This is a genomic window from Chryseobacterium sp. UF-81 (assembly GCF_058245105.1).
On the sequence record NZ_JBSIBX010000006.1, the window covers coordinates 1 to 57,671 of the forward strand.

The 57,671-nt window shown below is 37.7% G+C and carries 52 protein-coding genes and 1 tRNA gene (1 of these 53 running past the window's edge); 34 read left to right on the forward strand and 19 right to left on the reverse strand.

Annotated features, from left to right (window positions below; genetic code table 11):
* Positions 1–74: transfer RNA gene (locus tag AC4IFE_RS09940), tRNA-Asp, on the forward strand.
* Between the two features lie 118 nt (positions 75–192).
* On the opposite strand, the gene AC4IFE_RS09945 is transcribed toward AC4IFE_RS09940, so the two are convergent.
* Entirely contained in the window at positions 193–873 is a 681-nt protein-coding gene (locus AC4IFE_RS09945; protein ID WP_490756734.1) for an aspartate/glutamate racemase family protein, read from the reverse strand.
* A gap of 296 nt (positions 874–1,169) precedes the next feature.
* Here AC4IFE_RS09945 and AC4IFE_RS09950 point away from each other — a divergent pair, with 296 nt between their 5' ends.
* Both AC4IFE_RS09950 and AC4IFE_RS09955 read left to right on the forward strand, forming a co-directional pair.
* Entirely contained in the window at positions 1,170–3,590 is a 2,421-nt protein-coding gene (locus tag AC4IFE_RS09950) for a TonB-dependent receptor plug domain-containing protein (protein WP_490756736.1), read from the forward strand.
* 388 nt (positions 3,591–3,978) lie between these two features.
* Positions 3,979–5,013, forward strand: a complete 1,035-nt coding sequence (locus AC4IFE_RS09955) for a L,D-transpeptidase (protein ID WP_490756737.1) — start codon at positions 3,979–3,981, stop codon at positions 5,011–5,013.
* On the opposite strand, the gene AC4IFE_RS09960 is transcribed toward AC4IFE_RS09955, so the two are convergent.
* The 3 genes from AC4IFE_RS09960 to AC4IFE_RS09970 form a co-directional block, all read right to left on the reverse strand.
* Positions 5,006–5,533 (reverse strand): hypothetical protein, encoded by a 528-nt coding sequence (locus AC4IFE_RS09960; RefSeq protein ID WP_490756739.1) that lies wholly within the window; start codon positions 5,531–5,533, stop codon positions 5,006–5,008. The genes AC4IFE_RS09955 and AC4IFE_RS09960 overlap by 8 nt on opposite strands.
* Positions 5,534–5,536: 3 nt before the next feature.
* Complete coding sequence (locus AC4IFE_RS09965; protein ID WP_490756741.1) at positions 5,537–6,859, reverse strand: PDZ domain-containing protein; 1,323 nt, start codon at positions 6,857–6,859, stop codon at positions 5,537–5,539.
* A gap of 120 nt (positions 6,860–6,979) precedes the next feature.
* A complete protein-coding gene (locus AC4IFE_RS09970) occupies positions 6,980–7,618 on the reverse strand; it encodes an alpha/beta hydrolase (RefSeq protein WP_490756743.1) in 639 nt (212 codons plus the stop codon).
* A 303-nt stretch (positions 7,619–7,921) separates the two neighbouring features.
* Between AC4IFE_RS09970 and AC4IFE_RS09975 the strand changes: the two genes are divergently transcribed.
* Positions 7,922–8,266, forward strand: a complete 345-nt coding sequence (locus tag AC4IFE_RS09975; RefSeq protein ID WP_490756744.1) for a hypothetical protein — start codon at positions 7,922–7,924, stop codon at positions 8,264–8,266.
* A 44-nt stretch (positions 8,267–8,310) separates the two neighbouring features.
* Here AC4IFE_RS09975 and AC4IFE_RS09980 read toward each other — a convergent pair whose 3' ends face one another.
* Together AC4IFE_RS09980 and AC4IFE_RS09985 are read right to left on the reverse strand one after the other, a co-directional pair.
* A complete protein-coding gene (locus AC4IFE_RS09980) occupies positions 8,311–8,955 on the reverse strand; it encodes a response regulator transcription factor (protein ID WP_490756746.1) in 645 nt (214 codons plus the stop codon).
* Entirely contained in the window at positions 8,945–10,915 is a 1,971-nt protein-coding gene (locus AC4IFE_RS09985) for a sensor histidine kinase (protein WP_490756748.1), read from the reverse strand. The genes AC4IFE_RS09980 and AC4IFE_RS09985 overlap by 11 nt, the downstream gene beginning before the upstream one ends.
* A 199-nt stretch (positions 10,916–11,114) precedes the next feature.
* Here AC4IFE_RS09985 and AC4IFE_RS09990 point away from each other — a divergent pair, with 199 nt between their 5' ends.
* Positions 11,115–11,531: a hypothetical protein gene (locus AC4IFE_RS09990; protein WP_490756749.1), complete on the forward strand. Its 417-nt coding sequence runs from the start codon at positions 11,115–11,117 to the stop codon at positions 11,529–11,531.
* Positions 11,532–11,608: 77 nt separating this feature from the next.
* Here the strand turns inward: AC4IFE_RS09990 and tyrS are convergent, their stop codons facing one another.
* Positions 11,609–12,904 carry a tyrosine--tRNA ligase gene (gene tyrS / locus AC4IFE_RS09995; protein ID WP_490756750.1) on the reverse strand — a complete coding sequence of 432 codons (1,296 nt, stop codon included), beginning with the start codon at positions 12,902–12,904 and terminating at the stop codon, positions 11,609–11,611.
* Between the two features lie 145 nt (positions 12,905–13,049).
* Between tyrS and AC4IFE_RS10000 the strand changes: the two genes are divergently transcribed.
* Positions 13,050–13,610, forward strand: a complete 561-nt coding sequence (locus AC4IFE_RS10000) for an RNA polymerase sigma factor (RefSeq protein ID WP_490756752.1) — start codon at positions 13,050–13,052, stop codon at positions 13,608–13,610.
* A gap of 87 nt (positions 13,611–13,697) precedes the next feature.
* On the opposite strand, the gene AC4IFE_RS10005 is transcribed toward AC4IFE_RS10000, so the two are convergent.
* Complete coding sequence (locus AC4IFE_RS10005) at positions 13,698–14,330, reverse strand: hypothetical protein (protein ID WP_490756753.1); 633 nt, start codon at positions 14,328–14,330, stop codon at positions 13,698–13,700.
* A 109-nt stretch (positions 14,331–14,439) separates the two neighbouring features.
* On the opposite strand from AC4IFE_RS10005, the gene lipA reads away from it, so the two are divergent.
* Positions 14,440–15,306 carry a lipoyl synthase gene (gene lipA / locus AC4IFE_RS10010; protein ID WP_490756754.1) on the forward strand — a complete coding sequence of 289 codons (867 nt, stop codon included), beginning with the start codon at positions 14,440–14,442 and terminating at the stop codon, positions 15,304–15,306.
* 206 nt (positions 15,307–15,512) lie between these two features.
* Here lipA and AC4IFE_RS10015 read toward each other — a convergent pair whose 3' ends face one another.
* Positions 15,513–16,373: an AraC family transcriptional regulator gene (locus tag AC4IFE_RS10015; RefSeq protein ID WP_490756755.1), complete on the reverse strand. Its 861-nt coding sequence runs from the start codon at positions 16,371–16,373 to the stop codon at positions 15,513–15,515.
* A gap of 194 nt (positions 16,374–16,567) precedes the next feature.
* Here AC4IFE_RS10015 and AC4IFE_RS10020 point away from each other — a divergent pair, with 194 nt between their 5' ends.
* Positions 16,568–17,767, forward strand: a complete 1,200-nt coding sequence (locus tag AC4IFE_RS10020; RefSeq protein WP_490756757.1) for an MFS transporter — start codon at positions 16,568–16,570, stop codon at positions 17,765–17,767.
* A gap of 130 nt (positions 17,768–17,897) precedes the next feature.
* Here AC4IFE_RS10020 and AC4IFE_RS10025 read toward each other — a convergent pair whose 3' ends face one another.
* Positions 17,898–18,278 carry a SpoIIAA family protein gene (locus tag AC4IFE_RS10025; RefSeq protein WP_116012446.1) on the reverse strand — a complete coding sequence of 127 codons (381 nt, stop codon included), beginning with the start codon at positions 18,276–18,278 and terminating at the stop codon, positions 17,898–17,900.
* A gap of 114 nt (positions 18,279–18,392) precedes the next feature.
* Here AC4IFE_RS10025 and AC4IFE_RS10030 point away from each other — a divergent pair, with 114 nt between their 5' ends.
* Positions 18,393–19,598 (forward strand): NAD(P)/FAD-dependent oxidoreductase, encoded by a 1,206-nt coding sequence (locus AC4IFE_RS10030; protein WP_490756758.1) that lies wholly within the window; start codon positions 18,393–18,395, stop codon positions 19,596–19,598.
* A 22-nt stretch (positions 19,599–19,620) separates the two neighbouring features.
* Here the strand turns inward: AC4IFE_RS10030 and AC4IFE_RS10035 are convergent, their stop codons facing one another.
* Entirely contained in the window at positions 19,621–20,115 is a 495-nt protein-coding gene (locus AC4IFE_RS10035) for a Crp/Fnr family transcriptional regulator (protein WP_490756759.1), read from the reverse strand.
* Between the two features lie 302 nt (positions 20,116–20,417).
* Here AC4IFE_RS10035 and AC4IFE_RS10040 point away from each other — a divergent pair, with 302 nt between their 5' ends.
* Positions 20,418–21,107: a C1q-like domain-containing protein gene (locus AC4IFE_RS10040; RefSeq protein ID WP_490756760.1), complete on the forward strand. Its 690-nt coding sequence runs from the start codon at positions 20,418–20,420 to the stop codon at positions 21,105–21,107.
* A gap of 68 nt (positions 21,108–21,175) precedes the next feature.
* Here the strand turns inward: AC4IFE_RS10040 and AC4IFE_RS10045 are convergent, their stop codons facing one another.
* The 3 genes from AC4IFE_RS10045 to AC4IFE_RS10055 form a co-directional block, all read right to left on the reverse strand.
* The gene (locus AC4IFE_RS10045; protein WP_490756762.1) at positions 21,176–22,369 is read right to left on the reverse strand and encodes a VWA domain-containing protein; all 1,194 of its coding nucleotides are present in this window, start codon (positions 22,367–22,369) and stop codon (positions 21,176–21,178) included.
* A gap of 232 nt (positions 22,370–22,601) precedes the next feature.
* Positions 22,602–23,276 carry an SIMPL domain-containing protein gene (locus AC4IFE_RS10050; protein WP_490756763.1) on the reverse strand — a complete coding sequence of 225 codons (675 nt, stop codon included), beginning with the start codon at positions 23,274–23,276 and terminating at the stop codon, positions 22,602–22,604.
* 286 nt (positions 23,277–23,562) lie between these two features.
* Positions 23,563–25,317: an amidohydrolase family protein gene (locus AC4IFE_RS10055; protein WP_490756765.1), complete on the reverse strand. Its 1,755-nt coding sequence runs from the start codon at positions 25,315–25,317 to the stop codon at positions 23,563–23,565.
* A 195-nt stretch (positions 25,318–25,512) separates the two neighbouring features.
* On the opposite strand from AC4IFE_RS10055, the gene AC4IFE_RS10060 reads away from it, so the two are divergent.
* The 7 genes from AC4IFE_RS10060 to AC4IFE_RS10090 all read left to right on the forward strand — a co-directional run bounded on the left by AC4IFE_RS10060 (position 25,513) and on the right by AC4IFE_RS10090 (position 38,372).
* Positions 25,513–27,294, forward strand: a complete 1,782-nt coding sequence (locus AC4IFE_RS10060) for a tetratricopeptide repeat-containing sensor histidine kinase (RefSeq protein ID WP_490756767.1) — start codon at positions 25,513–25,515, stop codon at positions 27,292–27,294.
* A gap of 100 nt (positions 27,295–27,394) precedes the next feature.
* Entirely contained in the window at positions 27,395–28,129 is a 735-nt protein-coding gene (locus AC4IFE_RS10065) for a LytR/AlgR family response regulator transcription factor (RefSeq protein ID WP_490756768.1), read from the forward strand.
* 72 nt (positions 28,130–28,201) lie between these two features.
* Positions 28,202–28,744, forward strand: a complete 543-nt coding sequence (locus tag AC4IFE_RS10070) for a lipocalin family protein (RefSeq protein WP_490756769.1) — start codon at positions 28,202–28,204, stop codon at positions 28,742–28,744.
* A 332-nt stretch (positions 28,745–29,076) separates the two neighbouring features.
* Positions 29,077–30,327: a CinA family nicotinamide mononucleotide deamidase-related protein gene (locus tag AC4IFE_RS10075; RefSeq protein ID WP_490756771.1), complete on the forward strand. Its 1,251-nt coding sequence runs from the start codon at positions 29,077–29,079 to the stop codon at positions 30,325–30,327.
* Positions 30,328–30,413: 86 nt separating this feature from the next.
* On the forward strand, positions 30,414–33,812 hold the full coding sequence (locus AC4IFE_RS10080; RefSeq protein WP_490756773.1) for a trifunctional glycoside hydrolase family 18/polysaccharide deacetylase/glycosyltransferase family 2 protein: 3,399 nt from the start codon (positions 30,414–30,416) through the stop codon (positions 33,810–33,812).
* 77 nt (positions 33,813–33,889) lie between these two features.
* Positions 33,890–35,947, forward strand: coding sequence for a M13 family metallopeptidase (locus tag AC4IFE_RS10085; protein WP_490756774.1), 2,058 nt, complete (start codon positions 33,890–33,892; stop codon positions 35,945–35,947).
* Between the two features lie 325 nt (positions 35,948–36,272).
* Positions 36,273–38,372, forward strand: a complete 2,100-nt coding sequence (locus AC4IFE_RS10090; RefSeq protein WP_490756775.1) for a M13 family metallopeptidase — start codon at positions 36,273–36,275, stop codon at positions 38,370–38,372.
* 64 nt (positions 38,373–38,436) lie between these two features.
* On the opposite strand, the gene AC4IFE_RS10095 is transcribed toward AC4IFE_RS10090, so the two are convergent.
* Positions 38,437–39,483: a hypothetical protein gene (locus tag AC4IFE_RS10095; protein WP_490756777.1), complete on the reverse strand. Its 1,047-nt coding sequence runs from the start codon at positions 39,481–39,483 to the stop codon at positions 38,437–38,439.
* A 351-nt stretch (positions 39,484–39,834) separates the two neighbouring features.
* On the opposite strand from AC4IFE_RS10095, the gene AC4IFE_RS10100 reads away from it, so the two are divergent.
* The 9 genes from AC4IFE_RS10100 (at position 39,835) to AC4IFE_RS10140 (ending at position 48,196) form a co-directional block, all read left to right on the forward strand.
* Positions 39,835–40,281 carry a type VI secretion system contractile sheath small subunit gene (locus tag AC4IFE_RS10100; RefSeq protein ID WP_223558606.1) on the forward strand — a complete coding sequence of 149 codons (447 nt, stop codon included), beginning with the start codon at positions 39,835–39,837 and terminating at the stop codon, positions 40,279–40,281.
* Between the two features lie 21 nt (positions 40,282–40,302).
* Complete coding sequence (locus AC4IFE_RS10105; protein WP_111956046.1) at positions 40,303–41,664, forward strand: DUF5458 family protein; 1,362 nt, start codon at positions 40,303–40,305, stop codon at positions 41,662–41,664.
* 28 nt (positions 41,665–41,692) lie between these two features.
* Positions 41,693–42,202, forward strand: a complete 510-nt coding sequence (locus AC4IFE_RS10110) for a hypothetical protein (protein ID WP_490756779.1) — start codon at positions 41,693–41,695, stop codon at positions 42,200–42,202.
* Between the two features lie 96 nt (positions 42,203–42,298).
* The gene (gene mutY, locus AC4IFE_RS10115; protein ID WP_490756780.1) at positions 42,299–43,333 is read left to right on the forward strand and encodes an A/G-specific adenine glycosylase; all 1,035 of its coding nucleotides are present in this window, start codon (positions 42,299–42,301) and stop codon (positions 43,331–43,333) included.
* Positions 43,334–43,377: 44 nt separating this feature from the next.
* Positions 43,378–43,935, forward strand: a complete 558-nt coding sequence (gene gldD / locus AC4IFE_RS10120) for a gliding motility lipoprotein GldD (RefSeq protein WP_490756782.1) — start codon at positions 43,378–43,380, stop codon at positions 43,933–43,935.
* Positions 43,936–43,962: 27 nt separating this feature from the next.
* On the forward strand, positions 43,963–44,886 hold the full coding sequence (locus AC4IFE_RS10125; protein ID WP_490756784.1) for a PfkB family carbohydrate kinase: 924 nt from the start codon (positions 43,963–43,965) through the stop codon (positions 44,884–44,886).
* Positions 44,887–44,973: 87 nt separating this feature from the next.
* Positions 44,974–46,338 (forward strand): peptidylprolyl isomerase, encoded by a 1,365-nt coding sequence (locus AC4IFE_RS10130; RefSeq protein ID WP_490756786.1) that lies wholly within the window; start codon positions 44,974–44,976, stop codon positions 46,336–46,338.
* An 89-nt stretch (positions 46,339–46,427) separates the two neighbouring features.
* Positions 46,428–47,417, forward strand: a complete 990-nt coding sequence (locus AC4IFE_RS10135) for an NAD(P)H-dependent flavin oxidoreductase (RefSeq protein WP_490756788.1) — start codon at positions 46,428–46,430, stop codon at positions 47,415–47,417.
* 11 nt (positions 47,418–47,428) lie between these two features.
* Positions 47,429–48,196: an alpha/beta fold hydrolase gene (locus AC4IFE_RS10140; RefSeq protein WP_490756789.1), complete on the forward strand. Its 768-nt coding sequence runs from the start codon at positions 47,429–47,431 to the stop codon at positions 48,194–48,196.
* 135 nt (positions 48,197–48,331) lie between these two features.
* Here AC4IFE_RS10140 and AC4IFE_RS10145 read toward each other — a convergent pair whose 3' ends face one another.
* Positions 48,332–48,955 carry an HD domain-containing protein gene (locus tag AC4IFE_RS10145; RefSeq protein ID WP_490756791.1) on the reverse strand — a complete coding sequence of 208 codons (624 nt, stop codon included), beginning with the start codon at positions 48,953–48,955 and terminating at the stop codon, positions 48,332–48,334.
* Between the two features lie 27 nt (positions 48,956–48,982).
* Entirely contained in the window at positions 48,983–49,282 is a 300-nt protein-coding gene (locus AC4IFE_RS10150) for a rhodanese-like domain-containing protein (protein WP_307263302.1), read from the reverse strand.
* 163 nt (positions 49,283–49,445) lie between these two features.
* Here AC4IFE_RS10150 and queG point away from each other — a divergent pair, with 163 nt between their 5' ends.
* The 4 genes from queG to AC4IFE_RS10170 all read left to right on the forward strand — a co-directional run bounded on the left by queG (position 49,446) and on the right by AC4IFE_RS10170 (position 52,576).
* On the forward strand, positions 49,446–50,399 hold the full coding sequence (queG, locus tag AC4IFE_RS10155; protein ID WP_490756793.1) for a tRNA epoxyqueuosine(34) reductase QueG: 954 nt from the start codon (positions 49,446–49,448) through the stop codon (positions 50,397–50,399).
* A gap of 353 nt (positions 50,400–50,752) precedes the next feature.
* Positions 50,753–51,436: a TIGR02117 family protein gene (locus AC4IFE_RS10160; RefSeq protein ID WP_490756794.1), complete on the forward strand. Its 684-nt coding sequence runs from the start codon at positions 50,753–50,755 to the stop codon at positions 51,434–51,436.
* Positions 51,437–51,442: 6 nt separating this feature from the next.
* On the forward strand, positions 51,443–52,090 hold the full coding sequence (locus tag AC4IFE_RS10165; protein ID WP_490756795.1) for a murein L,D-transpeptidase catalytic domain-containing protein: 648 nt from the start codon (positions 51,443–51,445) through the stop codon (positions 52,088–52,090).
* Positions 52,091–52,105: 15 nt separating this feature from the next.
* A complete protein-coding gene (locus AC4IFE_RS10170; RefSeq protein WP_490756797.1) occupies positions 52,106–52,576 on the forward strand; it encodes an SRPBCC family protein in 471 nt (156 codons plus the stop codon).
* Between the two features lie 75 nt (positions 52,577–52,651).
* Here the strand turns inward: AC4IFE_RS10170 and AC4IFE_RS10175 are convergent, their stop codons facing one another.
* Positions 52,652–53,080 (reverse strand): cold-shock protein, encoded by a 429-nt coding sequence (locus tag AC4IFE_RS10175; protein WP_111956070.1) that lies wholly within the window; start codon positions 53,078–53,080, stop codon positions 52,652–52,654.
* A gap of 686 nt (positions 53,081–53,766) precedes the next feature.
* On the opposite strand from AC4IFE_RS10175, the gene AC4IFE_RS10180 reads away from it, so the two are divergent.
* The 3 genes from AC4IFE_RS10180 to AC4IFE_RS10190 all read left to right on the forward strand — a co-directional run bounded on the left by AC4IFE_RS10180 (position 53,767) and on the right by AC4IFE_RS10190 (position 55,984).
* Entirely contained in the window at positions 53,767–54,150 is a 384-nt protein-coding gene (locus tag AC4IFE_RS10180; protein ID WP_490756798.1) for a DoxX family protein, read from the forward strand.
* An 81-nt stretch (positions 54,151–54,231) separates the two neighbouring features.
* Positions 54,232–55,302: a sensor histidine kinase gene (locus AC4IFE_RS10185; RefSeq protein ID WP_490756800.1), complete on the forward strand. Its 1,071-nt coding sequence runs from the start codon at positions 54,232–54,234 to the stop codon at positions 55,300–55,302.
* Positions 55,283–55,984, forward strand: coding sequence for a LytR/AlgR family response regulator transcription factor (locus AC4IFE_RS10190; protein ID WP_490756802.1), 702 nt, complete (start codon positions 55,283–55,285; stop codon positions 55,982–55,984). The genes AC4IFE_RS10185 and AC4IFE_RS10190 overlap by 20 nt, the downstream gene beginning before the upstream one ends.
* A 279-nt stretch (positions 55,985–56,263) precedes the next feature.
* On the opposite strand, the gene lgt is transcribed toward AC4IFE_RS10190, so the two are convergent.
* On the reverse strand, positions 56,264–57,100 hold the full coding sequence (lgt, locus tag AC4IFE_RS10195) for a prolipoprotein diacylglyceryl transferase (protein WP_490756804.1): 837 nt from the start codon (positions 57,098–57,100) through the stop codon (positions 56,264–56,266).
* A 253-nt stretch (positions 57,101–57,353) separates the two neighbouring features.
* Between lgt and AC4IFE_RS10200 the strand changes: the two genes are divergently transcribed.
* On the forward strand, positions 57,354–57,671 hold the 5' end (the start) of the coding sequence (locus AC4IFE_RS10200; RefSeq protein WP_490756806.1) for an NAD-dependent epimerase/dehydratase family protein. 612 nt of this gene lie beyond the right edge of the window; the window shows 318 of its 930 coding nt (coding positions 1–318); the start codon lies at positions 57,354–57,356; its stop codon lies beyond the right edge, outside the window.

Genomic DNA, 57,671 nt, shown 5'->3' on the forward strand with positions numbered 1-57,671 from the left:
GATCCGGTAGTTCAGCTGGTTAGAATGCCGCCCTGTCACGGCGGAGGTCGCGGGTTCGAGTCCCGTCCGGATCGCAAGATCTTTAACCCTTTCAATCATTTGAAAGGGTTTTTTTATGTGAATTTACATTAAAAAGGAATCGGACGCTCGGCTATTATTTACAGTGCATACTATCTTCCTGTCCTTAAAATCCTAAGAAACAATATACTCCACAATAGCTTCACAGTGTATTTTTGTCGTATCAAAAACAGGGATGGTAAAATCATCCTGACTGATCAGCAGAGGAATTTCCGTACACCCCAGGATAATACACTCTGCACCATGGCTGACAAGGTCTTCTACAATTGAAATATAGCTGGCTTTTGTTTCCGGATTAATGAATCCCACCCCCAGTTCATCTTTTACCGTCTGCTGGATATAATCTCTTGTTTCCTGCTTTTCAGGGATCAGTACTTCAAGTCCGTATTCTTCAAGTTTATTTTTATAAAAATCCATTTCCATCGTAAACTTTGTTCCGATTAAGCCAGCCCTTGTAAAACCGGCCTTCTGTATAGCCTTTGCGGTTTCCGTACCTATGTGGATAATGGGTAGTTTTATGATGTTCTGAAGCTCGTCTGCAAAGAGGTGAGCAGTATTGGCGCACAGGACAATGCTATCTGCACCACAGTTTTTAAGATTTGTACACGCATTTAGTAATAAATTAAAAGAATTGGCCCAGCTTTTGGCCTGAATGTCTCCAAAATTTAAAGAATAGATCATGCATTCGGCAGCGTTCAGTCCACCCAGTCTTGCATTCACCCCTTCATTGATGAATTTATAATAATCTAATGTGGAAACCCAGCTTACTCCACCTACCAATCCTATTTTTTTCATGAATTTAATGATTTACTCTTAAAGGCAAATCTAGATAAAAGTTTCCTATGTTTCCCTTGCATCTTGGAATATGGATCACTTTAATGATTGTATCAGCTGAAACTTTTAAGCCTTCCTTTATTTAGACTACTCCTAAAAGTGTTAACTTCTTGGGATTGCCTTTACTTTGTAATCAATGTCTTATATTTTTATAAGGTAGTATTATTAGCATAATTTTGGAAATTATTTTTATTCTATAGTGATTTTTTGTGTTTAATACTGATATTTTTGCTACATTTATTGAATAATTAACAATGATGAAAGATAAACTATTTAATAAAAAAGTCTGTGTATTAGTATTAAGCGGAATTGGTACTATGGGATATGCTCAGGAAAATGTAAAAGAAAACAATATAGATGAAGTTGTGGTTACTACGGGTAGAACTAAGCCCAGAACTATCATTACCTCGGCAAGTCCTATTGATAATATTTCGGCAGTACAGCTAAAATCCACAGGGCAGATTACTTTTGATAAAGCTTTGACATATGCTGTGCCATCTTTTAATTCATCACAGCAGACCGTTTCTGATGCAACGGCTCACTTTGATCCGGCAGATCTAAGAGGATTAGGCCCTTCCAGAACATTAGTTTTGGTTAATGGTAAAAGAAAAAATCAAAGTGCTTTAATTTATGTAAATGATACACCAGGAAAAGGTGAAGTAGGTACAGATCTGAAAAGCATTCCGTCAGCAGCCTTACAAAACGTAGAGGTATTGAGAGATGGAGCATCTGCACAATACGGCTCCGATGCTATTGCAGGAGTTATTAATATTATTCTTAAGAACAGCGTTGGAAAAAGCACGGTCAATCTTTTTTCAGGCATTACCTCAGAAGGAGACGGCTTTAATATCGGAGCAGATTTTAATACGGGAATCAGAGTTGCAAAAAGCGGAAGTCTGAATCTTACATTAGGATTTTCTTCCCAAGATAAAACTAATCGTGCCGGGTCTGTTACAAAAGATGATCTTTTTGGTGTAGATAATGCCTGGACACAAGCTAATCCTGGTTTAGGAATGATTGTAGGGCAACCTAAGACGAAAGTTGCCAATATGTTTGTAAATTTTGAATTGCCAACAGGTGAAAATGGTAAATTTTATGCTTTTGGTGGTACAACTTACAGGAATGGGACTAGTTATGGTTTGTACAGAACACCTTATTGGGTAACTTCAGATTTTGGTTTATTGACTCCAAAAGGAGAGCCTTACAATGGGTTTCAGCCGGAATTTAAAACAGATGTTTATGATTATAATTTAACCTCCGGGTGGAAAGGCATGTTTGGAAAATGGAGTTTTGATGGCAGTGCAACTTTTGGCTCTAATGAAGTACATTATGTTGTAGGGAATACCATTAATACATCTTTAGGCGGAAATTCACCGACCAGTTTTAAAGCAGGTGGACATCAGTTTAGTAATATTATAGGTAATTTAGATATTAGCCGAAATTTTGGGACGCTTGTTTTGGGAGCTGGTATTGAAGCGCGCAATGAAAATTATCAGGCTATAGCAGGAGAAGAAGCATCTTATATAGGAAGTGGGGCAGAATCATTTCCCGGATTACAACCTCAAAATGAAATCAATAAAAATCGTCAAAATATTGGAGCTTATATGAATGCTGAATGGGATATTACGAAAAACTTCTTATTTGGAGGAACTGTGAGGTATGAAAATTTCAGTGATTTTGGGAATAATGTTTCGTGGAAAGGAAATGCAAGGTATAAATTACTGGATGATAAATTGGTTTTCCGTGGATCTGTTTCTACAGGATTTCGTGCACCTTCATTGCACCAAATTTATTATTCGAATGTTCAAACCAAAATTACAGGAAATGCTGTAGCCAATCAAGGTACTTTTAATAATGACTCTCAAATTGTAAGATCCGATCTTGGTGTACCCAAATTAAATGCTGAAAAAGCTTTTAACATTACCGGAGGATTGGCTGTAAAACCTTTTAAAAACCTGACCATTACAGCAGATTATTATAGAATAAGAATTAAAGACCGCGTGCTTTTTTCAGGAGATATTGGTTATAAAACTGGAGCTCCCGGAACTCCGGATATGACAAATCCTGTTGAAGTAATACTAGATAATAACAATATAACCTCTTTGAAGTTTTTCACCAATGCTGTAAATACAGTTACTAATGGGGTAGATTTTGTAGCTAATTATTATACTTCTGGTTTAGGGAAAGGAAGATTAGGAATTATAGCCGCGTTCAATTATAACGAAACTAAAATAATAGACAATATTGTTGTTCCGTCTATTTTGGCTGAAAATGGCTATTCAGAAAACTTTTTTGATAGAAAGGAACAATCCAGAATTACCTCTGCAAGACCAAAAACAAAAACCATCCTTAGTCTTTCGTATGATATTTCAAAGTTTAATTTTAACCTTAATAATACTTATTTTGGTTCTGTTGCATGGCAGCACGCAACTGATCCTGCTAAAGATCAGACATTTTCCGGTAAGGTAGTTACAGATGTAGTTTTAACATATAAAATCACGAAAGACCTTAAAGTTTCCGGAGTCGTAAATAATTTATTTAATATTTATCCGGATGTTATAGATAGCAAAGGAGATGTAGTAACAGATCTTGGCGGAAGATTTAAATATCCTTGGGAGGTTAACCAGTTTGGATTTAATGGAACAACTTTTCAGCTAAATGTTAATTATGCTTTTTAATGTATAAATAAAGGAGTTCGTATTTGCATTGTCATGTTTAACAAAGCTGAAGTGTCTCAATCCTGAGATCAATAGATGGGAGAAAAATGAAAAAATAAAGCTCTTCCGGAGAGAATTTGAAATACCGGGGCCTTTATGCCAGTGAACTGACAATTAATGAAATGGGAGAGAAACTGATCGGTACGTAAAATTTCACCGGAAAAAAACTCAAAGAAATTGAAGTAAATAATATCGCTGAGGCCCTGGGTTACGCTGAAACTAATAAACTGCTTTAAACCAATATACTTTAATACCGTTTTTTTACGGTATTTTTTATAATGTCTTTTGGGATTCAAATTAAGGTCTGATATTTGCAATGGGTAACCCAACTAAATGACCTGTTTTATTTATGAAAAACATATCTGTAAAAAAATCATTTTTATATGTCCTGTTTTGCGCCGCAATGCTGGTTTCTTGTAAGAAAGAAATTGAAAAAATAAGCGATACTTTTAAAGATACGGTTTCTTCTTCAGAAACTTCTGCCGTAGAAAAAGATTCCATCAAGAAGGATTCTGTTGTGAAAAAAGAATCTGTACCGCCGGCAATGCAGGAAAACGGTTTTTATAATGCCCTTGTTCTTCCCAAAGATAAAAAGCTGAGAGATTCCATCTACGCAGAATTCAGCAAAAAATATAATGAGAAAGAGCGTTACGCAATTCTGGCATTAAACAGACTTGATTCTAAAAACAAATGGAATGCCGATACATTGGTAGTTCCTGCAAAAATAGACACGACACTTATGGAATATTCACCTTTTCCAATGCAGCTTGATATACTGAGCGGGGTGAAAAAATTCGTGATCTTTTCCTATCCTATACAGGCTTACGGGGTTTACTCCAACGGCAGCCTGGTCAAGTGGGGGCCAACAAGTATGGGAAAAAAAGCCGCCCAGACAACACGCGGACTTACTTTTGCCAACTGGAAAAAGAAGCTTTCAATTTCAACGGTAAGCAGCGAGTGGAAGCTTCCTTATAATTTTAATATCCATAATGTCGGAGGTATTGGATGGCATCAGTATGATCTTCCTGGTTACCCGGCATCACATTCATGCTTACGTCTGTTGATGAAAGATGCACAGTGGCTGTATTCTTATGCAGATACCTGGATTCTGAATCCCGGAGGTGCCACGACCAAAGCAAAAGGAACACCTGTGATGGTATTCGGGGATTACAAATGGGGAGGCAGAAAACCATGGAGAAAGCTTTTGGATGATCCTAATGCGAATAATATTTCCGTGGAAGAAATGACTAAGCTGTTGGAGCCTCATATTGATAAAATGATCAAGGAACAGGACAACAGGGATAAAGTATCCGATTCCATTAAAGCGGCTAAAGCCATGGCAGTCCCAGCCGAGGAAAAACCTGCAGAAGTTCCGGCTAACTGATCTTCTTTTCAAACTGTGAGGTAGATTCTTCAGCAAACCTTCTAAGCTTAAGCATTTCTTCTTTGCCCTTATGCTGTCCGAATCTGGCAGCTGCATAGGTAAGAAAAATACAGAACAACATAACAAATGAAGCGCTCAGGGCCCACGGGAACTCAGCGCTTTTTATCTGGTTTTCCACGTAATACATTGTAAAGAAAGTCATCCACAGAATAGAAAAGAAAAAATACAGGAACATAAAGAAAGTCCACACAGCAGAGCTGGGGCCGAATACTCCCCGTATGGCAGTTTCGCCATCTTCAATTTCTATCCGTAAAGACAGCCTTGGTTTCCAGTAATTGTCATATTCCGTTTCCACGCAGATCGTGGCTACCTCCTTATTGATATTTCCGGAAAATTCATCCTTGTGGTCGGCAAGATATTTTTTCAGGTTTTCCGCATATTCTTCTTTGGTAAGATGCGTAAACATCTTGAATCTCGGACGGGTTCTTATTTTATCTATTGTGCTTTCTTCGGTTTTCATATTTTAATCTTGATAGGGTATAGGGTCTTCTAACACAAAACTAAATGTCATTTCCTTATTCTTTCTCTGGATCACCATTGTGATATTTTTTCCTTCATCAGATTTCATAAGCTCCATAATCTTTTCCATAGTCATATCGGAAGTCCGGCTGCCGTTGATGGTGATGACTCGGTCATCTTTTTTCAGTCCTGCTATAAATGCCGGAGAATCTTTTCTTACTCCTGCAACAGAAAAAATAGGTTTCAATGTAAATTTATACTGAAAATTATTGACCACGGCAATCTCACTGCTTGCTTCCGATATTTTTTTAGGTTCTATTTTTACCCGGTCTTCCTGCCATTCCAATCCGTCCTGCTTAAAATCCAGCCCGCTCATATTGAAATGAAAAGGTTCATCAAAATTCCTGTTTTTTCTCAGATATAATTTCTCACCTTTATAATCGAAAGCGACAGAAAATCTACGCATTATTTCACTCCCGACAGATCCTTTTCTATCATTTACCAGATTAACATGCTGGATAGAATACTCATCAGGCATTGCTGTGAGCGGTTTTTCAAATTTAAAATTTCCCAGGTAGAAATTATGGATACGGCTTCTTTTACCATAAATATCTCCGTTGAAGCCACGGCCCAGGTAATCTTCAATGTTGGGTCTGTTGTACACAAAATCTTTAATAAGGGTAGGGAATAGCCAGATAGCATCACTGTTACCGAGATCTATCAGCAGTTTTGAGCTTTTCTTTTCCCTTGTCATTTCTACATCAGCATTAATGTAGGGTTTGTCTTTTTCCACACTCATCGGAAATTCATCAAACTTTCGGACTTTCTTCTGGAATGCATCCGTATCCTGATAGACCGTTATTTTTTTGGACGTATAATCTATCAAAATAGGATTATTCTTAAAAAAATGATACCCGATTACTCCGTTAACAGGAATTCCTATATGAGGTGAAATATTGAATTCTTCATCGATGACGATATACAGAAGCATGGAAGAATTGATGATGTTATCACCTATCTTTGCTATATTACGGTCAGATTTAAGGCCGTCTATACTTACATTTCCTCCAAGCCCTGAAAATTTGATCTTTTCGATATTCTGCAGCCTAACCTCTTTATTATCCAGGCTGAAAAGAATGGTTTCCGCAACCCCGGTATCAACCATAAAGGTAAGCTCTGCACCATTAACATTGATGGGAATGAAGATAAGGTTATTGATAAGTTTAAAAGGAATTACAGCTTTTTTAACGTTAACCAGTTCAAAAGTATTCTGCGCACCTATAAAAATGCTGAAGAATAAGGTCAGTAAAAAAAGCAGAATTTTCATTTACTGAATTTACTGAAATTATCCTTACTATCTATAAAAAAACATTCCAAAAACAGGAATGTTTGTATAAACTGCAATGAAGCAGAAGTATTGATTGAAATTATTTTAAATAGGCAGATGTTATTTTGAGAAAAAATCCATCAGATCCATGTAGTTTTTCTGATTCACACCGTGTCCGCTCATATACTCTCTGAATGTGAAATAACAGCTCAAGTCATAAAGAAGGTCTGCTGCTTTTCTTCCCCATTCCATTGGGATAACGGCATCATCTGTTCCGTGTGATACAAAGAAACGGAGTCTTTCCAGCTTCTTTTTGTCTTTTACAATACCGTCCAGAAGCTTTTCCTCGGGATAGCTGCTTAGGCACGCCACATAATTGAACAAATCGGGATGCTTTAAAGCTAAGGCATAACAAAGTATTCCACCCTGGCTGAAGCCGCACAGATGTACCTTACCATCAACAAGTCCGTAATGATTCACAATTTTCAGGATGTTTTCAAGTATGGCATCTAAGGATTCCTTGGCCTGGGAAACATCAATGAAGTTTTCAGGATTGTTAAAATCAATATCAAACCAGGAGTATCCCTCAAACTGGGTGTCTCTGGGTGCTCTAAAGCTTACAATAAGCCAGTCGGCGGGAAGAGTTTCCCTGAAGCTGAAAAGATCCTGCTCATTGCTACCATAGCCATGAAGCATGAAAAGGACCGTGGTATTTGAGGTGATATGTTCAGGTTCTCTTACTATATAATCTAAATTCATACAGCAAATATAATTAATAAATCATATTGTAAATTCAAAACACAGGCCTGGTTTTTACCCTTAATAATTTCGGGAAGTACAGGCTGAAATGCAGGCGGCTACTGTAATTGTTCTTTTTTATTGATTTGATATTATTTAGAAAACTTTATTGGAAATTTTTCATAAAAGTTATTTTTATATTAATAAAAAACTTATATTTGAAACATTAAAAATCTATTTGGAGAAATGAAGCAATTTTACAAATCAAAAAGTTTACTTAGACTTTCTTTTTTATTCGTTTTATTATTTTCGGTAATTACTGTAGTGAATTCTTGTAAAAAGGACAACGACGACGAAGAATTCGCAGATCATGTTGTTCAGTTTGAGGTGAAAACAACTACCGGAGGAGTTATCAGAGCTATCGTAACACAGGTAGGAACATCTAAAACTGATATTTTCGATCCTGTAGGAACTGTTTGGACGAGTGGTGAATTTTTTGTGAATTCCAGCCAGGCGCAGTTAAACCTTGATGCCAAAGCCGACCTTCCGGATGCAGATTCAGAATTGGTAATTAATCTTTGGATAGACGGCGAGATCGTAAGAACCGATAAGAAAAAAGGAGCAGGGCCTATGGTAGCTTCTATTGATTACAGCTTCTTAGAATTATAAAAATATTTACTTATTATATAAAAACCGCTATTGAAGCGGTTTTTTTATTTACTGTTCTCAATCATATTTTGTTGGATGGCCCGGTTAATGAGTTCTGTAGAATTTTTTACCTGGAACTTCTGTAGTAAATTTTTTCGGTGGGTGTCTACAGTAAGCGGGCTCAGAAAAAGCTCATCAGCAATGATCATGCTGGTTTTCCCTTCTGCCACCATCTGCAGGATCTGTTTTTCCCTTTTCGTCAGTCTGGGTACCTGTAAATCGTTTTGAGAAGGTTTGCTGATAATTTGCTTAGTCTCATTACAGAAAACAATATTTCCGGAATAGGCTCCCTGAATGCATAATACCAGTTCATCTATAGAAGTGTTTTTAAGAATATAACCGCTGGCACCGTTTTGTATAGACTGCATGATAATGCTTCTCTCAGAACGGTTACTGAACATGATTACTGAAGTATCCGGTGATATTTTTTTAATTTCCCTGCAAAGCTCTGTACCGTTGGCATCAGGTAAGGTAATATCCAAAAGGATAATATCCACTTTATGGTTTATAATAAAATCAATAATCTCCGATCCCGAAGTAAAGCTTTCGGAAACAGTGAATCCAAGCTGGCTGTTGAGCATCATTTTTAACCCTTCTATAACAATGGGGTGGTCGTCTACGATCACAATATTTATTTTTTTATTCTCCATACGTGCTAAGTTCAATATTAATGGTTGTACCCTGGCTGTCGGAACTTATCTCCATTTTACCTTTCAGATAATTCACCCTGTTTTTTAAGTTTCGCAGTCCCATACTTTTCGTCGTCTGTTCAATTTTTTTATCAAACCCCTTTCCGTTGTCTTCAATGGTAATCATAAAGCGTTCGCCGGACTGTGAGCACTGGAGCAGAATACTGCTGGCCTCAGCATGTTTTAGGGCGTTCGCCAATAACTCCTGTGCGATTCTGTAGATATTAAGCTGAATATTTAAAGGCAGATTTTTTTTAATATTAATGGCCTGAAAATCAATATCAAGATTTTTCCCCGAATAAAATTCACAAAGATCATTTAAAGCTGTTTCCAAACCGAAATTAAGGAGGGATTCAGGCATTAAATTTCTTGCTATGTGACGAAGTTCACCTACAGATTGGTCTAATTGTCCCAAAATGTTGTAAAACTCTTTATCTTTTTCAGGATGTAAATGATGAGAAGACCATGTGGAAAAATTAATTTTAACTCCGGCAAGCATTCCGCCCAAACCATCGTGGAGGTCTCTCGCAATACGCTCTCTTTCCCTTTCTTCACCATCAAGAATAGCTTTGGTAAGAGAGAGTTCTTCCTTTTGTTTAATGTCGTTTATTTTTTGTTCAGAGATTTTTTTATTTTTTCTGAACAGGATAAAAAGGAAAATCAAAAGGCTTAAAGCCAGTAACAAGATAAGGCTCAGTCCCCACAAATAGGAGTTTTTCTTATTCATTTCCAAATCTTTCTGATTCTTTTCAGCATTTAAGGTCGCTATTTTTCTTTCTTTTTCAGCTGCATTGAATTTTGCTTCAATTTTATTGATCTCAAGCCTTACATTTTCGCTGCTCAGGCTGTCATTCAGTTTAGAATATCTCTGTTCCCATACCAAAGCTTCTCTGTCATTTCCCATTTCTTCATTCAGGGCAGAAAGTTGTTTGTAGATGGTTTTTCTGTTATTAAGATCAAGGGCGAGGGATTTTTCAGCTAAAATATCTTCCAGAACATTTTTGGCTTCTTCATACCTTTTCAGCTTCTTTAAAATGTCATATTTGTTAAAATAAAACATTTGTGCCTGAAGATTCTGGTTGAATTTTTTGGTGTAATAAAGTCCTTTTTCAATAATGGGTAGTGCCTCTGCATTTTGCTGTTTCGTAATAAAGTAAAGCGTTTTACCGTAATAATAAAATGAGTTGGCCGAAGATTCAGGATAAGGAGTAATTAATTTTTCAGCTTTATCCAGGAACTTTTTGGCTTCATTTCCTTTGGCCTGATAGCAGAAATTGCTGGCGGAATTCAGGTAGGTGTAAAACAGTTCAGCGGAACCTGAGTAGTTTTTTTCAAGAATTTCTAAAGCCTTATCATTGTAGTTCCCTGCCTTTTCAAACTGGGCATTATACGTAAGGATGATCGCAAGCTGAGTATATGCAAATCCCAAGTTTCTGCTGTCTCCATATTTTTTAATCAATGGAATGCATTTTTCAACGATGGTTTTTACTAAAAAAGGGTAGCCTTCCTTATCTTTTTGTGTGACTCCATAGCTGTACCAGGCTAAAGACTGGTAGAAATCAGATTCCCTGGTTTTTAATTTTGATAATGACTTAATAGCCTGCTGATAAGAACGGGCTGCCTTTTCCTTATCCCGGTCAAGGTTGTATTGCCCTTCATAATAATCATATTTTGCTGCAAGAAAAGCATCATTTTTAATGAATGTTTTCCCGTTTGCCAGGTACGTTTTGCTTAAAAGAGAATCGCTGTTTCTGTAATAATTTGCTAAAAGAAAAAATGCTGTTGCTTTTGAAGTTTCTGCGGCGGCTGTCTTTGTGATATTCTGTAGGCTGTCTAAATAAGATTTCTCATTAAGAGGAATAACCTGTGCCTGTAAAATAAAAGACAATAGCAGGCTTAATAGAATAATTAATCTCTTCATTGGATTCTGGATCTGTATAATTTTTTTAAAAATGCTCAATTTAATTAAAAATTTTAGCAAATAAAATACCTGATTCTAGGTAGAAAAAATTACACATTTTTCAGGATTGATAAAGTTTGGCAACTCTAATAGCTTTGCAGGTATCAAATCACTTATCATAGAATATTAAATAAATAATTAAAAATTTAAACAAAAGATTATGAAAAGAATGAAAATGAACCAGCTGCTTAAAGGCGCGTTTGTAGTATTGCTGACAACCATGTTTATTGGGTTTGCAACATCTTGTAGCAGCGATGATGACGATGCCAACGGTCCGGCAAAAAGCAGCCATAAAGTTGTTTTTAAAGCTATAGCTTCTTCTGGAAGTAATATTGATGTAGCGGTTTATGGAATTGACGGCAATCCAACCACAGCCTCAAGTCTTAGTGGAACAACATGGGCAAGTCCGGAGGTAACATCAGAAGCAGGAGCTTATAATGCCAATGTGGCTGTAAATGCAATCGGAGCAGATGCTTCTTCTACGTTGAAGGTTCAGATCTGGGTAGACGGCGAACTGAAAAAAGAAGGAGCTTCCAGCGGACAGTATTTATCGGCTTCTGCAAGTTATGTATTCTAAAACTAAATAACTTTCATGAATAAAACCGGCGCTGAGATTAATCTCAGCGCCGGTCTTTTTATTTATAGGGTAGTCAATTAAATAACCTTTACAATAAAATAGCTTTTTTTACCTTTTTGAAGCAGTAAGAATTTACCGTCAATAAGGTCGCTTTCATTGGCGGTATAAGTATCGTTTACCTTGTCTTTGTTTACAGAAACTGCATTCCCTTTGATTTCTCTTTGAGCCTCACTTTTAGATTTCAGGAATCCTGATTTTTCAGAAAGAAGATCAATTATACTTACTCCCAGAACATCAGCCTTTGGAAGCTCTTTCTGCGGAACACCGTCAAAAACCTCAAGAAAAGTTTCTTCATCCAGACTTACCAGATCTTCAGCTGTAGAGCGTCCGAACAGAATTTCTGAAGCTTTAACCGCTTTTTCATACTCATCTCTGCCATGTACCCATACCGTTACTTCCTCAGCCAGCCTCTTTTGAAGTTTTCTTTCATGAGGAGCCGTTTTGTGCTCTTCAATTAAAGCTTCAATTTCTTCCTTTCCGATGAATGTGTAGAATTTGATGAATCTTTCAGCATCTTCATCCGTAGCATTCAGCCAGAATTGGTAGAATTTATACGGGGATGTTTTCTTTTTGTCCAGCCAGTAATTTTCTCCGCTTTCAGACTTACCGAATTTAGACCCATCAGCTTTAGTAATTAAAGGAACTGTTAATGCAAATGCTTCACCCTGGGCCTTTCTGCGGATCAGTTCAGTACCTGTTGTGATATTTCCCCACTGGTCAGAACCTCCCATCTGAAGCTTCACATTATTATTTTGGTAAAGATGAAGGAAGTCGTATCCCTGAATAAGCTGGTATGTAAATTCCGTAAAGCTCATCCCGTCTGCTCCGCCATCTCCTGAAAATCTTTTCTTTACAGAGTCTTTCGCCATCATATAATTAACGGTGATGTTCTTTCCTACATTTTTAGCAAAATCAAGGAAGGAAATATTTTTCATCCAGTCGTAGTTATTGACTAATTCTGCTTTATTGGGACCATTTCCGTCAAAATCCAAAAATCTTGAAAGCTGGTTCTTTAAACAGTCTACATAATGAAGCAGAGTGGCTTCATCCAGCAGGTTTCTTTCTGCAGATTTTCCAGACGGATCTCCGATCATACCTGTAGCACCACCTACCAAAGCAATCGGTTTGTGTCCGTGCTGCTGGAAATGCGCTAAAATTTTGATCTGGATAAGACTTCCGATATGCAAAGAATCAGCGGTCGGGTCGAAACCAATATATGCAGTAGTTACCTCTTTATTCAGTTGTTCATCGGTTCCTGGCATCATATCGGCAAAAAGACCACGCCATTTCAGTTCTTCTATAAAGGAATTCATCTATAATTTTCTTTAAAATTTTACGATGCAAAGATAGTAAATTCAGGAGTATAGAGAATAGATGTCAGCAGGTAAAAAAATCAAAGGATAAAAAGGCCTCTATGCACCTTTGTTCTTTCACTTAAAAAAATTATATTTGTTAATAATGAACGAAGAACAGCTATTTCTGCTTATTCAAAAGGCTAAAGAAAAGGACCAGAAGGCCCAGACCAAACTCATCAATATTTTTTGGGTGGATGTTTTCTCTTTTGTGATGAAGAAAGTAAAAGATGAAAATGATGCAGATGAGATTACGGTGAATGTTTTTTCCAAAGTGCTGTCGAAACTGGATATGTACGACCCGCATTTTCAGTTTAAAACCTGGGTATTAACGATTGCCCAAAATACGGTCATTGATTTCTGGAGGAAAAGGAGCCGCGAAAATCAGGATCCCACCGAAAACCTTGATGAGGTTAAAAATCAGTTTGCAAAATCTCCGGAAGAGCTGATGATTTCCAATGAAGAGCAGAAAAAGATCATCAAGACCATCGAATCGCTGGATGCCAATTACCAGGACATCATTAAGCTGCGTTTTTTTGAAGAAAAAAGCATCAAGGAAATAGCAGAAGAGCTCGGAATTTCTGTTGCCAATACCAAAGTAAGGGTGATGCGCGCCAAAAAAGTCCTTGCTGAGCTGCTGAAAAATAATGAATTTAATGATAATTAGTCATTCCGACTATCAGAATAACCGAAGTCTTCAAAGTTCATCTTAATGATCTTAAAGGCTTATTTAAACTTTAATAGTTCAAAATTTTCACAGATAGACTTCCTCTTTTGTTTTAGGAAGAATAATTTTCCTTGGCTCTTTCTGATTCCTGTTCTGCAGGTCTATTTTCAATCCTTTTTTAATATAGGTTTCCTGCTTGGATTTGCCATACTCAGCAGTATTTTCAACTTCTTTGTTATAATTGAGCTGTCCGGTAGAAAGATTAAAATCCACCTCTGTCCAATAATCTCCGGGCCTGCCATACGTCGAAGAATGGCCTATCAGTTCAAAACGACCGTTCTGAAACCGGTATTTGTCAGTATAGCCCCATTTCCAGCTGCTTCCGCCTGCCTGGGTAATATTCAGGATTCCTTTTTCTATAGTTGTTTCCTGGTAGGGATCGCCCATCATTCCTCCACCGGCACTTTCAAGAATGGCATTTCTTGATTTGCTCAGGATCATCCATGTTCCGCCACTTCTTTTCTGAATCTGGATCTCACGGATTTTACCTAATTCACCTTCATCAGCGGTAGTATAAATAACCACTCTTTCAGGAATTTTATCACCATCCAAATCGCCTTCCACAGTGTCAATGATCTCCGAACCTGCCGGTTGAAACTCTTTCTGGGCAAAGCAAAATATACTGATAATAACAGATAGGGTAAAAAAGATCTTCTTCATAATTTAATTTTGGTGGTTTAAAATTACTAAATTATATGTTTCATCAATGTTGGTCTTTGATTGTTTCGATAAAAAAATCACTAACTTTGAAGCTCAATTTGAGAAATAAATGGAGAATTTAGTTCAAGATACTACTGTTCAAAAACCAAAGTGGATCCGCGTAAAACTTCCTACCGGAAAGAATTACAGGGAGCTTAGGACTTTGGTCGACAAATATAAATTAAATACCATATGCCAGAGCGGAAGCTGTCCGAATATGGGAGAATGCTGGGGTGAAGGAACGGCAACGTTCATGATCTTAGGAAATATCTGTACCAGAAGCTGCGGATTCTGTGGGGTAAAAACAGGAAAACCGCTTGATGTTAATTGGGATGAGCCCGAAAAAGTGGCACGTTCTATCAAATTAATGAAGATCAAGCATGCTGTTCTTACATCTGTAGACCGTGACGATTTGAAAGACATGGGTTCCATCCTTTGGGCTGAGACGGTGAATGCCGTAAGAAGAATTTCTCCGGGAACAACTATGGAAACTCTTATTCCGGACTTTCAGGGGCTTACCAAACATATTGACAGGCTGGTAGAAGTCGCTCCGGAAGTGATCTCCCACAATATGGAAACCGTAAAACGCCTGACAAGAGAAGTTAGAATCCAGGCTAAATACGAAAGAAGCTTGGAAGTTTTGAGATACTTAAAAGAAGCTGGCCAGAGAAGAACCAAAACAGGGGTAATGCTTGGTTTGGGAGAAACTAAAGATGAGGTTTTCCAGACCATTGAGGATATCAGAAATGCCAACGTAGATGTAATTACACTTGGTCAGTATCTTCAGCCAACAAAAAAACATCTGCCGGTAAAAAAATTCATTACACCGGAAGAGTTTGATGAATTGGGCGATTTTGCAAGAAGCTTAGGCTTCAGACACGTAGAAAGCTCACCGTTGGTAAGAAGCTCTTACCATGCTGAAAAACATATTCATTAAAAACATAACCGCTTCACTTGAAGCGGTTTTTATTTTGGGCACTTAAGCTATTTTAAGTAACAAGCTGGGTGATAAGAACAGCTCTTAAGTTAAATAAGATAATTTTCGTTCTGACAAAATCTGTCGGATCAAAATTCCCCTCCTGTGGGGGGTGGCAAAAATTCAAAGAATTTTTGACGGGGTGGTTCATAAAAACCAGGAATAAGTCAGTTTCGCACTTCAATATTCTTCAAATGCTTTTTTCTGAATTCTGAAGGCGTTTCACCCGTATGCTGCTTGAACAGTTTATTAAAATACGACAGACTCTCAAAACCTACCTGAAAGCAAACTTCGGTCACAGAATAATCCTTAAGCAGAAATATTTTAGCCTGATTGATCCTGTAGTTATTAACAAAATCCGTAAACGTCATATTCGTCTGCTTCTTAAAATAACGGCAGAAAGCAGGAGTGCTGAGACTTACTATCTTTGCAATTTCGTTGACATTAGGTTTTTTATCATAATTTCCGTGGATGTAATCGTAGATGGTTCCCATTCTGATCTTGTCATTCAGGAACCATTTTATCCTGGTATCTTCCTTATTCAGTTCTTTTACTTCATCTGAGTGGGCAAGGATTTGCAGAATTTCAATCAGTCCTATCAGAGAATCAAAAGAGTTTTTATCCTTCATCTCATGAAGCTTTTTTACAATGTTTTTTTTAGTTTCTCCCGAAAACGAGAGTCCTAAATAAGACTTTTCCAGGAGCTTTTTGATGTTTTCAAACTCGGGGACGGGAACAACAATATCCTGAAGAAAATTCTCTCGCATCTGAAGCACCAGCTGCCTGCAGTCCGTTTGAATACCGTAATCAAAATTAAGATGAGGCACATTGGATCCTATCAGAAGCAGATCGCTTTCTGTAAAGACAGAAATATCCCGTCCTACATGGCGGATTCCGTTGATGGCTTCTACATAAACAAGCTCTATTTCCGGGTGGTGGTGCCAGAAGAAACAGTTCTTTAAAGAGGGTGAGAAAAGCTTAAAAGACTTCCCGTTTTCAAACTCTATGATTTCTTTCTGGATTTTCATGCTGTTCTGATTTGATTGATTCTGATTTTAAAATTACATAAAAAGGTTAATATGGAGCAAATTTTTATCATTTCAGGAGAAGTGAAAACCGATATTTCTCGCGAATTTTGCACTTTCAAAGTAAAGATGGCAAGCTGTTTTTATTTTTCAGAAAAATCATTTTAAAATTAATTCGAAAAAGAAGTTTACTGACAATGAAGATTGATAAAAGAATAATCCCGCTGGCCATAGGCGGACTGGGAATCGGAACTACGGAATTTACCGTTATGGGGCTGCTTCCTGATATAGCCAATACCTTAAAGATCACCATTCCTGAAGCAGGACATCTTATCTCGGCTTATGCGATGGGAGTTGTAATTGGCGCACCGATCCTGATCGGGTATTCTGTGAAATTTCCCCCTAAGAAAGTGCTGATGGTTTTAATGATCCTTTTCACACTGTTTAATGGACTTTCTGCGGTAGCTCCTGATTATACTACCATGCTGATCATTAGGTTTATGTCCGGGCTTCCTCACGGTGCGTTTTTCGGAGTGGGAACGGTGGTTGCAGCCAGGATGGCCGGAAAAGGAAAAGAGGCATTTTACATATCTTTAATGTTTACAGGACTTACGATCGCCAACCTGATCATGGTTCCGCTGGTTACCTATATCGGTCATGCTTATCATTGGAGACTGTATTTTGCAATTGTAGCATTCATCGGACTTTTTGCCATATTGTTTCTTAAATTATGGCTTCCTGCCACAGAGGCCAACCAGGATACCCACTTTCTGGAAGAACTTAAATTTCTTAAAAACAAACAGTCGTGGCTGGTTTTAGGAATTACGGCAATTGGGTTCGGGGGACTTTTCACATGGCTCAGCTATATCACGCCTTTAATGACAATAGTAGCAGGAATTCAGGCTAATCAGATGGCTTACGTAATGATCCTGGCAGGGGCGGGAATGGTTGTTGGAAACCTGGCCGGAGGGTTTATTTCTGACCGTTTGGGGCCTGAAAAAACATGTGTATTGTTAATCTTCCTGATGATGATTGCTCTTGCAGGTGTATTTTTCTTTGCAGACCATCAGAACATGGCGCTTATCCTGACCTTTGTATGCGGGGCATTGTCCATGTCTGTTGCCGCACCTATTAATATCATGATGATGAAAGCAGCTCCGAAGAGTGAAATGATGGCTGCGGCATTTATGCAGGCTGCATTTAATATTGCCAATGCGATGGGAGCATTTCTGGGCGGAATTCCCCTGGAATATGGTTTTTCCTTCAAATATCCTTCCTTAGTAGGAGTGGGGATGACATTCATCGGTCTGGCAATAAGTTTGAGATACAGATATCTGTACGGCAAAGAAACTGCTGCTGATAAAATAGCGGGAGAATGTGTGCCTTGTGATAAATAAATCAGTTGCTAAACTTCGTCAAAACGGTAATGGCTTACTTTTGAATAAAAAGATTTAAGATCAGCTGTATACATATAAAAAGGCTTTGTTCTGTCGTTGAACAAAGCCTTTTTTTCTTTATGGTATAATGCTAAACTTCCACTTCATTGCCGTTCTTACACCAGTAAAGTGCATTATATAAGTTTTCTTTAGGAAAGGATTTAAATTCTCCCGGCATCAGCACACTGAAAATATCCGTGAAGTTCTGTACCCCTTCTTTATCTGTAACAATAGCTGTACGGTTCCATTTTGTAAGATTTTTTAATCCTAAAAATGCGTCTTCAAGCCATGCGCCCATGGTAAAATTATCCAGATCAGTATCCAAATACAATAAGTAATTCAGCTCGCCAAACTGATCTACTTTTTCTTTTACATGAGGGATCACAAGGTTTTCAAAATCTTCTTTCGTCACATCTCCGGTCGCACTGAATGCTGCAACATTTTCCGGAGCTTCTGGAATAATCGTTATCATACTAATTATTTTAAGTGGTTGGATTTTTAAATGGGTACAATAATTGCACCATAAATTGATAAAAAATCGTTAAAATACTTATAAATGTTATTGGTTTAAATGTAATATTCAATTATGGATCTAAAATCAAACGAACCTTTCTGGCTTTTAAAAAACGGATTGACAGCTTCATATCCATCCCTGAAATCAAATAAAGACTGTGATGTATTAATTATAGGAGGTGGCATTACCGGAAGTCTTATTGCCCATCAAATGGTCAGCGACGGTTATAAAACGATCCTGATTGATAAACGTGAACTCTGTAACGGCAGTACCTCAGCAACTACTTCCATGCTGCAGTATGAAATAGATGTTCCTCTTTTTGAGCTTGAGGAGCTTATTGGTATGAAAGGAGCTGTAGAGAGTTACAAAGCCTGTTCTGATGCAATAGATAATCTCGAACAACTTTCAAAACAGATCAGGTCTGATGCAGGTTTCAAACGTAAGAAGTCTTTGTATTTCGCATCAAAAAAGAAACATGTAAGTTGGCTTAAAGATGAATACAAGGCAAGAAAAGATGCCGGATTTGATGTCAAATGGATCGAAGCAGAGAAAGTTACAGAGCAGTTTGGACTTGAAAATACATATGGTGGAATTGTGTCCAGACAGGGAGCAAGTATTGATGCCTTTAAATTTGCTCATGAATTATTTAAACATAACATAAGAAAAGGTTTAGAAATATTTGATAAGACTGAATTGACAAAGGTGGAATATCATAAAGGTTTTAATCTGGTAACGGTTGACAGCGGTTTTCAGATCAAAGCTAAAAAAGTGATCTACTGTATCGGTTATGAAAGCAAAAACCTGATCAAAGAAAACTTTGTCAATTTAAAAAGTACGTTTGCCATTGTCTCAGAAATTGATGACGACAAATTCAAAAATATTGGCAGTACGCTGGTCTGGAATACCGATGATCCTTATATTTACATGCGTACAACAGATGATGGAAGGCTCCTGATCGGTGGTGGAGATGAAGATTTCAATGATGCTGAAAAACGCGATACTCTTCTCGATAAAAAAGAGAAAGAGATCCTGAAAAACCTGAAAAAAATAAAACCCGATTATCATTTTTATACAGACTTTGTATGGGCCGGAACTTTTGGGGAAACCAAAGACGGACTGCCTTACATTGGGGAGCATAAAAAATTTAAGAATTCTTATTTTGTTCTGGGTTTCGGGGGTAATGGAATCACTTTTTCTGTTACAGGGATGGAAATGGCTTCACAATTTATGAAAAATAAAAAACACCCTCTGTCAAGGTATTTTAAGTTTGGAAGGTAGGCATCATCAGAGGTTTTAGGAATTATTTTGGATTGAAATAGCGCTTTTTTAATCTGCTCAGTGATACAGGATGCATACCTAAATAGGTTGCAAGGTCCTTAGATTTTACCCGTAATATTAATTTAGAATTTTGCTGAAGCAGCTGAAGATATCTTTCCTCAGGTGTTAAATGCAGGAAAGAATACAGATTGCCATAAATATCCATCGCAGTACTTTTCCAATACATTAAAAGTAATGCTGCAATATTGGGATGGTCTTTTATAGTATTTTCCAGATCATCATAATTGAGCAAAAACATGGTAGTCTCTTCCAGTGTTTCATAAGTAAGTGAAGAGGGGCGTTGAAGGGCTAGAATCTCCATTGAACCATATACATTATTTTCAGGTACCAGCCAGACTGTTTTATTGTTTTTATCATACACCCTGATTAAACCTTTTATCACCACTCCGACCTGGCTGATCTGCTCTCCTCTGTGTAAAATTATTTTATTAACCGGATAGGTTACTATCTGGACCATTTCCAATAATTTTTCCCTATCCGATTCGTTTAAAAAATTGTTTTGTTCAAAATAATTTTTAACATATTCATTGGATTTCATAATAAGTGTTTTTTGGCCTTACTAAATTAAAAATATTATTCTAATTTCCAATTTTTGAGATGGGTTTATATAATAAAATAGCATGTTTGTTTATTAAATTGTTAACACAAGTTAATTAATGGTTTAACTTTCGCTAATAAATGATTATTTTCATGATAATTATGATAATTTATTGATTTTTAAGAATTAAATTTATTTGACAATTCAAAATCAACAAAATCATGAAAAAGAAAAAAATTATTTCAGTATTCTTCCTCTTCTTCTTTTTAGTGGGAATTAAATGTTTTAGCCAGGTTGGCATCAATACATCAGATCCACAAGCTATGCTGGATGTTAACGGGAATATGCGTGTTCGGTCTACAGAAAAATGTCTGGGCGAATCTTGTACAGACTTTGTTTTGGTCCGCAATAATGACGGATATGTTAAGACTATTTCGAAAGATCAGCTACTGAACTCAAATCTCAAGTCATATGTTGCCGGCACGGGGATGAGCAGTATCATTTTAGTGTCTACTTCCGGGGCATCGGGTTGGGGGAAAATTTTGTTCGACAAAAAAGTTATTGATGGAAATAATGATTTTGATATAACCAATAATACATTTACTGCCCCCACAGATGGAATCTATCAGTTATATGCACAGTACAAAGTATCTTCATCGGTTTCTGCTGGCGAGTTAGGGATTGGAATATTCGTGAAAAAAGGCATGGCTGAACCTGAATTGGTTGCGGAAGAGAGTTATGTAAATATAAGCGTCTTAGGCATTCCTGTATCTCCTGCTACAAGAAAAACCCAGACTATGGTGGAATTGAAGGCCGGTGATGAGGTATATTTTGGCGCAAAAGCTTCAATTCCATCATTAGATCTTTTATCCGGAACATCATCATTATTTACCATTAATCAGGTAAAATGATATTTTTTTTTTGTCTTTGTGTTTTTTTAATGAAAAACCGCTTCATTTCGAAGCGGTTTTTCTCATAATTATAAGCTATAGCCATTTTTTTTGGCTAGTTCCAAAACAGATTTTTCAATCGCTTTTCCAAGGTCATCCGTATCTGCATTGCCCCTTTTTTTCATTTCAGCATCAATGTATTCCTGACGTTTTCCGGAGAGCTCTTCAATTTCCTTCTGGATTTTCCTGCGTTCTGCAGATTTTACAGCAACCGCTTTTTTGATTTCTTCCCTGCTTTTGCCTTTTAGCTCGGCTGGCAGCGCATCATCTTTTACTGTAGCAATAAACCCTGCATCGCTTTCAGCCTTGTCTACAAGGTCCCAATGGTCGTTTTTATAAGCATTCTTTTTAGATTTGGCTACTGTTCTTTCTACGTAATTGGAAGCCGACTGAACTTCTGCATTCCTGTCCTGCGTAACCTGCTTAAGTTTATATTCAGAACCGTGACTTCCATAATAAATGTAGGTGTCATTCAGCTTGGTATTGCATTCTGAGATTTTTACGTCATAAGGCGTTTCGATATAAATCACTTTTCTATCACTGTCGATATTGAAATACTTGCCTCCGCCTACTACAGCTCCGTTCTGCCAGAAGGTTTGCGTTCCTTCTTCTCTGTTTCCGCAGAAAATAGTATTGGTATAAATGTTTTTGTTTTTAGCTTTGGAAATGACTTCCTTGTAATTCACTTTTCCCTGGTCAAACGGTTCGTTGCCGGCAATATAAATCAGTTTCATGCTTTTTTCGTTGCTATCCCAGTTCAGGTTCATCGAGGCATCGCGGATCACGGCACCGCAATATTCACTTCCTCCGTTGGTTCTTAATGCGAATAATTTTTCGGAAACCAGATCCAGATCCTGGGTAAGGGGAGTAACCTGGCGGATATAATTTTCATCTCGGATACCGTCATTCCCATACTCATAAAGGGCGATTTCTATCTGAGGTGCCTGTCCGTTATACTTCAGGGTGGTTAAAGTATTCACAATATTCCAGAGTCTCGATTTGGCCTGGTCGATCAGTCCGTCCATACTGTTCGATGTATCCAGTAGGAGGGCAACCTGGATTTTGTTATCCTTGGATGGTACCGAAGGGTGTATTACCGAAGCATTCTGTATAAATGCTTCTCTGCCTGATGTATTGCTGTGTGAACAGTGGTTGTCTGAAAAACTGCCGGAGCTTAAAAAAACGGTGGCGGTTGTCAATGCTAGGATTTTTAAAGTTGTCATAATACTTTTTTTATGGGTTATCTGCTTTATTATTGAATCTGCATTTCTTCGGATATTTCATCTCATAAGAGAAGCTCATAGGTATATTGTTTTAATTCCTGAAGTAAAATTATCTGTATTTATGGCTGAAAATCAGAAGACTTGGTGAAGAGAGACTTTCACTTGGTGAACTTATAAAGCTGGGCTAAAACAAAAAACAGCCCTTTCGGACTGTCTTTTAAATCTGTTAATTTTAAAGGATTTCGTATCTCGTTTTGATGCTGTATTTCAACTTGATATTTTCAATATTGTCGAAAGAAAAATCTGTTGCAGCATCTGCTGCTTCAAGCTGTATATTTCTAATACTGCTTTTATAAGCTACAGGAAGAACCGTATCGCTGGTATAATCTTCAATTTCGATGATCTCAATAGGAGCTCCCGTTTTTTTGCCCATACTTTCCAGCAAATAATCTGCTTTTTCTTTTGCTGCTTTTAGAGCATTGATTTTAACGGTTTTCTTAAAGTCAGCAATTTTAGTGTTCTTTACTTCTGCAACGTTCAGGCTGCTTACCCATTTTTGGTTGAGATCTTCGAATATTTTGCTGATATTTGCTTTTGCATTGGCCTTGAACTGGTAATTTTTTGTGAATTTTCCATTTTTGGCATATACGTTTTGATACATCGATTTAAACTTGATGTCTTCATTCTTCACTCCGGAATTCTTCAATGTTTCAAACAGCTTCTTTTCATTATCTGCCAGTTCATTCTTGTTATCCGCTTTGATGCCAATGCTGAAGATGATTTCATCCGGTTCCACTTCCATTTCTGCAATACCTGTAACTTCAATTGCATTCTTCTTTACTTCCTGTGCATTCACAAAGCTTCCCAGGGTAAAAATTCCGATCAATAAAAAATGTCTCAATTTCATAATTTCTTGTTTTAAATTCTGAAGTAAAATTACTGCGATCTGAAACCGGAAATGAAAAGACTTGGTGAAATAAGGTTTTCACTTGGTGGATGGCTTTAAAAAAGACTATCCTCGTGAGAATAGTCTTTTCAGGCTTTTTAAAACGTTTTAAAACATTAAGATAAATGAAAGATGTAAGGTTACTAAGAAAAAATCAAATGATTTTTAAGCTGTATGCCTTAAAGCGAAGCTAAAACTTAATACTCTTAAAAGCTTAACAAGAATCTTAATGGTTCAAAAATTAAGTTTAATAGATAAAGTAAACCTTCGAAATTTTATCATTTTTAATCTCGTAAATCGCCGTCGCTTCCGTTTTCACACCAGGTCTCAGCCCTGAAACGCTCTCTTTATCAATAACAGAATTAAGATTAACGATCCTCTGTTTGATCTCACAGTGCAGATCCGGATATTTATCAAACATTGTAGAGTAGGTTTTTCTCATCGCTTCTTTTCCTTTGCTGATCAGCTTTCCCGGAAATAAATACAGCTCCACATCCTCTGCATAAGGTTCAAGAAAAGCTTCAATATTTCTCGCATTATAGGCATTGACCTGTTGCTGGGCCAGAGACTCCGGAGTCACTTTTATAATTTTCTCCCGGTCTACAGGCAGGCCATTTTTGATAACCTGATCGATTTTCGTAAGATGCTCGAGGTTATCAACCGGATTGGCATTGAGTAAAACAAAATCGGCGGTTTTGCCAGCTTCTATACTGCCATACTCATTATCTTTATTAAGGATCTTCGCAGGAATGATGGTTGCAGACTGAAGAATCTGCCATGCGTTCATACCACTTTCTTTCATTGCTTTAAGTTCTGCAAGAAAGGATGACGCATGCTGTGTTCCTATATTTCCGGCATCGGTACCGGCAGCGAGCATTACCCCTCCGTCAGCCAGTTTTTTAAGATTGACTTTTCGGATAGAATCTGTTTTTGAAATATAGGCTTTTATCTTAGGATCACTGAACCGTGCTTTACTTTTATTGAGCATCGCAGAATCTGAGGTTTGTACAAGATGCTTCAGATCATACATCGATCCGATGCTTTCAGGATTGGAGTTTTCCAGTTCATAGGTATTGTAGACTTTCTTTTGCCCATAGGTGTCATAATAATTATCCATTACCGTAAGGGTAGGGCTTACAATGACTTTTTTTGTTTTTAAAAGCTTTACAAAATCATCAGAAACAATTTCATCTTCTATATTATGGACCAGAAAATCGGCACCGTTCCGTACTGCAATTTCTGCGGTGAAACGTTCTGTAGCGTGAACGGCTACTTTTAAATTATTTCTGTGGGCTTCATCAATGACCGCTTTTATAGTTGGCTCCAGTTTCTTTGCCTGCTCTTTCTTTTTTTCAGCATCTCCAGTTACGATATACCATATTTTTATAAAATCAGGTTTGTACGGAAGCTGTTCCTGCACCAGCTTTTTAGCGTCATCTATGGACAGAAGTATTCTGAAAGGTTCATTTTTATCAAGGTTTTTAAAAACTTCAGGCTCATAAGTGGTAATGAGTGGTCCTGACATATACACTGATGGAAGACGCTCATTTACTTTCAGTGAATCTCTAAGTTTCAACAAATTGTAAGTGGCGCCCGGATCAATGACTGAGGTAATTCCCATTTTAAGATAATGCTGCAGAAGATCTTCCATATTATTATGGCTCCAGCTGATCTCTTTTTCATAAGGAACATGTTTTCTGAGATCAAGGGCATCCGGTCTTGTATACAGGCCTCCGCTCTGGAAAAAATGGACGTGTGCATCTGTCATTCCGGGAATCAGGTATTTACCTTCACCATTAATGACATGTGAATTCTGGGGAATTTTGACCTGTTTGCTGGGTTTTACTGAGGTAATGATTCCTCCATTCATAACCACAGTTTGGGAAGGGATCATTTTTTTGTGAACAACATCAGCAACTGTTACATTCTGAATATAGATCTGTGCACTCAAACTGCTTATGGAGAATAGAGTTGTCAGTAGGATCTGAAGTTTTTTATTCATGATTTCAGTGTAAAGTAATAACACAAATATAATGAAAGCCTCACTGTATTTTGTTATACAATTTTCAGAACCATTTAAAAATGAAAACTTTGCTTATTTGATGGAGTAAACTGTGTGAAATGAAGTTTTCACTTGGTAAAGAATAGGAAAGGATACCTAAAGTTTTACTTACTTTGCATTCAAGATCCGAAATCCGTGAAATTAGTTTTTAAAATACTGTTTATCTTCATTCTTGCTGCAGGAAACTTCTGTTCAGCACAGGATTCCACGCGGGTTACTCAGGCCTACAAATCTGCAGTCAGACTCAAAAAAGCAGTAGACAACAACGATAACAAAGGCGTTGCCGATACCTATGTAGGAATTGCTAATGATTACTACAATCAGGGAAACTATGCTAAAAGCGAAGAGTTTTTAGTCAAGGCCAGAACGATTTACAAAAATCTTAACGACAAGAAGAATCTGGAATCTGTCACCCGGAAAATTGCCCAGTCACAAGAAAAGCAGAACAAAATAACGCCTGCCATCAGCAATTACAGCATGGCAGCCGAGATGAGCTATACTGAAAAAAGCAGGGCTGTGAACGCCAATGATGTGGCAAGGCTTTCTTCTCCAACGCCCGAACAGAAAGCGGAAGCCATCCAGGAGAATATCAATATTGGTCTTAAAACAAAAGATAAAGGTGATCTGGCAGCAAGTTACAGCCAGATGGCAGATGTCAATATACAACAGAAAGATATCCCCAGGGCGGAAGAAAACCTCAACAATGCTTATGTTCTCACTAAAAAAGAGGCTCCTCAGCAGGCATTGGAAATCAATCAGAAGCTGACTGATTTCTACGTTGAAAACAGAAATTTCGAAAAAGCCATTGAAGCCAAAAAGAAAGTCCTGAAAGAAGATTTTGTAAAAGAAAATTCACAGGAAAAAGTCAACCAGATCCAGGAGCTGGCTGATATTTACATTAAAAAAAATGATCCTGAAGAAGCCGTTGCCTTGTTAAAAAATGCCTACGGAATAGCCCTTGAAAAAGGACATACGCTTGAAGCCCAGAAAAGTGTAAAAAGGCTTGACAGTCTTTACAATATATCAGGAAATACCGATGCTTCGGTTTCGCTGTACAGGGATTTTCTCGGGAAACTTCCCGGTTTGGTTTCCAAGGACAGAAGTCTGGTTGATAATAAAATTCTGGAAGACACTGAACAGAAGATCTCACAGCTTGAAAAAGAAAAAGAGCTGAAAGACCAGCTTATCCGAAGAAAAAATGTCTTTAATTACAGTCTGATCGGAGCTCTGATTCTGTTGACCGGTCTGGTTATCTTTATTTTCAGAATGCTGAAGAAAGTTCAGATCAAAAATAAAAAGATTGCCCTCCAGTCATTGCGACGTGAAATGAATCCGCATTTTATCTTTAACAGCTTAAACAGTGTCAATCATTTTATAGCCACCAATAATGAAATGGAAGCCAATCAGTATCTGACGAAATTTTCAAAACTGATGCGCGGTGTAATGGAAAATTCTGCCGAAGATTTCATTCCTCTTCAGCAGGAGCTGGATCTGCTTCAAAATTATCTTGCCCTTGAAAAAACCCGTTTTGCCGACAAATTTGATTATGAAGTTGATGTAGACGAAAGCCTGAACATGCACAGCCTCAAAGTTCCCGGAATGCTTGTTCAGCCATTCCTTGAAAATGCAGTCTGGCATGGATTACGCTACAGAAGTGAGAAAGGATTTTTGAAATTAAGTTTTGAAAAAGCATCCCAACATTTAAAAATCACGATTGAAGATAACGGAATAGGTATTGAAGAGAGTAAAAAACAGAAAACCCATCACCAGAAGTCAAGAGAAGGCCGTGGCATGAAAAATACACTGGAAAGGATTCAGCTCCTGAATGATCTTTATAAAAAAGATATTACCTGTTCGGTAAAAGACAAAGAAAACAGCAGTGGAGTCTTGGTGACCATCAAAATTAATATTATTTAAAGAAATTATGGCTTAAAAGCTTCATGCCACAGAAGTATCAATAAACATATTCAGCACCCAAACCCGCCAGCTATTATCTGCAACCTCTAACCTGAAAAAAATGAAAATAAAATCCGTAATTGTAGACGACGAAATTATAGCAAGAGAAGTTCTCAGAAATTATATCACGAAATACTGCCCGCAAATAGAAATTGTGGGCGAGGCGGAAAACATTAAAGAGGCCGTTCCCTTAATCACTGAAAAACAACCGCAACTGGTCTTTCTTGACGTAGAAATGCCTTTCGGGAATGCCTTTGATGTGTTGGAAGCTACCAAAGAATTTTCCTACGAAACTATTTTCATTACAGCATTTTCTCAATACTCCCTGCAGGCGCTTAATAAATCTGCAAGTTATTATATTTTAAAGCCCATTGATATCCAGGAACTTATTCTTGCAGTGAATAAAGTAGCGGAAAGTCTGGAAAAGAAAGAGGAGCTCAACCGTAATAAAATACTCCTCGAAAATTTAAAATTAAAGCCAGAAAAACAGCAGCTGATTCTCCCGACACTCCAGGGATTTGATGTTGTAAAAACTGAAGATATCCTAAGGCTGCAGGCAGATGGAAATTTTACACAGGTTTATCTTACCGATGGCTCAAAAAAAATGGTCTGCCGTTTCCTGAAACATTTCGATGATCTGCTGGAAAACCCTTTTGTAAGAGTACACCGCTCTCATATCATCAATGCTGAGTTTGTGAAATCCTACCATAAAAGTGGAACTGTGATGCTTTCAGATGATACGGAGATTGAGGTTTCAGGCAGTTTTAAAGATAATTTCCTGAAGGTATTTTCCTAGAATTATCTTTCCTTAACAGCTTAAAGGCATTATTTTTGAAGTTTTCACCGCAATCACGCAAATATTCCAATTATGAAAACTTTTCAGAAAATTGCTGTTCCCATCACATTAGGTGTTCTGGGACTGATTATTTACAATTCCTGTTCTCCCGGAATTACAAAAGGAGCTGTTGCCATTAATAACTTTGATGCTAAAAAATATCTCGGAAGGTGGTATGAAATTGCCCGTTTCGATTACAGATTCGAGAAAAATATGGATAACGTCACCGCCGAATACTCCGAAAATCCAAACGGGTCCATCCGTGTCCGAAATAAAGGTTATGATTACGTTAAAAAAGAATGGAAAGAATCCATCGGTGAAGCCTGGTTTGTAAAAGATAAAACCGAAGCCCGCCTTAAAGTTTCATTTTTCAAGCCGATCTGGGCTGGTTATAATGTTATTGATATCGACGAAGATTATCAATATGCCCTGGTGGCAGGAAGCAGCGTAAAATACCTGTGGATCTTATCCAGGACAACTTCAATTCCCGAAAGTATAAGACAGCGTTTCATCGAAAAAGCAAAAAGAATAGGGTATAATACTGATGAGCTTATTTGGGTGAGGCATAATGAGTAATTTGAGAATCTAGAGTCAAAAGTCAAGATTTTAGATGCAAGATATTAGCCATTACTTCTGGTGATTTCGGAATATTCAGTCAACAGATATTATCCTTTAAATATTTTTGGACTCAGCACTTCTTTTAAGTCCCGCAACTTATCATTACTTTAAATCCTAAACTTTAGGACATTCAAAACTTATGTTCTGCAGGAAGCATGATCATATTTTGTCATCAACAAATAATTATAGTTTTAAACAGTATCAGCCAAAGATAGAAAAAATCATTTTTATGTTGTCATAGCCACAGATTTTCACGTCATTTGTAGGACATTTCTTTCAAGAATTTATATATGGAAAAAGCTGTTCTGATTACTATCGGTGATGAAATCCTTTCCGGAAACACCATTGATACCAATTCTAATTTTATTGCCGGAGAACTTAAAAATATAGGCATACAGGTTACACAGATCCTTACAATTTCAGATGAGATTGCCATTATTAAAAATACTTTAAAAGCTGCTTTTGAAATTGGAGATCTTGTTATTACAACAGGCGGATTGGGACCGACAAGAGATGATAAAACCAAAAAAGCACTGGCAGAATTTTTCAATGACGAAATTGCTTTGGATGAGGTCACTTTCAACCATCTTAAAAACTATATGGAAAGGCGCGGCCGGCTGGATATTCTTGAGAGAAACAGAGAACAGGCTTTTGTTCCTACAAAATCTATTGTTTTCCAAAATCATTTTGGAACGGCACCATGCATGATGATGGAGCAGGACGGAAAATTATGTTTCAGCCTTCCCGGGGTTCCTTATGAAGTGAAACCGCTGATCAGGGACCAGATTATTCCTTATTTAAAAGAAAAATTCAATCTTTATTATATCCATACCAGGATCGTTTCTGTGGTGGGCATTCCCGAAAGTATTCTTGCAGATATGATTGAAGACTGGGAACTTGCGCTCCCTGAAAACCTTGCCTTGTCTTATCTGCCCGTAGGAACCCGTGTAAAACTGAGATTGACAGCTTCAGGAGAAAATGAAGCTGCTTTGAAACAGCAGGCAGAAGATGAGATCCAGAAGCTCCTTCCCTTGGTACAGGACCATGTGATTGCAGTAACTGAAGACAAAATAGAGAAAATCCTGGCAGAGATCCTTAATGAAAGAAAACTTACCATTTCCACGGCAGAAAGCTGTACCGGAGGAGAGCTTGCAAAAATGATCACCTCCAATTCCGGAAGCTCAAAATATTTTATCGGCGGAATAGTACCTTACGCCACAGAAAAGAAAGTAGAAATTTTAAAAGTTTCTCAAAAAACCATAGATCAGTTCACAGTCGTAAGTGAACAGGTGGCCAGTGAAATGGCAGAAGGCTGCCAGAAATTATTTGGTGCCGATATTTCCCTGTCTACAACTGGTGTTGCGGGACCGGGTAAAGGTGAAGACGGCAAAGAAGTGGGAACGGTTTTCTATACCATTCGGATAAAAGACAAGGAATCTACCTCAAAATTATATATGCCTCATCTGGACAGACTGGACTTCATGTATTTCGTTTCCCAGAAAATTCTTCAGGATTTGGTAGGACTTCTTATAAATACTTAGAAGTCAATTCATTTTTTAATTTTATTTTAATTAAAATCGATGCTCTTTTTCACGCTTTTTGAAATCCCCATGATAAATTTCATAACGTGGAAAATTCAAAACAGATTTTTCAGACTGACAGTAAAAAACGCTGGAGAGGCGTACAGTGGGGCAGCCGTATTTTTATTTTCGTTGCAGTATTGCTTATCCTTGCTTTGGGGCTGATGATGAAGCTCGACAAAAGCCCGAAAATACCTTTCAAAGAAGATTATAAAGCAGTAATGACTGCCAGTAAACCTTACCTGCAGGAAAATAAAATTTCCAAAGAATACAAAGGTTTCAGAAGTTTTATTTCTGAAAAAACAATGCATACCAATCTTGCTAAAATTCAGCAGGCAAGAGTTGAAAGATTAAAAAACCAGAATAAAAGCTGGTCTCAGTTTCCGGGAGGCATCCGTTCAGCATTCTATGTAGCCTGGGACCCACAGTCGCTGATGTCTCTGAAAAGAAATATCAGGCATATCAATCTCGTTTTCCCCGAATGGTTCTTCCTTGATCCTAAATCAGGGGATTTAAAGACCAATGTAGATCCTGAAGGCTATAAAATTATCAAAAGAACCGGAGTTGCAGCAATGCCTATTTTAAGCAACAATGCTGACAGGGAATTCCGTTCCGAAGGACTTGGGAAAGTACTGAGAGATCCGGAGAAAAGAACAGTGCTTATCCGGAAACTTGCGCAGCAGTGCCAGAAATTTCATTTCAAGGGGATCAATATTGACTTTGAAGATATGAACCTGGATTCCGACGAATATCTTATTGCTTTTATGAAAGAACTTTCAGAAACGTTCAAACAAAACAGACTGTTGGTTACCATGGATATCATGACCGATAATGATGATTACAATATCCGGAAACTGAATCCTTACGTAGATTACTTCATCCTGATGGCTTATGACGAATATGCGGAGGACAGTGATGCAGGCCCGGTTTCTTCACAAAAATGGATAGAAGCCCAAACAGAAAAAATCCTTAAGAAAACCTCTCCGGAAAAAGTAATTCTTGGGTTGGGAGCATATGGCTATGACTGGAGTACCAACAAAGAAGACAATACATCCGTTACCTATATGCAGGCCATTACAAAAGCCAGCGCAAGTAAAGCTGCGATTAACTTTGATGATAATACATTCAACTTAAATTACTCCTACACAGATTCTAAAAATAATACCCACACCGTATTTTTCAACGATGCCGCCTCAGTTTTCAATACCATGCGTTTTTCCTCCGAATATCCGCTGGCGGGAACTGCAGTCTGGAGACTGGGCAGTGAAGACAGCAGGATCTGGGATTTTTATGATAAGGATCTTACATTGGCAGGCCTGTCCAGGCTTAATCTGAAAGAACTGGAAAATGTAAAAGGTCAAACGATGGTAGACTATATCGGCGACGGAGAAGTATTGGATGTTTTGAATACCCCTCACGACGGAAAAATTGCCCTGGAAATCGATTCCAAAGAAAAAATAATTACAGATGAAAACTATATCACCTATCCAAGCTCTTATGAAGTGAGAAAATATGGGGAAGCACCACAGAAAGACCTTGTACTGACTTTTGATGATGGTCCGGATGAAACATACACCCCGCAAATTTTAGATGTATTGTCAAAATACCATGTTCCGGCTGCATTTTTTCTCGTAGGGCTCAATGCTGAAAGAAACCTTCCGCTGGTTAAACGCATTTACCGTGAAGGCCACGAAATAGGAAACCATACTTTCACTCATGAAAATGTAGCAAAAGTAAGCCCGGAAAGAGCATTACTGGAAATGAAATTGACAAGACTGCTTATAGAATGTGTAACGGGCCATAGCACTATTCTGTTCAGGGCACCTTATAATGCGGATTCCGAACCTACCACTTCCGAAGAAATAATTCCTGTAGCGCTGGCAAGACAGCAAAACTACCTCGATATCGGAGAAAATATTGACCCTGAAGACTGGCAGCCCGGAATCAAGGCAGATGAGATCATAAAACGGGTTATGGCAGGTATTAAGCAGCAGCGGGGAAATATTATCCTTCTGCATGATGCAGGCGGAGATACAAGAGAAGAAACGGTAAAAGCCCTTAAAACCTTAATTCCGGCACTTCAGAAACAAGGTTATCATTTTACGAATCTTGCCAGTATTCTGCATAAAAACAAAAATGTGCTGATGCCGGAAGTTCCTAAAACAAGATCTTATTATATCATGCAGCTTAATCTGGTCCTCGCTACGGTAATCTATGAAATAAGTCATTTTCTGGTGGCTCTTTTCACCATTTTTATCGGCTTAGGTCTGATAAGGTTGATATTGATGATGTATTGGGCCTTTAAAGAAAGAAAAAAAGAAAAATTGTTGGGCGATTTCCCTGTTTTGGAAACTTATCCGAAAGTATCCATCATTGTACCTGCCTATAATGAAGAAGTAAATATTGTTTCTTCCCTGGATAATTTATTAAAACAAACCTATCCCAACTTTGATATCATCATGGTAGATGACGGAAGTAAGGATTCAACCTATCAGAAAGCAAAAGAAGCGTTTCCCGACCATCCGAAACTGAAAATTTTCACGAAATCAAACGGCGGAAAAGCCACAGCGCTGAACTTTGGGATTTCCCGGACTGATGCGGAATATGTGGTTTGTATTGATGCAGACACCAAGCTTCAATATGATGCTGTAAAATATCTGATTGCCAGATTTTTAAATTCAGATCCTGATGAAAAAATCGCTGCAGTGGCAGGGAATGTAAAAGTAGGAAACACAGTGAACTGGCTCACCAGATGGCAGTCGATAGAATATACCACAAGTCAGAATTTCGACAGGCTGGCATATGCTTATATCAATGCCGTGACAGTAATTCCCGGTGCGATCGGAGCATTTAAAAAATCCGTGATCATCGAAGCAGGCGGATATTCTACGGATACCCTGGCAGAAGACTGCGATATTACCGTGAAAATTTTAAGGGATGGATATACTGTTGCCAATGAAAACAGAGCGGTTGCCGTAACCGAAGCTCCTGAAAGTGTGAAACAGTTTTTAAAACAACGGTTCCGCTGGACTTATGGGATTATGCAGATGTTCTGGAAACAGCGCCAGACATTTCTCAATCCAAAATATAAAGGACTTGGGCTTTGGGCAATGCCGAACATCTTACTGTTTCAATATATCATTCCGTTCTTTTCACCTCTGGCAGACCTGATCATGTTCTTTGGAATTTTATCCGGAAATGGCGGAAAAATATTCACTTATTATCTGATTTTCCTTTTGGTAGATGCATCTCTGGCTTTGGTCGCCTTTATTATGCAGCGGGAGAAACTGACTCATCTGTTGTATGTTATTCCGCAGAGGTTCGGATACAGATGGCTGATGTATATTGTATTGTTCAGAAGCCTGAGAAAAGCGTTGAAAGGGGAAATGCAGTCATGGGGATTTTTAAAAAGAACGGGAAATGTAAAAGAGATAGCGGCTTCCTGATATTTGTTTAAATTTGTTATTGATAAAAAGTAACAAATTGTAAAAACAACAGACCTATTATAAAATTTGCTATCATAATGAAAAAACTAACGCTTTCTTTGTTTTTATTGGCCGGAGTTTGCTCACTAAACACAGTGAACGGACAGGCAAAAGCCGTGAAAACAATAGCTAACGGTACAGATAAGGGCTTGGATATTAGCCTTATGGATACTTCTGTACGTCCGCAGGATGATTTTTATAACTACGTAAGCGGGACTTGGATGAAAACCGCTAAAATTCCATCTGATAAGCCGACCTGGGGAAGTTTCAACAAACTGGCTGAAGATACGGATAACAACTCAATGACTATTCTGAACTCTCTTCTGAAAGATAAATTTGAAGATGGAAGCGAGGGTAAAAAAATCCAGGATCTTTATGCTACTTATATGAATATGCAGAAGAGAAATGCAGACGGAATCAAACCTATTCAGGCTAACCTGAATAAAATTGATGCCATCAAAAATCTTGCTGACCTTCAGAATTATTTGATCTCTGTGACAAAAGACGGAGAAAATACTTTGTACGGATGGGGTGTTGATGCAGATCTTAAAGATTCTAAAATGAATGCCGTGTACTTAGGGAATGCTTCTCTGGGATTAGGAAGAGATTATTATCAGAAAGTAAACGAAAAAAATACAGAAGCTCTTGCTGAATATCAGAAGTATGTCGCTTCTATGCTTAAAGAATTAGGCTACAAAAATGCTGATGCAGCGGCAAAAGGAATCGTTGATTACGAGAAAAGCATTGCAAAAACGTATCTTACCAACGAACAGAGCCGTGACAATACACTGCAGTACAATCCTAAAACAATGGCTGAGCTTTCAACATTGGTAAAAGGTGTTGACATCCCTGCTTACCTTAAAAAAGTGGGAGTAACTACGGATAAAGTGATCATCGGGGAAATCGGATATTACAAAGAATTCGATAAACTGGTGTCTGCTCAGAGCCTTCCTGTCATCAAGGATTATTTGAAATTCCACATGATTCACGGAAGTGCTTCTTACCTGAGTGAGAAATTGGGTAATATGCGATTTGACTTCTATGGTAAATACCTAAGAGGCCAGCAGGAGCAGAGAGCACTAAACAAGAGAGGATTTGAGCTTATCAATAGTACGCTTGGTGAAGCTTTCGGAAAACTATATGTTGAAAAGTATTTCCCGGCTGAAGCAAAAGCACAGATGGTGGAGCTTATCGACTATTTAAAGAAAAGCTTTGCGGTTCATATCAATAACTTAGCATGGATGTCTTCTACAACGAAGGAAAAAGCAATGAACAAACTGAATAAGTTCACCGTAAAAGTTGCTTACCCGGATAAGTGGAAAGACTATTCAAAATTGGATATCGTTTCTGAAGCTAAAGGTGGAAATCTGTACAGCAATCTTCAGAATATTTCCGAATGGCAATACAATAAAGATCTGGCAAAAATCGGTAAAGCTGTAGACAAAACAGAATGGGGTATGACGCCGCAAACGGTAAATGCTTACTATAACCCGGTAAACAACGAAATCGTTTTCCCTGCCGCAATCCTTCAGCCACCGTTCTTCAATCCTAAAGCAGATGCTGCAGTTAATTTTGGAGGAATAGGTGCTGTTATCGGTCACGAAATGAGCCATGGATTTGATGATTCAGGGGCACAGTTTGATGCAGACGGAAACCTGGTAGACTGGTGGACTCCTGAAGATAAAGCGAACTTCGAGAAGGCAACAAAAGCTCTTGCTGCGCAGTATGACAAATACGAGCCGGTAAAAGGAACTTTCGTAAACGGTACTTTCACAAACGGCGAAAATATCGCTGACTTAGGAGGTGTAAATATTGCTTATGATGCCCTTCAGATGTATTTGAAAGATAAAGGAAATCCAGGGAAAATCAGTGGATTCTCTCAGGATCAGAGATTCTTCTTAAGCTGGGCAACCGTTTGGAGAACTTTATCCAGTGAAAAATATATGGTAAACCAGGTAAAAACTGACCCGCACTCTCCGGGATATTTCAGAAGCTTTGGCCCGTTAATCAACGTTGATGCTTTCTACAATGCATTTGATGTGAAAAAAGGAGACAAGCTTTATAAAGAGCCTGCAGACAGAATAAAAATCTGGTAATCATCACCAAAAAATAGCAAAAACCGTTCAGTAATGAACGGTTTTTTTGTTTTTTTAGATGAAGATGTTAGAATGGCAGGTAGCAGATGTAAGTTTCAAAATGCGGATTATTGAGGTACAAATTTCGAGAGTTTGGAATTGAATAATACTGGATCCTCTACTTAAAACTGTAAAACGCTCATATTCTGAACTCGAATTAACTTGTATCTCGAACCAAACTCCATATCCCGGTGTCAATTCTTCATCATTTATTAATTATCATTAATCACCTATTGTTAAAGTTTGTATATTTGATAAGTTTGTAGACAATCAAAAATTATCTTTAATGAAAAAGCTAAATATTGGAATACTGGCCCTTTCCGGCATTGTATTTTTAAACTCATGCGGAACGGCTAAAACTGCTGCTACAGAAACAAAATCTGAAACTACGGCAACCGTTACAGAACCCATAAAAAAAGAAGAAGTGAAAGAAGAAGGAATCAATTTATCTTATATGGATAAAAGCGTCCGCCCGCAGGATGACTTTTTTAGCTATGTGAACGGAAATTGGGTGAAAACCACGCAGATTCCTTCAGATAAAGCGAGCTGGGGCTCTTTCAATGCATTGAGAGAAAATGTAGATGATGCTTCTCTGGATATCCTGAACAAAATTTTGTCCGAAACATATTCTGAAGGTTCAGAAGGCCAGAAAATTCAGAATCTGTACGCATCCTTCATGGATGTGAATAAAAGAAATGCTGATGGATTGGCTCCTCTCAAAGGAGATCTGGCAAAAATTGAGGCGATCAAAAATCTTAACGATCTGCAGAAATACCTTCTTGAAGCCACAAAGTTAGGTGACAATTCCTTCTACGGCTGGAGGGTAAGCGCAGACATGAAGAACTCTAAAATGAATGCCGTATATCTTGGCGGTCCGGATCTTGGCTTAGGAAGAGATTATTATCAGAAAATAAATGATGCCAATACTAAAACTTTAGCAGAATACCAGATGTATGTCGGGAAATTATTCGGAGTTTTAGGCAATAAAAATTCAGAACAGGCTGCACAGAATGTGGTAGCATTTGAAAAGCAGCTTGCCAACTACCTGTTGACCCTGGAGCAGAACAGAGATGCCAACCTGAGGTACAATCCTAAAAATGTAAATGAACTTTCAGGACTGGTTAAAAATGTTAACCTTGCTCAATATCTTAAAGATGCAGGAGTGAATACCGATAAAGTAATCATCGGCGAACTGAAATATTACCAGAATATGGATCAGTTCATCACTGAAAAAAATCTTCCCCTGTTGAAAGATTATCTGAAATACCATTTAATTAACGGAAATGCCAGCAATCTTGATGATAAGCTTGAGCAGATCAGATTCGATTTCTATTCAAAATATCTTCAGGGACAGAAAGAGCAGCGTCCGATGGACAAAAGAGGGCTGAGTCTGGTAAATGGAGTTCTTGGTGAGGCTTTCGGAAAATTATATGTTGAAAAATATTTTACTCCTGAAGCAAAAGCCCAGATGGAGATGTATATTGATTATATTTTAAAATCATTCAAAACACATATCAATGATATGGACTGGATGTCTGCGGCCACTAAAGTGAAAGCTCAGGAAAAACTGTCTAAATTCACTGTGAAAATTGCCTATCCTGACAAATGGAAAGATTACACCCAGTTAAAGGTGGAATCTCCAAAACAGGGAGCAACACTGTACTCCAATCTTCAGAACGTAGCGGCGTGGCAATATCAGAGAAGTCTCGATAAAGTAGGAAAACCGGTTGATAAAACAGAATGGGGAATGTCTCCGCAAACTGTAAATGCTTATTACAGCGGATCGAATAACGAAATCGTTTTCCCTGCGGCCATTCTTCAGCCTCCTTTCTATAACCCTAAAGCTGATGCTGCCGTAAACTTTGGAGGAATCGGAGCCGTTATCGGACACGAAATTTCTCACGGATTCGATGACAGCGGTTCACGTTTTGATGGTGACGGAAACCTCAATAACTGGTGGACGGATGAAGACCGTAAGAATTTTGATGCGAAAGTAGGTCAGTTAGCAGCTCAGTACAGTGCCTATGAACCGGTAAAAGGTAGCTTTGTAAACGGTAAATTTACAAGCGGTGAAAACATTGGTGACCTTGGTGGAGTAGCAGTAGCCTACGATGCCCTCCAGATGTATCTGAAAGACAAAGGAAATCCCGGAAAAATCAGTGGGTTTACACAGGATCAGAGATTCTTCATGAGCTGGGCTACGGTATGGAGAACAAAATCTACCGACCAGTATATGATTAACCAGGTGAAAACCGATCCGCACTCTCCTGGAGTGTTCAGGGCATTCGGACCGCTGGTCAATCAGGATGCATTCAGTAAAGCATTTGATATAAAGCCTGGCGACAAAATGTACAAAGCGCCTCAGGACAGAATAAAAATTTGGTAGAATAACCAAAAATTGTTAGAAAAGAAAGAATCCATCCCCATTAAATGTGAGATGGATTCTCTTTTTAATAGGCTTTCTTATAATTCCGGAGGACAAAATTTATTCCGGTTTCAATAATGTCTCCCATAGTTTTACAATACTTGAAGTTGACGTCGTAGGTAAGTTTTTGCAAAGCTGTTTTCAGCTCTGTAACATTAGCTTCCGGCGCGATATCTTCTTTTTTCATAATAGCAATAAGTTCATCAAATCTGTTTTGGCTGCTGGTCACTCTTTTTACAATTTGAGAACGTACTTCTTTGCGGTATTGTTCTATTGAATTAGGCTTCAGTTTTTCCAGTACCATACTAACCATCGCGTTGTTTTCTTTGAAATACTGGGGAAGATAAACTTTCAAATTCCCTTCGTAGCTTTGCTGGTCAAAATCGATGGGGCGAATCTTATAAATAACCTGATCAAAATCGTGAATGGGAATAATAACATAATTATAAGAACGCATGTCACCCAACAGTCCTATCAGGCAACGCTCATTGAATTTTACAAATTCCTTTGAAATCTGTGCCTTTTCCAATTCTGTACAATTAAGTAAATGCTTCTGAATAAAAACATCTCCCGGAATTCCTAAGATATGCTCTTCTATCAGGGTATTTTTGTGGATAAGAAAATTAATTCGGTTGGGAGAAAGCAGGTCTTCAATTTCCAGTCCATATATGCGGGAAGCATCGGCCTGTTTAATATAAAAGTTGGTATGATTGTCATTGAGGATATTTCTCACCCGAATCCGGAAAGGTTTGGAGTTTCCGAAAGTACAAAAATCTATCGTATCTACTTTCAGATAAGGTAAGGTAGCCTCATCTCCGTCGGAATGAAGAAGGGTGTAAATCTTATTCAAATTAGCCTCTATTTCTTTAAATTCATATTCAGAATACAATACACCCAGCCACAGGGTATCTTTACCGTCCTTATCCAGAATATTTACACTGTCGCTGAATCTCAGCAAGTCTTCATATAAGAACTGAATATGGGTCGTTCTGTTATGTTTTTCCAAATACTGGTTTAATGCTTCCGAAACAGGATATATTGGTTTTCTAAATGCAATCTTTACATCTTTCATAATTGTGCTTACTTTGTTTAAATATAAAGATTTTTTCCTCACATCGGAAGAATTCTTATTTTAAAACCTGATTGATGCTTTTTTATAAAAGCCAGGCATACTAAGATTTATTTTTATCTTCCATACCTTATTTTATTTATTTTTCATAGTTTAGTGATATCGTAAAGTCATGATTTTACGTTATATATAAATTAGCTTAAATTAAATATTTCAAGAAAAATCTTTACAAAATTTTGTATGTTACAGTTTTTTTTTAAATTTAAACATTGGATTGGTAGTTTATTTGATTCATCAGTAAATTACTCAAAGACAGATCCAAACCAAAATCAAAAATCTCAAAATAACAATAATATGGCAATGTTTAATTATGGTGTTGGCGGCAACGAGGTAAAAGTAGACGCTAATGAGGCTATTCAGGAAATACAGGAAAACAAATCGCTGATCGTGAGCCAGCTTACTACAGAAGAATCCTATACCCCTGAAATCGTAACAGGATTAAAAACTGTGGACGACGTCTTCAGACATTTTCAACCATCCGTAGCTGTACAGCACGAAACGGAAGATGGTGGGGTAGTAGAGGAGGAATTCCGTTTTCAGAATCTTGCAGACTTTACCCCTAGAAATCTTACTCAGAAATCAGACTATTTACAGCAGCTTAGCATGGAACAGGAGCAGTACAATAAAATCGTACGCCAGCTGAAGACCAATAAGATTCTGCGTAATATGCTTGAGAATGAACAGACCAGAGCTGCATTCATCGAAGTATTGAAAGATGTGGCACAAGAACTTGAAAAATAATTATTTACACTAAATCAAATCATGGATAGCAAATTACAGGCACAAGAAAGCCAACAGCAGAGTCAGCAGCAGCACTCAGGGCAGCCGAAAGGCAACCCGCTTGCGGAGCTTAATAAAATAGGAGGTTTTGGCTTTGTTGAATCCGTTGTAGACGGTATCGCCAATATGAACCCTACAAGAAAAGCCAGGAAAGAAATTTTCCTGACGGACACCAATAAATCAGACGAAAGAAAAGAGCTTCTTCAAAAAATAAACCTTTGGGTGAGTCTTTTGGAAGGAAATGAGTCTGCAGATAAAATGGCAGATACCTGCAAAACCAAAGCGCAGGCAGCAGACCAGAATCTAAAGACCAACCTGAAAAATACACTGGACGCGGTACGTCTGTTGGAAACCAACTACAGAACCGTAGCCCAGTTCTATAAAAATACAGAACTGGATAAAGTGGATAATGTAAGCATCGTTAATGCAAGCCTTGAACAGGTTTCAGATCTGGATAATCCTTTATTCATTGATGCTATTTCCGAAGAATTCAAAAACTATTACGACCGTTTAGACCTTAGAGACAACTATTCTATCCTGGCAATTCCCGGATATTTAGGCTCAAACAAAGTCATTGAAAAATGGGCAAAGATCTGTAACGAGAACAAAGTAATGATGGTTACCGACTTCGCCAATCTGGATAAGCCGGACGACGTAGTAGACTTATTCCATTCTGCAAACCTTACCGGTGGCGAGCTTCACAGAAGTAACGTTATTATGACTTGCAACTGGCTTGTAGGCAGAGGAAGAGCTGAAGAAGTAGGAGAAGAAGAAAATGTAGAGCTTCCGCCTTCCACTTCATTAGCCGGAAAAATCCACAAAACTCTGATGTCTCAGGTGGCAGCAGGTAAAAAGCATGGTAATATCAACGAAGTAGATGCCGTAAAATTCGAATTGAAGAAAAGTGAAATTTCTCAGTTAGAAAAAATGGGTCTTGTGCCAATGGTGAATGAATATGGTAAGATCATGGCATTCTCAGCTAAAACACTGTTTACAGGAGATAACATCGGTCTTCAGACCTATTCAGTAGTACGTGTATTCGACTATGTAACTAAAGTTTTACTTGACTTCCTGAACAGAAGAGCCTTCGAAAACTGGAATGCCAAAAATGAAGACGATTTGAGAAGACAGATTGTAACCTTCCTTGACAATATCAAAGGTCCGGACAAATTGATTGAAAAGTTCAAAATTGTTCGTTTCGAGCAGGACAGAGTCAATAAAGACAGAGTATGGCTGGATATCCGTATGACACCTTATTTCCCTACAAAAAGTTTCGTTATTAAATTGGACGGACACAAAGGAGATGATGGTAACGAGTGGGATGCACAATATACTCAGGAATAAAAACAACCCAATTATAATAACAAAACCGATGCATTTTTACATCGGTTTTTTACTGCCAATTCATATGAAAATTAATGTGATCAAAAATAGTTTAAGCCTCTTTCTGCCTGTACTCCTGCTGATTGTATTGTCGGGATGTGAGAAAAAATACCAGGCGCCGGACCATTATGCAGTAGACCTTTTTAAAGACGAACGGCAGCAGGGAAAAGCCTATATCATGAATGAAGAGGAATGCTTTGACGGCAGCGAGCTGGTTATTGCAAGTTCCAATGTCAAGCTTACCGACAGTTCAAAAGGAAGAGGAAAAACATTCTTTCTTTACAAGGTAAGATCCGGAAAAGTACTGAAAACGATAAGAGATTCAGTGATGGATTATCCGTTCATGTTTCTTTCTGATCAAAGGCTGAAACTTAAACCGGATTCAATCTACCTTTACCTGAAAAAACTTGAAGGTTACCGGTTTATTGCTGCGGAAAGAAATCTCAGATATCAATGGCTGAAAGCAGCACCGGTATATTCCGTTAAAAAGGATAAATAATTTATCTTTGCAGGACGGAATTTCATCTTTTTTATTCTATTGAGAAAATAGTCTGAACTGAAAATTCCCTCAAATCATTTAAACAGACAAAGGTTTTTGGAAAAAGATAATAAAAGTTCAGATTTTCTTCATATTGGAAATAAATTACTGAACTGGTACGGAAAAAATGCAAGAGATCTGCCTTTCAGACAGACAAAAGACTCTTATAAAATCTGGATCTGCGAAATTGTTTTTCAGCAGACAAGGATCAGCCAGGGACTCAATCATTATAATAACTTTATTAAAAGATTTCCGGATGTAAAGACGCTGGCTGACGCGGAAGAAAATGAAGTGCTGCTCTACTGGAAAGGTCTTGGATATTATTCAAGAGCTATTAATATCCACAAAGCCTCACAACAGATCATGAACGATTATCATGGTGATTTCCCTGCCGATTATGAAGAGATTTTAAAATTAAAAGGAGTCGGGAAATATACTGCTGCGGCAGTTTCAAGCATCTGCTTTGGAGGTAAAATGCCGGCTGTTGACGGTAATTTTTACAGAGTTTTAAGCCGTATTTTTGCTGATGACTTTGATATTTCCAATTCCAGGGCTTTCTCCTATTTTTCTCAATTGGCAACTTTAGTCATGCCCGAAAATGTAGGCGATTTTAATCAGGCTATGATGGATCTGGGCTCGGAAATCTGCAAACCTAAAAATCCGCTTTGTGGCGAATGTCCGGTAAATGACGACTGTCTTGCATTTTCCATGCAGAAAACATCAGAGTATCCTGTAAAAACCAAAAAAGTCAAAACAGAAGATCTCGCGCTGAAGTATTATTTTGTACACAGAAGCGGACAGTTCTTAATCAGGCAAAGAAAAGATGACTTCATCTGGAAGAAATTATTTGAATTTCCAACGGAAATTTCTTCAGAGCTGGAACCTTTTATCAGGAATGTAAAAACCATCACCCATAAGCTTACCCACAAGAATCTCAGTATTGAAATTTCAAATGTTGAGGTTGATTCAGAAGCAGTTTGGGACAGTTTTACAGCCGAAAATCAGTACATCATTACAGACTTTGAAGGTTCTCACGACAAATCTTTTCCCAAGCCTTTGGAAAACTACATCCAAAACTCACTGAAAGACTGAAATTTGTCTCCCAAAATCTAAAATCTAATTTGTACTTTTGCAAAATGATAAAAAACGTCATTTTTATTTTTGTATCACTGCTTTTAATTTCATGCGGAAAAGATCATGTTCCAAAACCTTACGGGGAACTTCGCCTGGAATATCCGGCACCGAAATATCAGAAGTTTGAGAATAACTGTGCCTATACTTTTGAATATTCAGACTTTGCATCGATTTCCGATGCTAAGAAACCATGCTGGTATTATATAAATTACCCAAAAATGAAAGCTAAGGTCTTTGTGACCTATTATCCGATACAGAATGATTTTGCCGACCATATCAAAGAAGCTGAGAAAATGGTGTATGAGCATACCATTAAAGCGAGTTCCATAGATACCAAATCATTCGAATACCCGGACAAAAAGGTGTATGGAAACTTCTATGAGCTTAAGGGCCAGAGTGCTTCCAATCTTCAATTTTACATTACAGACAGCACAAAACATTTCGTGACTGCTTATTTATACTTTAATACAAGGCCAAAACCTGATTCTTTGGCCCCGGCAGTGAGCTATATCAAAGATGATATGAAGCATCTGCTGGACACTTTTGAATGGAAAAAATAATTGACTTTAAAATACATTGAAAAATATATGAAACTTTTAGTTGTAGGAAGCGTTGCATTTGATGCAATCGAAACGCCATTTGGTAAAACTGATAAAATTTTAGGAGGGGCAGCTACTTATATTAGCATCACTTCATCCGTTTTAGGCGTTAAATCTGGTATTGTTTCCGTTGTTGGAGGAGATTTCCCACAGGAGCACCTTGATATGTTCACAGACAGAGATGTAAATATTGAAGGAATCGAGATCGTGAAAGAAGGAAAAACATTCTTCTGGTCCGGGAAATATCATAATGATCTGAATACCAGAGATACTTTGGCTACAGAAGTAAATGTTTTGGAGAATTTTGATCCGAAAATTCCAGATTCTATGCAGGATGCAGAGATTCTTCTGCTTGGTAACCTACACCCTGGCGTTCAGCTGTCCGTACTGGAGAAAATGAACAAGCGCCCAAAACTTGTTATCCTTGATACCATGAACTTCTGGATGGATTCAGCATGGGATATCCTGATGGATATGATCGCTAAAACAGATGTTATTACCATCAATGATGAAGAGGCAAGACAGCTTTCAGGAGAATATTCTTTAGTAAAAGCAGCTAAAAAGATCCACACCATGGGTCCTGACTATGTAATCATTAAAAAAGGAGAGCACGGTGCTTTACTTTTCCACGACAATAAAGTATTCGCTCTTCCAGCACTTCCGCTGGAAGAGGTTTTTGATCCAACCGGGGCCGGAGACACTTTTGCAGGAGGTTTTGCAGCTTATCTGGCTAAAAAAGGTAAGTTTGATTTCGATACCATGAAGTCTGCTTTGATCGTAGGTTCGGCAATGGCTTCCTTCACCGTTGAGAAATTCGGAACAGAAAGAATTCAGGAAGTAAATGAAGCTGATATGTTCAGCAGATTAAGACAATTCAAAGAATTAACGACATTCGATGTCGAACTGCAATAAATAAGTCTTTTTAAGAAATATTTATAATAAAAAATTTAGACTAATTCGTTAAGTATTCTAAATTTGCAACTTGTTTAAAATAGTAAAATGACAAATAAACTAAAAATCACTTTTCTTCTTGGGATTTTCATGATGATATTCTCTTCAAACATGAATGCTCAGCTAAAACCGGGAGAACTAGTGGATGGTATTGCTGCTGTTATCGGGGATGAAATTGTATTGGAATCTGATGTGAATGAGCAGATGAACTATGCCAAACAACAGGGAGCCTCTGAGACTGACAAATGTGACTTTCTTGAGAACCTGATCAGCAACAAGCTTCTTGTATACGAAGCTAAAAAAGATACATTAATTGAAAACCGTTCTGCTGCCATTAAAGAGCAGGCCAATGCAAAATACCGCCAATTGCTTTCTCAGTTCCCTGATGAAAAAACTATGCTTGCTGCCTATAAATTCAGAAATGGCTATGAAATGAAAAACGCTATCGAAAAGATAGATGTAGATCAATACTACGGGCAGGCAAAATATCAGCGTATTACAGAAAAGGCAGACGTAACCCCGAATGAGGTTACAGACTTCTATAACCTTTACAAAATGCAGCTTCCGGAAATAAAGGATGAGATCTCTTTAGCACAGATCATGATATATCCTAAGCTTACAGAGGCCCATAAAGAAGATCTTATCAAAAGATTAAATAAAATCAAGCAGGATATTGCTGCCGGAGAAACTTTTGAAAGCCAGGCAAGAATTTATTCTGAGGATGAGGGGTCTGCTGCGAATGGAGGACTTTATAAAAATATAACCAAAGGACAGATGGTAAAGCCTTTTGAAGCGGCTGCACTGAACCTTCAGGAAAATGAGATCTCAGAACCTATTGAATCTGAATTCGGATACCATATCATACAGCTGATCAGGAAATCAGGGAAAGTATACGATGCAAGACATATCTTGTTGAAAGCAACTCCAACAGATGATGAAATAAAGACAGCAAAAGCAAAGCTGGATAGTATCAAAAAACTTGTTCTTGACGGTAAAATAACATTTAAAGATGCTGCTTTTAAATTCTCAGATGATAAAAGAACGAAATTCAATGCCGGAATTATTTCAGGTGCAGACGGTTCTGATAAAATTGAAAGAGAAAGTATTCCCGGATCTATCACTTACGAACTGGCAGGTCTGAACAAAGGAGATATTACTTCAGCTTTCGAAGATGAAGACAATAAAAGAAAAGTAGTGAAGATCATCAAATTAGAAGATGTTATTCCTGCCCACCAGATCACATTGGAAACAGATTATAACAGAATCAAACAGATGGCGCTCAATAAAAAGCGTAACGAAATGATTGAGAAGTTTGTCAACTCTAAATTACCGACAACCTTTATATCAATTGACGGACGCTATGACAACTGTAAATTCAAAGCCAACTGGAAAAAAGAATCAATCAAAAAATAAATACTAAACCTTCAGGATCCTGAAGGTTTTTTTATGCTGAAAAGTCAGGATATTCCCTTTAAAAACCACGTTTTTTAGTATTTTTACGCATGAGCAATTTTATAGATTTCAATTCAGCAAAAAAGCTTCAGGAGATGAAGACAGATCAAAATAGAATTACAGCCCTTTTTAATATACAATATCCTGTTATTCAGGCAGGAATGATCTGGCATTCGGGGTGGAGACTGGCTTCAGCGGTTTCCAACTGTGGAGGTTTGGGGATCATAGGAGCAGGAAGCATGTACCCTGATATCCTGAGAGAAAACATTCAGAAATGTAAATTGGCTACAGATAAACCATTTGGCGTTAATGTGCCTATGCTGTATCCTAACCTTGAAGAGATCATCCAGATCATTCTGGAAGAAGGAGTGAAGATTGTTTTTACTTCAGCCGGAAATCCTAAAACCTATACGGAGACCCTTCAGAAAGAAGGAATAACAGTTGCCCACGTCGTTTCCTCTACTAAATTTGCTGTAAAATGTGAAGAAGCAGGAGTAGATGCTGTAGTGGCCGAAGGTTTTGAGGCAGGAGGACACAACGGAAGAGATGAGACCACTACTTTTTGCCTGATCCCGAATGTAAAGAAACATATTTCCAAACCATTAATTGCTGCCGGAGGAATTGCATTGGGTTCCCAGATGAAAGCTGCTATGATCCTGGGTGCAGACGGTGTACAAATCGGTTCCCGATTCGCTGCTACCGTTGAAGCAAGTGCTCACGAAAACTGGAAAAAGAAAATTACAGAACTGAATGAAGGGGATACCCATCTTACTTTAAAAGAACTGGCACCTGTAAGAATGGTGAAAAACAAGTTCTTTGGTGAGCTGGAAGACATCTACCAGTCGGGAAGAGATAAAGAAGCTTTAATAGCATCATTGGGACGTGCAAGAGCAAAGCGTGGAATGTTTGAGGGAGATATGGAAAACGGCGAGCTGGAAATAGGACAGGTTTCTGCTTTGATCAATGATATATTACCGGTAGAAACCGTTTTCAGTAATTTATTGAAAGAGTTTAAAGAAGCAAAAGTGCCAAGTTTATAGAATCTGAATGAATGGAAGAGAGAATAATTGAAGTAAGAGATCAGAAACTTTATATAACATACAACAATGCATCCAAAGAAAAGCCTGTTATCGTTTTTCTTCATGATTCCTTGGGCTGTGCACAACTTTGGAGAGATTTCCCATCAAAACTGTCTGAAATTACGGATTCTAATATCCTCATATATGACAGATTAGGCTATGGGAAATCCGGAACAATGCCTACCCATGAAAGACCGGTTAATTATATGGAACTAGAAGCCGATCTGTTGAATGATTTGCTGACAGAGCTTAATATCAACAATGTTGTTCTATTCGGGCACAGTGACGGTGGGACAATTGCCCTCATCACGGCTGCTAAGTATCCCGAAAAAATACAGGCTGTAATCTGTGAAGCAGGACACATTTTTGTAGAAGAGGTTACATTAAAAGGGATCTATGATGCCTGGGAAGCATACAAAACGACCAATCTTGCCGAACGTCTTGCCAAATATCATGGAGACAAGGTAGAAATGCTTTTCAGGGCCTGGACAGAAACCTGGACCCGTGAAGACTACAGAAGCTGGAATATTGAATACCTTTTAAAAGATATTCAATGTCCTTTGCTTTTCATTCAGGGGGATGCTGACGAATATGGTACACTGGATCAGGTTGAAAAAACAGTTTCTCAGGTAAGCGGTCCTGCAGAAAAATATATCATTCCGGGAATAGGGCATACGCCGCATAAAGAAAATCCGGAGCTTGTTTTGGCTAAGGTATCAGAATTTATAGAAAAAATATAGCTGTAAGCATAATCAGTAATAAGAGCATCTTGCGTTACATGGTGCTTTTTATTTTCAGTCAGGTAATTGAACAATATCTGATTTAAATTGTTATCTATATTTTCTGTACAAATTGATGAGTTGTGTTTGAATGAATTATATTAATAGCAGTTGAATTTCTGCTGCGATATTTTCTCTCGCCTGCTGCTCATATTTGTCCCTGAAATGCTCTGTTTTGAAAATACTTTCCAGTTCCAGGAAGTTCTTTAATACTTTTTTTCTTCCCGGTTTGTAGAGAAGATCAGGGTAAAAGGCATATTCTTTCCGGATCTTCCCGGTATAGTCAAAATAAGTCGCAGAATCTTTTCCCAGGATAGAAAGATCTGCATCCAGAAGATAATTTGTATCCGGATCATCTGACTTTTGGTGGGATTTGGTAGCTAAGATCTGACTTTCGGTTTTCGAAATTTTAGTTTGGGTCAATCCTATTTTATGGAGTCGTTCTGCAGCATATGACGCACTTCTTTCTTCATTGGACTTTGAAGAAGAATCATAAATAACATCGTGGTAAAAAACGGAAAATGAAACAGTAAAAAAATCGTCAATATCGTTTTTTACACTTTCCAGTTCCATGAACATATTTTCAAGATGAAAAAGATCGTGATAGTACCTGCCTTTTCCGGAATATCTGGTTTCAATTTCTTGCCACAGATTTTCAACAAGACTCCTGTCTTCCGTAAAATGAAGGCAAAGATCTGTGAAGTTTCCTTTCAGATTCATGATAATGGATATAAAAAAAAGGAACTTTTAAAAAGTTCCCTGATTTGATTCCAATACTGCTTTCAGATCAGCCCAGCCTCCGCCGTTATAACCGTCTTTCAGGCCCTGGCCATTAAGGTATTCCAATGCTTTTCCGCTTCTGTTTCCGCTTCTGCAGAACAGAATCACAGGTTTTTCGATAGATAAGATTTCTTCCTTTCTGTCTTCTACTTCACCAAGAGGAATATTTTTGGCGCCATCTATATTGCCGTCCATTTCAAGCTCCATCGGCTCACGAACATCAATTAATTCATAATTTCCAGACTGTATAACTTCTATTAAAGACATAACTGTGTAGTTTAAGATTAAAAATAATAACGAAAATACGCAATTTTTTCCTGAAAAAACTCTTTATCAAAACTTAAATTTTCCCAAAAATGCTTAAAACTTCAGGTGCATTCACTTCTTACCGATAACCGTAAGATTCATAAATTAAGCTTAATTTTGCAGAATGGAAATTCTAAATGGCGGTGCCGAAAAATATTCCCAGCTTATAAAATCCAAAGCACAGCATTTTGGGTTTCAAAGCTGTGGGATATCGAAAGCAGCATTTTTAGAAGAAGACGCTCCGAATTTAGAAAAATGGCTCAAAAATAATTTCCACGGTGAAATGAAATACATGGAAAACCATTTTGATAAAAGATTGGATCCCAGGTTGCTTGTGGAAGGCTCGAAGTCTGTTATTTCACTGTCCTATAATTATTTTCCAAAAGAAGAAATCCCGGCGCTGGAAAATTATAAAATTTCAAAATATGCCTACGCAGAAGATTACCATGAAGTCGTGAAAGAAATTCTCCGTGAGATGGTTTCAGAACTGCAGGAGGAAATAGGAGAGTTTGGGTTCCGGGTTTTTGTGGATTCTGCACCCGTCCTGGAAAGAAGCTGGGCCAGAAAGTCGGGAATTGGATGGGTAGGAAAAAACGCCAATCTCATCACAAAACAGAATGGCTCCTTTTATTTTTTGGCTGAAATTATCTGTGATCTTGAGCTCATTCCCGATCATGCCACTACAGACCATTGCGGGACCTGCAGGAAGTGTATTGATGCATGTCCTACGGATGCCATTGTTTCCGAAAAGATCATTGACGGAAGCCGCTGTATTTCTTACGCGACTATAGAGCTCAAGAACGAAATTCCCGATCATTTTAAAAATAAGATGGAAGACTGGATGTTCGGTTGTGATATTTGCCAGGATGTATGTCCCTGGAACAGGTTTTCTTCACCCAATCTTCAGAGCCGTTTTGCTCCCAATGAATCCCTGAAAAATTTCAAAAAAGGAGAGTGGAAAGAAATTACCCAGGAAATATTTTCTGAGATCTTCAGGAAATCCCCTGTAAAGAGGACCAAATTTGCCGGCCTGAAGCGGAATATTGAATTTTTGGAACGTTCTTCAGATAAGCTTTAGGATAAATTTTTGGTGACGAATCCTTATCTGGAATTTAGAAGTTCCAAAGCTAAGGAGGATAAATGACCATCCCTTAAGCTGTCGGTCTTAAGGAGGTTAAGATTTAATTCAGTAAGAATCTCTGAAAAAACTCTTCCTTAAAAAGGAAATTGATTTTCAGGAGACGAATGTCCCACAGAAAATCAACGTTTTTTTTGTACTCTTTTTGGAGCTGTTTTTACCCGTACTTTAAATCTTTTTTGTGATTTTGTATTTTTACGCATATTTGTGAATATTTCGTAATTAAATTTAATCATTTTTTCGATTAAAACAAATACTTTTACAGAAAATTGAAGATTAAATTTTATTAAAGCATGAGTGTTAAAATTATATTGCTGTTTGTTCTGAAAACCCTGGGAATTATTTTGGGAATTGTTGCTGTGTATGTTATCCTGGGACTTTTGCTGCCACTTATAGAAGTTTCAGCAGATAATGATGAACAGCCGAAAGATATTCCGATCTATATTTATACCAACGGTGTACATACGGATATTGTAATGCCTGTAAAAAATGATCTTCAGGATTGGGGGGCAAAAGTTCCGTTTTCCAATACAAAATCGAAAAGAACGGATTACAGTTATATAGGAATAGGCTGGGGCGATAAAGGTTTTTATCTGGATACCCCAACGTGGGCTGATCTGAAGTTTTCCACTGCCTTTAAAGCTGCCTTCTGGCTCAGTGATTCTGCCATGCACTGTTCCTATTACAAAACTATGAAAGAAGGAGAAGACTGCAAAATGATCATGATCAGCAGAGACCAATATAAAAATCTGGTAAAATTTATAGAAGATAAATTCGACAGGGATCAGAATGGAAACTTTATCCTCATTCCTACCAACGCTGTTTATGGTGTTAACGATGCCTTTTATGATGCGAAAGGAAAATACAGCTTCCTGAATACCTGCAATACCTGGGCAAATGATGCGCTGAAAGCCGCAGGACAGAAAGCTGCCCTATGGACACCTTCCGATTTCGGAATTTTCAGACATTACAAATAGTTTTCAATGAAGATTTTTGCCATAATTTTTGCTTTACTCCTTATATTTTCATGCACTAATGAATCTAAAAGAAGTCGTCTCGTTGTAACAAATGCTTCTGTTAAAGAGGAGAATAGGCCGGAAGTGGACCTGTCTGAAATTACAGCAAAAGCTGACGAAGCTCTGAAATTTTGTATTTCAAAAAAACTAAATACAGATTTTTGTATTCTGATCGATATGAGCCTTCATTCGGGAATTAAAAGATTTTTTGTCTGGGATTTCAAAACGGAGTCAGTGGTCAAGAAATATCTTGTGGGCCATGGCTGTGGCTTAAATTCCTGGAGTGCAGATGGTTCAAAAGACAATCCACAGTTCAGCAACGAAGACGGAAGCCATCTTTCATCTTTAGGGAAATATAAGCTGCAGGGAAGAGGTTACAGCGAATGGGGAATCAATGTCAAGTATCTGATGCATGGTCTGGAAGAAACAAACAGTAACGCTTTAAAAAGATATATTGTTTTCCATTCCTGGGACCAAATGAGTGACGAGGAAGTTTTTCCAAAAGGTTCTCCCGAAGGTTGGGGTTGTCCTACAGTGTCCAACAGGGCAATGAGAGAAATAGATCCTATGATTCAAAAGGCAGGGAAACCTGTTCTGATGTGGATCTATCAATAATATACCGGAAAAATTATGAAGCACCGTCTTGTCCGTGAGCAGCAGCTCAACTGCAGTATAGAAATAGCATGGAAGTTTTTCTCCTCTGCCGGTAATCTTTCCGAGATTACACCGAAAGACATGAATTTTACTGTCCTGACTACAATGGAAAATGATGAAATTTATGAAGGAATGCTCATCGATTATTACGTTTCACCTTTATTCGGAATAAAGATGAAATGGCAGACAGAGATTATTAAAGTTGATTTTCAGAAAAGCTTTATAGACTTCCAGAAAAAAGGACCTTATCAACTATGGCACCATCATCATGAATTTATCCCTAATGACAAAGGAGTGCTTATGAAAGATACTATTGATTATGAACTTCCGATGGGATTTTTGGGAGAAATAGCCCATCCTCTTTTCGTTAAAAAGAAAGTGGAACATATTTTCGACTACCGCTACGAAGTACTGGAAAAAATATTCAATAAAAATAATAAAGTGTAGGATATAATAAAGCCGCTCTGTGGAGCGGCTTTATTTATTATCTGACAAAATCTGCATGATGAAGCAGATAGTGATTTATTTAACCAATTCGATATTAACAGCAGAGAATCCTTTTGGAGATTTTTCTTTCTCGAAGGATACTTTGTTACCCTTTTTTACAGGATGTGCACAGCTGTTGTTGTGAAAGAAAACATTTTCTTTGCTGTTGTCTTCAGTAATGAAGCCATAGCCTTTCTCACTGTGGAAAGTGATGATCCCTGTCTTTCTGATTTCCTCTGCCATAATAGGAGCGGCACCAAGCTGGATCTCATCAATGTTTACTTCCTGTCTTTCTCTGTCTTCAGGAGGTGTAGAGGTAAGTCTTCCGAATTCATCTACATACATGAAAACATCTTCTGCACCTTTGTTGTTATTCGTTTTACGATCTTCGCGTCTCAGCGCTTTTTCTTTTTGCTTTTGAATTTTTTTCTTGAAATTTTCTTTTTTAGAAAAAGAGTCTGCCATAAATTATTCTAGTATTTAATTTTATATTGTAATTGTTTACCTGATCTGCCAAGTCTTATAAAGCTGCAGTCATCCGTCTGTTCTTCTTTATGAAACGAAGCGTCGAAAGCAGTTTGTTTGGGCGTTCATCAGTAAAAGAAGTGATTTTTAAAAAATGAGGCATCTGAAAAGCGGGAACTGAAAAGAAAGAATTTCTATACTGTAACAGAGGGCAAAGGCAGCGGCCTATTAATTAATATACAAATATACGACAATTAACTGAATAAACCTATTTTAAATCATTGATTATCAAAAAAGTATTTTCTGCTTTGAAAAACGGGCAGTCGTTTCACTAATTTATACATCAATAAAAAAATCCTCAGCTTGCTGAGGATTGTGGAAAATAATATATTATAAAAATGAAGTGGTGTATAATATGATTCATAGAGCAGCAAATGTTGTGCCTAAAAATCACATATTTTGGATTTTTTTTGTGTAGAAGCTCAATTTTAGAGCGGTTGCAGAGTGTATCCGGTTGGTACGTAGTGTGATATATCCTTTATGTGAGTAATATTTTTTCATCATTCATCCTAATGTATGGATGTAGGAATTTGGAATTCATTGCCATATCTAACTTTTATATACACTTTTAAGCTGTTGATATCTGATGTTCATCATTATTTTTTTTGCGGTTTAATTTTAGATTCATGAAAAAAAACTTCTATCTCCGTGCAGCGCTCTCAGTTATTCTGTTGATGCATAGTGTAATATCTATTTTCAGCGGCGATGTTAATCATTTTGGCCGTCTTTACCTGGATACCATAGGCTTCAGTCCTTTTGGAATTTATGTGGCCTGGGCTGTAAAGCTGATCCATCTTATCTCAGTATTTCTGATCTGGTGGGACCGGTATATAAAGGCAGTTTCTATCTGCCATATCATTATCCTGATTTTTGGAATTTATTTTGTGCACTGGCAAAATGGATGGTATGTTGTAGGTGGCGGTACCAACGGGATTGAATTCAATATTCTTTTAATTTGCTGTTTTTTACAGCTTATTTTTACCGGAAAGGAAGAAAACTGCAGTTCATAGACCATTGGTGTGGGTTACAGGTTTAAATTTTTATTTTCCGCTGAAAGATGGTATTTTGCATAGTAAATCCTATCACAATCAATGCCCGGCAGAAAATCAAAATTATACATCCATTTACTCTTTTGGATACTGTATTATATTCTGGAAGTTTATCTGGACTTTTACTGGTCAAGGTATCAGTTTCCTGGTGCCAAATGGCAGTTGAGGCTTCAGAATACTATTATTCTGGAACTTGGATATCTTCTGATTAAAATTCCGCTGGCTTATATTCTTCTGTATGTATACGAAAGAACCGGCCTCAAAAGATTGCTTACCTGTATTCTCTCTGTTATTATTCTTATGGCGGCGGTTCTTGCCCACAGGTTTTTTACCCATTATATCATTTATCCCCATATTTATGGAATTGCTGAAACATTGGACGGGAAACAGTCGTCAGGATTTATCAACGGGCTTGTGGCTTTTAACTCCTTTATGGATTTGATCTTTATGGCTGGCCTTATCTTTGGCGTCGAAATTACCAGGCAGAAAAACCTGCTGAAAGAACAAATTTCAAAGCTGAAATCAGAAAAGCTGGATCAGGAGCTTACCATGCTGAAAGCCCAGATCAATCCCCATTTTTTGTTTAATACCCTGAATAATATTTACGGAATGGCCCTTAAAAAAGCCGATGAAACACCTGATGTCATATTACAGCTTTCCAAAATGATGCGGTATAATATTTATGAGGCAGCCGAACGGTATATTTCTATAGAGAAAGATGTAGAGAATATCAGAGATTTCCTCCAGATCCAGAAGATCCGGTACCATGACCTGGTAATCCGTTTTAATGAGACTATAGATAATCCTTCCCAGGAGATTTCACCGCTTATTTTGATCCAGTTTGTGGAAAATGCCTTTAAACATGGTGTGTCGGAAACCTTTGGACAGAGTTTTATTCATATTGATATTCAGCTGAATAACGGTGTTCTTCATTATCATATTGAAAATTCAAAAGAAGAAAAGCCGCACGGAAATTCTACAAAAATAGGATTGAAAAATATCCGCAGGCAGCTTGAACTGCTTTATCCAAAGCATATTCTCACCGTTGAAAGTACCACTGAACGGTATATCGTAACCTTAATTATTGACCTCAATGACACATTCCGATTTTAAAAAATACAGCTGCATCATTGTAGAGGATGAGCCAATAGCTGCAGAAATTCTGGAGAATTTTGTTTCAAGAGACCAGGATCTTCATCTCGTGGCAAAATGCTCCGATGCCGTTTATGCCGGAAGCCTTTTAAACAGGCATGATATTGATCTGATATTTCTGGATCTCCACCTTCCGGTTGTAAAAGGCTTTGATTTCTTGAAAAAACTGAAAAATCCGCCTCTTGTTATTGTGACTACTGCTTATCATCAATATGCTGTAGAAGGTTATGAGCTTGATATTGTAGATTATCTGATGAAGCCTGTTCCCTACGACAGGTTTACCAAAGCGGTTGAAAAATTTAAATACCTGATGAACGCAGAGGAAGCCTTATTGGAGGCAGCGGACCGCGAACACATTTTTATCAGCAGTGGAAAAAAGCAGATTAAAATTGTTCTTCATGATATCTTTTTTATTGAAAGCTTACGGGAATATATTCACATTCACACCAAAAAAGGAATGATCACTGTGAAAATGCCGATCAGCAGGATAGAAGAAAGTCTGGATCCTAAAATATTCCTGAGGATTCACAAATCTTATATTATTTCGAAATCTAAAATTGAAGTACGCTCTGCCAGCATGATACAGGTAATGGGCAAAAAGCTTCCGATTGGCAGGACTTATAAGCCTTCCATAGAGCTGTAAACCTTCATAGACTAATAGCTTTATTTGATAGCTGTTTCTTTTATTATTCTTCAGTTTTGGGCAACTTTGAACTGTTAAACAACTCCCGGGAGCTTAAAGGATAAATAAAGTTTGAATAAAAGAATGACCGATTGCAGTAATTAGAATATATGTGGATGTTAGTATTCTGAGGAATACGGATTGGCTTAATCATCTTAAGCCAATTTTTTTATTTGATATAACCTGAAAAAAAACTCTGGTATCACAATCGGTACCGGAGGTTTTTCTATATTTTGAAAACTATGAAGCCTTCATTTCTTTTTTATCCCATATACTTTTGATAATAAAGAACAATCCTAAAAACAGAAACGGGATGCTTAAAATTTGTCCCATATTCAGGCTCATTCCCTTTTCGAAATCAACCTGGTCCACTTTTATAAATTCTACAAAGAACCTGACAATGAAGATCAGTAGAGTAGTGATGCCGAAATAAAAGCCTTTTCCAACCTTAAAGATGTTTTTCGTATAGATATAATATACCAGAAGGAAGACCACCAGATAGCATACCGCTTCATACAGCTGGGCAGGATGTCTCGGAATATTGTCTATCTGCCTGAATATAAATGCCCATGGCGCTGTAGAGGGTGTTCCTATAATTTCAGAGTTCATCAGATTGCCTAACCTGATAAATGCTCCGGCCAGAGGAGTGGCAATAGCGATCACATCCAAAACAGTCATAAACTTTATGGAAAACTTTCTTGCATAGATCAGAAGCATAATAATAAGCCCGATTCCGCCACCGTGGCTTGCCAGTCCTGCGTATCCAGAGAAATGATAGGCTCCGTCAATCCCTTTCTGGATCGGCAGGAATATCTCAATAGGATGCTGGGAATAATAATCGAAATCGTAAAAAAGGCAATGTCCTAATCTGGCACCTGCTAAAATCCCTATAAATGCATAAGAAAAAAGTGCTTCATGAGCCTGTTGGCTTAGATTTTCTTTTTTATAAATGGTCTTTAGGATGGTGTAGCACAGAACAAGTCCGGCCAGAAACAGCAGGCCATAGTATTTAAGAGGGAATCCGGCAATATTGAAAATTTCAGGACTTACATCCCAGTTAACATATAATAAATTCATTGATGATGATTGTAGAATTATTTTAGGGGACAAATATAGCAGGATATAGACGTTTTTAGGGAATATAAGTCAGACTTTAGGACATTTTTGGGGAATATATCATGTTTTACAGAGAGAAAAAATAAGCTTTTAATATACATTTAAGCAGAGATTCTGTTACAACTTCGCTACATTAGGATACTGTTTCATTGAGAGAATTTCGGAACTTTGTTCCAGTAAAATCTTCCTGTATTAACCGGAAATTATAAAAATTATGCAAACAATATTAGGTGCCAACGGACAGATTGGCGAAGAATTAGCCAGAGAACTGAAAAAAAATTACACATCAGATATCAGAATTGTGAGCAGAAATCCTGTAAAAGTAAATGATACAGATACTGTGTTCCCAGCAGATCTTTCAAAACAGGAAGAAGCAATCGAAGCCGTAAAAGGAAGCGAAATTGCTTATTTTACTTTGGGAATGCCCATGAATACAGATTTATGGGAGAAACAGTTTTCAGTGATACTGAGAAATGTAATCGATGCCTGTAAAATCAACGGGACAAAACTGGTGTTTTTTGATAATACCTAT

Coding starts and splice junctions, on each gene's coding strand:
- AC4IFE_RS09945 (WP_490756734.1), bottom strand. CDS start 873: ATGAAAAAAATAGGATTGGTAGGTGGAGTAAGCTGGGTTTCCACATTA.
- AC4IFE_RS09950 (WP_490756736.1), top strand. CDS start 1,170: ATGAAAGATAAACTATTTAATAAAAAAGTCTGTGTATTAGTATTAAGC.
- AC4IFE_RS09955 (WP_490756737.1), top strand. CDS start 3,979: ATGAAAAACATATCTGTAAAAAAATCATTTTTATATGTCCTGTTTTGC.
- AC4IFE_RS09960 (WP_490756739.1), bottom strand. CDS start 5,533: ATGAAAACCGAAGAAAGCACAATAGATAAAATAAGAACCCGTCCGAGA.
- AC4IFE_RS09965 (WP_490756741.1), bottom strand. CDS start 6,859: ATGAAAATTCTGCTTTTTTTACTGACCTTATTCTTCAGCATTTTTATA.
- AC4IFE_RS09970 (WP_490756743.1), bottom strand. CDS start 7,618: ATGAATTTAGATTATATAGTAAGAGAACCTGAACATATCACCTCAAAT.
- AC4IFE_RS09980 (WP_490756746.1), bottom strand. CDS start 8,955: ATGGAGAATAAAAAAATAAATATTGTGATCGTAGACGACCACCCCATT.
- AC4IFE_RS09985 (WP_490756748.1), bottom strand. CDS start 10,915: ATGAAGAGATTAATTATTCTATTAAGCCTGCTATTGTCTTTTATTTTA.
- AC4IFE_RS09990 (WP_490756749.1), top strand. CDS start 11,115: ATGAAAAGAATGAAAATGAACCAGCTGCTTAAAGGCGCGTTTGTAGTA.
- tyrS (WP_490756750.1), bottom strand. CDS start 12,904: ATGAATTCCTTTATAGAAGAACTGAAATGGCGTGGTCTTTTTGCCGAT.
- AC4IFE_RS10000 (WP_490756752.1), top strand. CDS start 13,050: ATGAACGAAGAACAGCTATTTCTGCTTATTCAAAAGGCTAAAGAAAAG.
- AC4IFE_RS10005 (WP_490756753.1), bottom strand. CDS start 14,330: ATGAAGAAGATCTTTTTTACCCTATCTGTTATTATCAGTATATTTTGC.
- lipA (WP_490756754.1), top strand. CDS start 14,440: ATGGAGAATTTAGTTCAAGATACTACTGTTCAAAAACCAAAGTGGATC.
- AC4IFE_RS10015 (WP_490756755.1), bottom strand. CDS start 16,373: ATGAAAATCCAGAAAGAAATCATAGAGTTTGAAAACGGGAAGTCTTTT.
- AC4IFE_RS10020 (WP_490756757.1), top strand. CDS start 16,568: ATGAAGATTGATAAAAGAATAATCCCGCTGGCCATAGGCGGACTGGGA.
- AC4IFE_RS10025 (WP_116012446.1), bottom strand. CDS start 18,278: ATGATAACGATTATTCCAGAAGCTCCGGAAAATGTTGCAGCATTCAGT.
- AC4IFE_RS10030 (WP_490756758.1), top strand. CDS start 18,393: ATGGATCTAAAATCAAACGAACCTTTCTGGCTTTTAAAAAACGGATTG.
- AC4IFE_RS10035 (WP_490756759.1), bottom strand. CDS start 20,115: ATGGTCCAGATAGTAACCTATCCGGTTAATAAAATAATTTTACACAGA.
- AC4IFE_RS10040 (WP_490756760.1), top strand. CDS start 20,418: ATGAAAAAGAAAAAAATTATTTCAGTATTCTTCCTCTTCTTCTTTTTA.
- AC4IFE_RS10045 (WP_490756762.1), bottom strand. CDS start 22,369: ATGACAACTTTAAAAATCCTAGCATTGACAACCGCCACCGTTTTTTTA.
- AC4IFE_RS10050 (WP_490756763.1), bottom strand. CDS start 23,276: ATGAAATTGAGACATTTTTTATTGATCGGAATTTTTACCCTGGGAAGC.
- AC4IFE_RS10055 (WP_490756765.1), bottom strand. CDS start 25,317: ATGAATAAAAAACTTCAGATCCTACTGACAACTCTATTCTCCATAAGC.
- AC4IFE_RS10065 (WP_490756768.1), top strand. CDS start 27,395: ATGAAAATAAAATCCGTAATTGTAGACGACGAAATTATAGCAAGAGAA.
- AC4IFE_RS10070 (WP_490756769.1), top strand. CDS start 28,202: ATGAAAACTTTTCAGAAAATTGCTGTTCCCATCACATTAGGTGTTCTG.
- AC4IFE_RS10075 (WP_490756771.1), top strand. CDS start 29,077: ATGGAAAAAGCTGTTCTGATTACTATCGGTGATGAAATCCTTTCCGGA.
- AC4IFE_RS10085 (WP_490756774.1), top strand. CDS start 33,890: ATGAAAAAACTAACGCTTTCTTTGTTTTTATTGGCCGGAGTTTGCTCA.
- AC4IFE_RS10090 (WP_490756775.1), top strand. CDS start 36,273: ATGAAAAAGCTAAATATTGGAATACTGGCCCTTTCCGGCATTGTATTT.
- AC4IFE_RS10095 (WP_490756777.1), bottom strand. CDS start 39,483: ATGAAAGATGTAAAGATTGCATTTAGAAAACCAATATATCCTGTTTCG.
- AC4IFE_RS10100 (WP_223558606.1), top strand. CDS start 39,835: ATGGCAATGTTTAATTATGGTGTTGGCGGCAACGAGGTAAAAGTAGAC.
- AC4IFE_RS10105 (WP_111956046.1), top strand. CDS start 40,303: ATGGATAGCAAATTACAGGCACAAGAAAGCCAACAGCAGAGTCAGCAG.
- AC4IFE_RS10110 (WP_490756779.1), top strand. CDS start 41,693: ATGCATTTTTACATCGGTTTTTTACTGCCAATTCATATGAAAATTAAT.
- gldD (WP_490756782.1), top strand. CDS start 43,378: ATGATAAAAAACGTCATTTTTATTTTTGTATCACTGCTTTTAATTTCA.
- AC4IFE_RS10125 (WP_490756784.1), top strand. CDS start 43,963: ATGAAACTTTTAGTTGTAGGAAGCGTTGCATTTGATGCAATCGAAACG.
- AC4IFE_RS10130 (WP_490756786.1), top strand. CDS start 44,974: ATGACAAATAAACTAAAAATCACTTTTCTTCTTGGGATTTTCATGATG.
- AC4IFE_RS10135 (WP_490756788.1), top strand. CDS start 46,428: ATGAGCAATTTTATAGATTTCAATTCAGCAAAAAAGCTTCAGGAGATG.
- AC4IFE_RS10140 (WP_490756789.1), top strand. CDS start 47,429: ATGGAAGAGAGAATAATTGAAGTAAGAGATCAGAAACTTTATATAACA.
- AC4IFE_RS10145 (WP_490756791.1), bottom strand. CDS start 48,955: ATGAATCTGAAAGGAAACTTCACAGATCTTTGCCTTCATTTTACGGAA.
- AC4IFE_RS10150 (WP_307263302.1), bottom strand. CDS start 49,282: ATGTCTTTAATAGAAGTTATACAGTCTGGAAATTATGAATTAATTGAT.
- queG (WP_490756793.1), top strand. CDS start 49,446: ATGGAAATTCTAAATGGCGGTGCCGAAAAATATTCCCAGCTTATAAAA.
- AC4IFE_RS10160 (WP_490756794.1), top strand. CDS start 50,753: ATGAGTGTTAAAATTATATTGCTGTTTGTTCTGAAAACCCTGGGAATT.
- AC4IFE_RS10165 (WP_490756795.1), top strand. CDS start 51,443: ATGAAGATTTTTGCCATAATTTTTGCTTTACTCCTTATATTTTCATGC.
- AC4IFE_RS10170 (WP_490756797.1), top strand. CDS start 52,106: ATGAAGCACCGTCTTGTCCGTGAGCAGCAGCTCAACTGCAGTATAGAA.
- AC4IFE_RS10175 (WP_111956070.1), bottom strand. CDS start 53,080: ATGGCAGACTCTTTTTCTAAAAAAGAAAATTTCAAGAAAAAAATTCAA.
- AC4IFE_RS10180 (WP_490756798.1), top strand. CDS start 53,767: ATGAAAAAAAACTTCTATCTCCGTGCAGCGCTCTCAGTTATTCTGTTG.
- AC4IFE_RS10185 (WP_490756800.1), top strand. CDS start 54,232: ATGCCCGGCAGAAAATCAAAATTATACATCCATTTACTCTTTTGGATA.
- AC4IFE_RS10190 (WP_490756802.1), top strand. CDS start 55,283: ATGACACATTCCGATTTTAAAAAATACAGCTGCATCATTGTAGAGGAT.
- lgt (WP_490756804.1), bottom strand. CDS start 57,100: ATGAATTTATTATATGTTAACTGGGATGTAAGTCCTGAAATTTTCAAT.